This is a genomic window from Pseudomonas californiensis, from assembly GCF_021147775.1.
GTDB lineage: Bacteria > Pseudomonadota > Gammaproteobacteria > Pseudomonadales > Pseudomonadaceae > Aquipseudomonas > Aquipseudomonas californiensis.
Genome location: NZ_JAGTPK010000013.1, coordinates 55442 through 112512 on the forward strand (window position 1 = coordinate 55442; position 57071 = coordinate 112512).

Genomic DNA, 57071 nt, shown 5'->3' on the forward strand with positions numbered 1-57071 from the left:
TTCAAGTCCCGCGCTTCGTCGGTGAATCCGGTGCTGGACTGCTTCAAGCCGCTGTCATCGACCAAGCGCTTCAAGTGCTCGGCCTCGGGCCGGTCGAGCATGGCCGTGTCCATTTCACATCGCTTTACGGCACCAACGAAGCCGCCGGATTGCACTAAACAGACTTTCATGGCCGTGCCCTTTTTTGATTAAACCTTGACCCCGACCTGTTTCCAGGCAGCTTGCACTGCTTTTTTCGCGCCTGCGCCAAAGCGGGGATCTGCAGCAATTTTTATGCTGGTTCTGGCGCAATCGGCAAATTGACTGTCCGAGGCCAGTTGCAGCATCGTTTCATACCAGATTCTGCCCGCCACGTCCCAGGCATTTCCGCCCAGCGCTTTCGCCACCAGGACGAACGCGCGGTTGGGGATGCCGGAGTTGATATGTACGCCGCCCCGGTCCTTCGAGCCTGTGTAAAGGTCCGACATTGTCGCAGGCTGCGGATCATCACCCAGATCAGGGTCGTTGGCGTAGGCAGTGCCCGGGTTTTGCATGTCCCGGATACCTCGTCGTGTTGGCGCAGGTACCAGCAATTCCTTGCCCACCACCCAATCCGACTCCTCGGCGCTGGTGCCTTGTTTCCACTGGCGGACCAGCATGCCGAAGACATCAGCGAAGTGTTCGTTCAGGGCGCCTGACTGGCCGCGATAGTCCAGATTGGATGTGAAGCTCTGTACGCCATGAGTCAACTCATGACCAATGACCTCAAGGCTGCCTGTGAAACGCTTGAACACCAGGTCGTCGCCGTCGCCGTAGGCCATTTGACTACCGTTCCAGTAGGCGTTGCTCAGCGGGACGTGATTGCCTTCAAAGTCGACTTCCGCGACATGCACGGTTGAGACCAGGGACATGCCGTTGTCATCCAGCGAATTTCGCTCGAAAAGCTGATCATAAAAATCATACACATCGCCGGAGCCTTCATAGGCCTCATCCACCGCCTTGTCGCCGACCGGACCCTGGCCTTCGGAGCGTACCAGCGCACCTGGAAGATCGTCAGTGCCTTTGGCGTCGTGAATCAAGCGGTGCTTTACGCCATCCGGGGAGCGCAGGGCGTAGAGGCCTGGTTGAGTCCTGGCAGACAGGCGGGAGGCCATGAAAGCCGAGCTGCTGGTCAGGTTGGCGATGGCTCGCGCACTGACCTGAGGTTGGGGAGATCGCGCCATACGCTCCAGCATATAAGGCGGAATGAAGCAATGCAGTGGGTCTCGATCGCACATGTGGAACTCCTGTAATGGTACATCGACAGCAACAGGCCACCGATCAACATGGTCGCGAAAGGTTTGACACTAAGGAGCTGGTTTTTATGCAAAGAAATATCTGATTACATGATCGGGCGACGTTGGCCATCCTGCGGTCCATATGGGGTGCAGCGATGCAGTTTGTGGAGCATCGGGTCGATGGCGCTGCGACACCGCGACACAGCCGCTCAAACCCCTGGACGAGAATGCTAGACTCCCGCCACTTCAGACAAGGAGCAGACCTTCGTGCGCAAGACGGTAATGATGATAGCGGTGCTGATTCTGGCGGGTTGCGATGCAAGCGGGCCTGGCTCGACAACCAGGGCGAAAACGCAGGAAACCGTCAAGACTGCCGCTGTGACCGGTCCGCAGTGGTTTATTCAAATGAATTCGCGAGAAGCGGTGAGCGACACCAGTGCCTGGTTGCTCGAGCGCAGCTACGCCCCAGTTGTCGTGATAATCGACGGCAAGCAACAGTTGTTGCTGGGGCCTTATGAAAGCCAGGATCAGGCTGAAGAGCAGCGCGTATTGCTACAGGCGAAAGTGACCAAGTCGCATCGTTTTACCGAGCCCTCGGTGATCCAGTACACCAAGTGACTGTCCGCCAGGATGTTCTCTTTGCGTAAGATCTGACCATCAGCGCGGGCCATCCAGCCGCCCGCGCCGGGTCTCAAGCGGGGTTTTCTGTCAGCGACGACCCAACAGCAGGCCTACGACCAACCCGAAGCCAGCAGAAATCGCCACGGTTTGCCACGGGTGGCCACCGATGTAGGTTTCAGTCGCTTCAACCACCGGCTTGGTGCGTTCACGCACGCTGGACATCGAGTCCAGAGCCTGCTTGAGCTTCAGGCTCAATTGGGCGCGCAGTGTTTCAGCCTCTTCGCCTACCAGCGCAGCGCTTTCTTTCAAAAGCTTGTCAGATTCTTCGATAAGCGCCTGCAAATCGCTGAACGCCTGGTCTTTGATCTGATCAGCAGAGGTTTGAGCAGCGGTCTTGCGAGCCATGGCATTTTCCTTTCAAGTGATGGCAATAGTGATCAATGGAGTCTTCCCGCTTGCGAAAAGTTGCAACGGTGTAAGCAACCTGACGTAAGACTCTGCAAGTCATCGACATTGCGGGTGTAAGATGCAGCCGTTTTTAGTCGTAGGTGAACGCTATGAGTTTCAATCTGGCCAATCGGCCGCTCCCTGAACGCGCCGCTATCGAAGATGAGAAATCCCGTCTGTTCGATCTCTGGCAGAGCAACCTGGGCAAGGCCAAAGGCGAGGCTGCTCGCTTGATGGGCGAACGCGCCAAACGCAAGGGCAAATGGTCCGAGTGGGTTCGCTCCGAACTGGATACGATGAGCCCTCCGGAATACGCCAATATGGTACGCAGCGAAGTCAACCGCCTGGTCGCGGCTTCAAAGTAACGGTCAGGCCATTTGATCAAGACCGCCTCGAACTCGACATTCGGCGGCCAGCCTGATGCCTACCACGGGTCGCCCTCGGCCTGGCGCAGGTCCAGTGTTCCGCTGTAGCGAAAGCGCATGGTGCCGAACAGGCCGCCAGCCAGCTTGCCGCGCAAGGTGTAAGGAAGGTTGTCCAGGCGTTGGCCCTGGGAAAGCCCAAGTGCCTGGCGCAGTGCCGAGAATGCCGACACGCTGACTGGCACTACCAGCACCGCTTCCGAGAAGCGCCCGATGGTACCGTTCTGATCGCTGACGCCTGAGGCCAGCAATCGGCCGTTCACGTCCAGGTCCAGCGCAACGCCGCTGTAGCTGATCTCCATGTCGTTGGGGTTTTGTAATCTGAGCTGGACCGCCATACGCAGCTCCAGCCCTTGACCGGGCAACGGCTCGATGCCGACCACGCTGATGGCCAGCGGAGCGCGATTGGGCAGCAGGGCGCAAGCACTCAGCATGACGATCAGCAAGCCCGAAAGCAGGGTGCGAGACAGGTGCAGCTTCATTCGTGAGCTCCTGGTGAGAATCTGCCTGGGTCAGCTTCTGGGTGAGTATCGACTCTCAGACCACGTCGTGCGTTAGAGATTCGCGGATCGATATCTCTGCCCGCCATGCCTGGATCACCCCCCACTCTCTCGTATAGCAGCTAATCTGCCTGTTCAGCCGTTGCGCCGTCGGACGCAGGGGGTGATGATTTCAATGACTCAATGAAGTCATCCAATAACAAGAAAACTGGAGATTGCGATGTCCATCGAAAGGACGAACCCTCATCAAGACCCCGTCGTCATCGTCAGTATTGCGCGTACGCCCATGGGCGGTTTTCAAGGTGATTTGCAAGGGCTGAGCGCGACGAAGCTGGGCTCTGAAGCCATTCGGGCAGTTATTGAGCGCGCAGGCATTGATCCCGGCGAAATAGACGAGGTGTTGTTCGGTTGTGTGTTGCCAGCCGGTCTTGGGCAGGCGCCAGCGCGGCAGGCCGCACTGGGTGCCGGGTTGAGCACGGGGACGCGGTGCACCACGGTCAACAAGATGTGTGGCTCGGGTATGCAGACCGCCATTCTGGCGCATGATCTGCTGCTGGCAGACAGCGCGAGCATGGTCGTTGCGGGCGGTATGGAAAGCATGTCCAACGCGCCTTATTTGCTGGATCGCGCGCGGTCCGGTTACCGAATGGGGCATGGCCGAACGCTGGATCACATGTTTCTCGATGGCCTTGAAGATGCTTATGAGCCGGGTCGGCTGATGGGTACCTACGCCGAGGATTGCGCGCAGATCAATGGCTTCAGTCGTGAAGCTCAGGACGCTTTTGCACTGGCCTCGCTGGCACGCGCGCAGCAGGCTATCAGCGACGGCCATTTTGATGCCGAGATCGTTCCGGTTCAGGTCACTGTCGGGAAAGAGCAGCGCCTGATCACTCACGATGAGCAGCCGCCCAAGGCGCGTCTGGACAAGATTCCGACGCTTAAACCTGCTTTCCATGAGGGCGGTACTGTAACGGCAGCCAATTCGAGTTCGATTTCCGATGGGGCCGCAGCGCTGTTGATGATGCGTCAGTCCGAGGCGCTAAGGCGTGGTTTGAAACCTTTGGCCGTGGTACGCGGGCATGCGGCCTTTGCTGACCAGCCGGGTCTGTTCCCAACGGCGCCGATCGGCGCGATCACACGCCTGCTTGGCAGGATTGGCTGGACGGTGGATGACGTCGATCTGTTTGAGATCAACGAAGCCTTTGCCGTCGTGCCACTGGTTGCCATGAGCAATCTTGGAATCCACCACGAAAAGGTCAACGTCAATGGCGGGGCTTGCGCACTGGGCCATCCGATAGGGGCCTCGGGTGCGCGCATCATCGTGACCCTGCTCGCGGCGTTGCGGCGTCGTCAGCTCCAGCGCGGTCTGGCCGCCATCTGCATCGGTGGTGGCGAAGCGACTGCGATTGCATTTGAAATTACCGATTAGTCATATATATCAATGAGTTAAGTATTTTTCATGAAACTGATTATAGTTTCTGGATGTTTTTTGAGCGTTTTTACAAACGGATATTAATCAATGGCTTATGAAACATTGCTAACAAAGATTATAGGTGGTGTCGCGCTCGTCACGTTGAACCGACCCAAAGCATTGAATGCCTTGAACGCTCAGCTGATCGATGAATTGAACCATGTTCTGGACGCTCTGGAAGCTGATGGCTCAATAGGTTGTATCGTGCTGACCGGCTCTGAAAAGGCATTTGCTGCTGGCGCGGACATCAAGGAAATGGTCGATCTGAGCTACCCGCAGATCTATCTGGACGACCTGTTTCGAGAAAGCGATCGGGTCGCTGCCCGGCGCAAGCCGATGATTGCGGCGGTAGCCGGTTTTGCGTTGGGTGGAGGTTGTGAGTTGGCATTGATGTGCGACTTCATTCTGGCGGCCGAGAATGCCCGTTTTGGTCAGCCGGAAATCAACCTCGGCGTTCTTCCGGGCATGGGCGGCACTCAGCGGTTGACCCGCGCTGTGGGCAAGGCCAAAGCCATGGAGATGTGTCTGACAGGTCGCTTGATTGACGCGCATGAGGCGGAACGTGCAGGCTTGGTATCTCGGGTGCTACCTGTTGAAGAATTGCTTGATGAAGCCCTGACTGCTGCAGCCTGTATCGCCGAAAAATCCTTGCCGGTCGCCATGCTGGTCAAGGAAAGCGTCAACCGCGCGTTTGAAGTGAGTCTGGCCGAGGGCATTCGTTTTGAACGCCGGGTGTTCCATGCGACGTTTGCCAGCCAGGATCAGAAAGAGGGCATGAAAGCCTTCATCGAAAAGCGCCCGGCGAGTTTCAAGGACTGCTGATCGCTAATGCATTGCGCTGCTCTTGGGTCCAGCTCTGCTGGAAGTAAAGATGCAGTGCGATGCAATGCCCCGGATGAACCAGGCATAGCTCCAGGGGGGTGTGCATGTTCAACGGCCAATTGATGACGCTGCGCCTCGGTGAGGCCAAGGTACCCATGGTCATCGGTTTTACCCTCGAACAGCAGGTGCTCCGGCGCCAGTCTGGCCAGGTGCTGCAGGCCGGGTTCGCGCATCCTGACGATGTGCCAGACGCGTCGTGCCAATGGAGCCCCCTGTAGCCCCGGCTTTTGAGTCAGGCGCAGGTCGTTGATCGGTCGTGACCGCAGCGTTGATAGCCGTCCGGGCAGCGTCAGGGGCGCGCCAGCGTCCGTAAAAGAGATCATGTCAGGCAAGATGCGCAGCGTTTTCTGACGGGTACGCACGGTCATACGCTGATCCGAGTCGATGGACAGGCGTTGATTTTGAAGCAGGTGCGGGCTCGGCAGAGCGTCAACAACGCCACTGTCGAATTGAAAGCGGGGGCCTGATGATTTGGTCTGCGGCAGCGGCAGCAGTTCATGAATGACCGGCCTGTCCGGATCATTGTCGAAATGCCTGACCATGACCCGAGTTCCGGCCTCCCGGAATTCGGCCAGGCTGGATACGTTCAATGCGACATGGGCCAGCGGCCAGGGTTGCGCATCGCATTGCCCAGATCCGGCATTGACAGGTGTCTGCCAGTCGAAGCGAATCGCTACACGCCCGGAGTCGCTGCCTTTCGCCGGCTCACGAGACCCACGCACGAGGGTGGCAGCCTGCGGGCTGGTGACCAATGGCTTGGGGTGTTTGAGGGCGGGCCGAAATGGCATTGACCAGGGGATGACTGTGAAATCGTTCATGTACCCGCTGCCTGCCTCGTCGACCGCTTCGTCCTGAAACACTCGCGCTTCGGGCAGCCGGCCCAGAACGGCGGCTATGTCATGGGGATCACAGCCTTCAAGTACCTGTAACTGCCTGCCTGCGTGGCAAACTTCGGTCAGCAGCCATTGGTCATTGAAAAAGGGCTCAGGGTGGTCGAGCACCTGCATGACCTGACCGCTGGACAGCATCGGCTGATGACTTGCGCCGCGAATGTTCCGACGTTCACAGCGCAAGCGCTCCAGCTGGCGTAAGCTGCGCTGCCTGGACAATCGCTCACCCTGATCCATAGGTCCGGCAGCAGAGGGCTGCGCAAAAGGCTGATTGTTTGCTGAGGCCTGCCCCTCGCAATTCGCTGGTTCGCTCAAAACAGCAGGACCATGCAGCGGTTTGACAGCACTGAGGTAGCTGCGGTCAATGGACAGCTGTTCGTCCAGATAAACAAGGCTGGGCGCGCTTGGGTGTGTTCCGTCAGGGTGACGGAGCCGAAGAGGTTCCTTGCGTTCGGGAAAGCTGGCGGGGTCGTCGGAAAACACCAGTGTGTGGCGCGTCGGCGTGTGCTCGAAATGAAAGTGGATGCCTTCTTCTTCACAGATACGCTGCAACAGATGCAGATCGCTCTCGTCGAACTGAACGCACAACGCGCGGCAAGGATACAGGCCTGTCATGCGGTCAAAGCGGTAGGCGATCTCGTCAATGCCTTGCTGCTCGAGAAGCAGAACGATCAACTGCGGTGCTGATAGTGGGTGATGAACACGTCGGCGCCGGGGCTGGAGCGCGAGTCGCTGTAAATCGGGACCCAGCGCAACGCGGTAATGGCTCAGGCCATTTCCCGAGTAGATCTGCACCGCATTCTGCACGCGGCCATGCACGCCATCATGGTCGGGGTGCACGCTCAGATACGCGGTGCGGTCCAGCAAATTGTTGAGGTCCAGATGTCTGTCTGGGCTGATCAGATCAATATCGAAGCGGTACGCCTCATTCAACGCTTCCAGACCCGTGAAACTGACGACATGCAGATTTACTGAGTATCCAGCAATCGTCAGGGTCATTGGCATTGGCTGGTCTTCGCACATCCGCAGGTTCTCTCAGCATGAAATTCGAGAGGTCAAGGGTACGGAATGCACCGCGTGAAAAGCGCTGTTTCAAGTTTTTTCAGAAAAGGACTACAAAACATGACGAGGGCAGGACAGTTGCCCATTTTCCGTTCAGAGGGGGCTCGGTCAGTTCGTTTCGGCAATCATGCTTCATGAGGGGTTTCATCTGGCGTGATCGCGTATAAAATGCGCCGCTTGAACGGCATTGGTGCCGGTAACGCTATTTTCAACGTCTTGCCAAAGCCCAGCGTGCCTGTTTCGCGGGGGCGGGCGGCAGGACGCAAATCGGATCGAGAGAGCAGACATGGGCGCACAGTGGAAGGTCAAGCATAAAGAGGCGGCAGCCAATGCCAAGGGGCGCACCTTTGGCAAGCTGTCCAAGGAAATCATGATCGCTGCCCGTGCAGGCGCCGACCCCGACATGAACTCACGACTGCGGCTGGTCGTCGAGCAGGCGAAAAAGGCGTCGATGCCGCGCGAAACTCTGGAGCGGGCAATCAAGAAGGGCGCTGGCCTGCTGGGCGAAAGCGTCACCTTCGAGCGGCTGACCTATGAAGGCTTTGCTCCGCACCGCGTACCGGTGATCGTCGAGTGCCTGACCGACAACATCAACCGCACTGTTTCTGAAATTCGTGTGCTGTTTCGCAAAGGCCAGTTGGGTGCAGCAGGCTCGGTGTCCTGGGACTTTCTGTATCAAGGCATGATCGAGGCCGTGCCTGCGTCCCCGGACGCCGATGCGGAGTTGGCTGCCATTGAAGCCGGTGCCCAGGATTTTGAAGCGGCTGAAGAGGGCGCAACCCTGTTCCTGACCGAGTCGACCGACATGGACGCGGTGTGCAAGTTGCTTCCCGAGTTTGGTTTTACCGTTCAGTCTGCCCAATTGGGCTATCGTCCCAAAAGTACGGTCGACGGCCTGACTGATGAGCAGATGGCCGAGGTTGAAGCGTTTCTCGAGGCCATCGATAACCACGACGACGTGCAGAACGTCTACGTGGGCCTGGCAGGCTGATCAGCCTGCCGTGCGCAGTGGGGCGTCTCAGACGCTCCACGCCATCAATTGTTGATGAACGCTGGCCATTGACGGTCTGCTCCTGCAGTCGCCCTGCGTGCAGCTTGCCTGGAGGCTGCTCACGCGATCGATGATCGCGGCGTGCGCTGGTTCTGCATCGCAGCGCTCCAGCAACTCTCCCAGTAAAATTCCGAACGCGCGCGTCTCGATCCGCTCAAGTGCTTCGCCTGCCCTCAACGAGGGGTGGAACGATGCCGCCCCGAAATCGCCCAGCAGACTGTTGCCGTCTTTTTGCACGAGGATATTGTGACCATAGAGGTCGCCATGAGTGATGCCGTGGGCATGCAAGTGCGCAGTGACTGACGAGATACCTTGAGCCAGGTGCAGCAAGGCAGCCAGTGAGTATCGTGTCTCGATGGCGTAAACGTCCCGGCTGCACGAGTCGAGGCTGGGTGGCCCGGCCAGATTGGTGAAGTCAGGCGCTATCAAGGCCATCACCAGGCCATTCTGCTGTTCGGGATGTTCTGAGATTTGCCCCAGCACCTTGATCAGATGCGGATGGCGGCCCGCTGCGATGCAGGCTGCCATTTCGTTAAGCGGTGAGCCGTCGCTGGTGATACTGCCTTTGTACAGTTTCACCGCTACGGTGCGCTCGCCCTCTGGCGCCATCCAGAAACCCTGCTGAATGATGCCAGACGCGCCTTCGCCGAGGCGATGGGTGAGACTAAGGCGTGGCCAGGGGATCTGTTGGATGGGCAGTTGAGCAGGTTCGGGGCACAACGGGTTGTCGGCAAACGCAAGCCAGGCAAGCGAGGGCAATTGCAACAACCAGTCCGGTAGCTCGGTCAACTGATTGGCCGCGATGCGAATCAGCTCAAGCCGATGACAGTTGGCCAGACTGGATGGCAGCGTGCGCAGGCGGTTACCCGCCAACATCAGCTTTTGCAGGTCGGGACGTTGGCCCAATTCCTCAGGCAATGACTCGATGCAGTTGTCGGTCAGAATCAGCCAGCGCAGGCGCGGCGGCAGGGAAGAGGCGCTGACCTGCGCAATACTATTGGCTTTGAAGCCGACAACCTGCAACTGCTCGCACAGGCCGATGCAATCTGGAAGCGCGCTGAAGCGGTTATCCGAGGCAAACAGGATGCGCAGGTGCTTCAGCCGGTGCAGGTCATCGGGCAGGCTGCTCAATGCGTTACCGCTGAGGTTAAGCACCTCCAGTGTGTCAGCCAGGTCGAATATTTCCTGGGGGAATTCGCGCAGGTCGCAGGAAAGGTCCAGCCGCGTGATACCCGCCAGCGTACCGGCGCGTAGGTCTGCAAGGGTGTGCATCATGGGTAGGTTCAGTCAGTGATCGGACAGGGCGCCCATGATAGCGGGAGTTGCGGTCGCTGGGCGCAGTGACAGGCGATCAGTCCAGGCAGCGTTCGACCCACAGGCGCACGCGTTCCTGTGAAGGCGCGGCTTCGGAGTACAGGATTCGATAGATCATCGGCGCGACAATGGCATCGATCAGGTCATCGGCGCTGGGTGAAGGTTCTCCGCGACCGGCTGCCCGATCGATGATTGTCTGTAGCTGCTCACGGACCATCGCTGCACATTTCCCGACACATCCCGAGGTACTGGCGACCACGTCGCGCATCAGGGCGCGGCCTGGAGCAGATGACATTTCGTCCAGGTACATTTCGCTCCAGGTCAGCAGGTCTTGCCGCAGGCTGCCCTGGTCAACCGGCTCGTCCGGACGCAGCCGCTCGACCGCAGCATCTGCCAGCAAGGTCGTCAGATCGCCCCAGCGCCGATATATCGTCGAGGGAGTGACGCCGGCTCGGGTGGCGATCATCGGCACACTAAGTGACGAGCGATCGTGCTCCAGCAGCAAATCGCGAACGGCGCGGTGAATGGATTCCTGCACACGGGCGCTGCGGCCTCCGGTGCGTACTGCTTCTTTGATAGCCATGCGACAGACCTTAACACAAAGTATTTGCTTTAAGAGCGGGCGAGTAGCACACTCCGCAAAAGCTAACTTATGGCTTTAACGATTCTCGTCATTGGAGAGTGTACCGATGTCCGATCCTTTGCAGAACCCGAACACGGATCGCCGGGCTCGTGGTCGCCTGATTTTTCTGGCCATTACCACGCTGTGCTTTTTTGCAGCATCCAGCGCGCCAACGCCGCTTTATCACCTGTATCAGGAAGCCTGGGGCTTTTCATCCGGCACGCTGACACTGGTTTTCGCTGTGTATGCCTTGAGCCTCCTGGCTGCTTTGCTGATCGGCGGATCGTTATCGGATTATCTGGGCCGACGCCCAGTCATTCTGGGTGCTCTGCTGCTGCAAAGCCTGTCGATGCTGCTATTCATAGTGGCCAGTGACGTAAGCTGGCTGGTGGCTGCGCGTATTTTGCAGGGCTTTGCGACGGGCCTCGCTGCCAGTGCTTTGGGGGCGGCATTACTGGACAGCGACCAGGCGAACGGACCGCTGATCAACAGCATCTCACCGATGCTCGGCATGGCTGTCGGTGCGCTGGGTACCTCACTGCTGGTGCAATATGCGCCCATGCCGCTGCTGTTTTCTTATTGCCTTCTGCTGACAGCGTTTCTGGTCCAGGCGATTTGTGTCCGTTGGTTGCCTGAAACCGTCACTCCGCAGCCGGGCGTCTGGCATTCGTTGAAACCGTCTTTGCATGTGCCCGTCCAGGCCAGGCGCATGTTGTGGCTGGTACTGCCGGTAGACATCGCGGCCTGGGCGCTGGGCGGTTTCTTTCTGTCACTGAGCCCGTCGCTGCTGACAGCGGCAACAGGCTCTGCGTCCCCGCTGAATGGCGGGCTTGCGGTGGCGGCACTGACCCTTAGTGGTGCGTTGTCCATCCTGACCCTGCGTCAGCGCGAGCCTGTCGCTGGGTTATGGGTAGGCGCGAGCTTTCTGCCAGTGGGCGTGGCGGTCATTCTGCTGGCAATCAACAGCGGTCTGCTGTGGCTGTTTTTCGTGGGTGCGGTGTTAGCCGGTATTGGCTTTGGTGCGAGCTTTCTCGGTGCGTTGCGCATGCTCATGCCGCTGGCCCATGCTCATGAGCGGGGAGGGCTGATGTCTGCGTTTCTCGTGCTCAGCTACCTGGCGTTCTGCCTGCCTGCGCTGGCTGCAGGTTTTTTCGCACACTCGGTGGGGCTGGTGATGACCAGCAACGTGTACGGTGCTGTGGTGATCGTTCTGGCATTGTCGGCGCTGATCGGGCTGCTGCTTCGTCGGGCAACCGGTCCGCAGGCAGACGTCCACGCATAGATGGGCGTCTGCACTGACGGGGCTGGCTTAGCGCAGGTCGGTGACCATCTCGGCCAGCACACTCAACACGTCGTGAGCCAACTGCGCCGAACGCTTGCCTGACCAGCCGGTGGTCGGATCTGGCGCGTTATCGTTGTCCTTGAAGGGCATCTCCAGCGTCAGTGACAGGCATTTATACCGTTCGCCGACGCTGTTGCAGGCCAGATTCATGTTGGCCTGGCCAGGTGCGCTGCGTGGATAGCCATGAACGCTCTGGAAGTCCACCGTCACTTCACCCAGGCGGCTGCGAAACTGTGCTTCCAGCTGTTGCTGCTTGGCGGTGTAGCCCGGATTCCCTTCGCAGGCTGCGGTGAAGACGTAAGGGATTTCCTCGTCGCCATGCACGTCGAGAAACATGTCTACACCGTGCTTTTCCATCTGCTGCCTGACGAAAAATACTTCAGGGCTTTGCTCTTGCGTGCTGTCCTGCCAGGCACGATTGAGGTCCTTGCCATTGGCGTTGGTTCGCAGATGACCATGAAACGCGCCGTCCGGATTCATGTTGGGTACCAGATACAAATCCGCCTGGGCCAGCAGCTCATTCAGAACGGCGTCGTCCCGCTGCTTGAGGCGTCCGATCACGCCCTCCATGAACCATTCGGCCATATGCTCGCCAGGATGTTGCTGGGCGATGATCCAGATCTTGCGTTGCCCTTCGGCGCCACTGCCTTTGCGTAACAGCGCAATATCGCGGCCTTCGACGCTCTTGCCGACGCTCAACAGTTGCGTGCCTGCCTTTTCCAGCGCTTCGCCCATCAGCCAGTCGTGCCGTTCGCGGCTGTAAGGTTCGAAGTAGGCAAACCAGATGTGCGGCTCATTGGGTGCCAGGCTGAAGTCAAGCGCCTTGCCATCAAAGCTTGAAGGCACCCGAAACCAGTTCTGATGATCGTACGAAGCCACGGCGTTATAACCGGTCCAGGCATTACTGAACGCCGATTCGCTGGCGTTGGTGAGGCTGAAGCCGTGGGTTTCGCCGACCGTCAACCCGTCGACCTTGAAATGAAACCACTGAAAATGAGGACTTCGGGTGTCAGGGCGGATCGCCAGTTGCACACGGGTGGTGTCGCTGGCGTCCAGAACTTGAATGTTGCCGCTGTCGAAGTCTGCGCTGAAGGTGAGGGTCACGGTGTATTCCTGCATACGTAAAGGCCTTGTCAGGCTATTACTGTACACCGATCGATTACTCGTTTTGCGACGTAAACTTCTCTCCAGCGCGCAGCCCACTATTTGCCGTGTCAGGTAAAAGCTTCGGCCGTTACCAGCAAGCTGCACAGAAAGGCCGTGAACAGGCACCAGCCCAGGCAGGCGCGGCGTTTGCGTCGATGCCAGCCATTGACGCCCAGCAGCGAAGCGGGTGCCTGCAACTGGCGCCATAAGCGTTCGGTGTTCTGGAACGCGAGCAGGTGGCCTTGATCAGCATCAAGCCAATGGCGGAAGGCGATTCGCTCGCTTGCCGTCGTGGTTGGACTCTGTAAGTGGACATACCAGCGGCTGGCCTGTTTTTGAACAGCGTCGTCAGTTTCGCAAGACTGTCGGCGCGCTTGGCGCAGAACGCGAACCATGGAGGTTTCGACCTTCGCCAGATCGACGCCGATGGCCCGGGCGATGTCGGTGTAGTTCAGTCCGTCCAGACGGCTGAGCAGGAAAATCTGTCGGGTGCGGCGCGAGAGTCTGCTCAGGCAGCGGCAGTATTCCAGTGTCAGAGTTGACGGTGGTGTATCGAGCAGTCGGTTGGGCAGAGGCAATAAAGTCGAGAGTTGGCTACTCATGATGTATCGCTCGCTGATCTTCCATAGAAATTCTTCCTTGAGCCGATAGGTTGCGTCCATGACAGCATGAAGCTAATGAATTCGAGAATCATTCTCAAGTGAAAAAATGCTGCAGTTACCGTTTATCTGCCGAAATCTGTAAGTTCGAGCGTAAATGGGAGAACACAAGAGACAGTGTTTTGCTATTATCGGCGCCATTGTTGCGCGAAGACGCAACTCAAAGACTTCATTAGCCTGAAGCAGCGAAAAAACCAAAAAAAGACCCGGCAAAAGAGCCGGGTCAAAAACCGTGATTAGCCTGATGAGGAGATAATCCGGAAGCCGACCTAAGACTTCCAGGTTATCCAGCGAGCCTCGCGACTCGCTGATGCAATAATAATCATTATCATTTGCAAGTCAAATGTTTTTATTGCTCTCGTTGAAAAAAACAATCCACTGACGCTCGTTGGTGGATCGACGGCAACAGCCTCTTTATCTACTCCAGCGGCAGCTCTGTCGTTCGCTTAACCGTGCTCATGGCGATATTGGAGTGCGCTTCCTGTACATGTGGCAGCTGCAGCAAGTGGTCGCGTAGAAAGCGCTCATAGCTGGCGATGTCCTGCGCCACGACCTTGAGCATGAAGTCCATTCCGCCTGCCATCGTGTAACACTCCAATACCTCGGGGTGGCCAATGATGGCCTCCTCGAACTCGGCCAGATAGCGCCGCCCATGCCCCGACAGCTTTACCTCGACGAATACGGTCATGCTCAAGCCCAACTTTTGCGCGCTGAGCAGGGCGACAGTCCGCTCAATCACGCCGTCTTCCTGCAATCGATGAATGCGTCTCCAGCACGGAGACTGTGACAGCTCGACCCGCTCAGCGATTTCCGCAGCCGAGAGATCGGCATCGTGCTGCAGCAGACGAAGAATCTTGCGATCAATGGGACTCAATTTTGGTTGCATGAATTGACCTTGTTTTTTGTTCTTGTCGAATGAAGCATGTCCAATATCAGCAGATCCGCGCGAATTTAGAAAGAAAAAGCCTCTTTTCTACTGGCAGTCTAATGACAAGGCCGCCGGGCTGGACCGTCTCGGCGAATGGTCATTACTAATAAGAACAAGAGAGGTATCCGCATGTCTCTGGCTGATATTCGTCTGGATGATAAATACCGGCTCGCCACCGGCAACCTGTACCTGACCGGCACTCAGGCATTGACCCGGTTGCCGATGCTGCAAAAACAGCGCGATGAAGCGCGGGGCCTGAACACGGCGGGGTTCATCTCCGGCTACCGTGGTTCGCCCTTGGGTAACCTGGATAAAAGCCTGTGGGACGCCAAGGATTACCTCCAGCAGAACGCTATCCATTTTCAACCTGGTATCAACGAAGAGCTTGCAGCCACTGCGGTGTGGGGCAGTCAGCAGGTCAACCTGTTTCCGCATGGCAAATACGATGGTGTGTTCGCGCTGTGGTACGGCAAAGGGCCGGGCGTTGACCGCTGCGGTGACGTGTTCAAGCATGGCAACTCGGCCGGTGTCGCGGCTCAGGGCGGCGTGCTGATCCTGGCCGGTGACGATCACGGCTGCAAGTCGTCGACCATCGCGCACCAGAGTGAACACGCATTCATTGCCTCGATGATCCCGGTGCTCAACCCCAGCAACGTTCAGGAAATTCTTGATTACGGCATCATCGGCTGGGAATTGTCGCGGTACAGCGGCTGCTGGGTCGCGATGAAGACGATTGCTGAAAACGTCGACTCCTCTGCGGTCGTTGAAGTCAATCCACTGCGCATGGAAACCCGCATCCCTGAAGACTTCGTGCTGCCCGAAGGCGGTCTGCACATTCGTTGGCCGGACCCTCCGCTGGCACAGGAAGCGCGACTCAACACCTACAAGATCTACGCAGCGAGGGCGTTTGCCAGGGCCAACCAGTTGAACAAGGTGGTCATTGATTCGAGCAAGCCGCGGTTGGGCATTATCACCACCGGCAAGTCGTATCTGGACGTGCGCCAGGCACTCGAAGAGCTGGGTATCGACCAGCAGCTATGCGATCAAGTCGGCATCCGCGTGCTCAAGGTTGGTATGAGCTGGCCGCTCGAGCCTGTGTCGGTTCACGACTTTGCTGAAGGTCTGGACGAGATTCTGGTCGTCGAAGAAAAACGCAGCGTCATCGAGGACCAGCTCACCGGCCAGTTGTACAACTGGCCTGTGGACCGCCGCCCGGTGGTCGTGGGTGAATTTGACGAGGCCGGCCGCTCATTGCTGCCCAATCTCAGCGAACTGACCCCGGCGATGATTGCTCGCGTCATCGCCAAGCGTCTGGCGCCTTTCTACAGTAGCCCGCAGATCGAAGCGCGACTGCAGTTTCTAAGTGAAAAAGAAAAGGCTCTGCAGGCGCCGTTGTTCAACACCCAGCGTACTCCGCACTTCTGCTCCGGCTGCCCCCATAACACCTCGACCCGCGTACCGGAAGGCAGTCGGGCGCTGGCCGGGATCGGCTGCCACTACATGACCATCTGGATGGACCGGGAAACTGATACGTTCACTCAGATGGGCGGCGAGGGCGTTACCTGGATCGGTCAGGCCCCGTTCACTGAAACCCCTCATGTGTTTCAAAATCTGGGGGACGGCACCTACTTTCACTCGGGCCACCTGGCAGTGCGTGCTGCCGTGGCCTCCAAGGTCAACATCACGTACAAGATTCTTTATAACGACGCAGTCGCGATGACCGGCGGGCAACCTATCGATGGCGTGCTGCGTGTCGACCAGTTGAGTCGCCAGGTCTTTAACGAAGGCGTACAACGCATTGCACTGGTGTCGGACGAGCCGGACAAATATCCCGACCGTAACGGTTTTGCACCGATCACTACCTTTCACCATCGACGTGATCTGGATAGCGTGCAGCGCGAGTTGCGTGAGTTCAAAGGTGTTTCGGTCATCATCTACGACCAGACCTGCGCCACTGAAAAACGTCGTCGGCGCAAACGCGGCACCATGCCTGACCTGGAAAAACGTGCGCTGATCAACCCGGCCGTCTGCGAAGGCTGCGGTGACTGCGGCGTCAAATCCGGCTGCCTGTCGGTGCTGCCGAAGGAGACAGCCCAGGGCCGCAAACGGGAGATCGATCAGAGTGCGTGCAACAAGGACTTCAGCTGCGTCGAAGGTTTCTGCCCAAGTTTTGTAACGGTGCATGGCGGCAAGCTGCGCAAGCCGACGGTGCCCAGTCAGGTCGAGGCGTTCGCCCGTCTGCCTGAGCCTGCACTGCCTTCTCTGGACCGACCGTTCAATATTCTACTGCCGGGTGTGGGCGGCACGGGGGTTACCACGGTTGGCGCCATGCTGGGCTATGCCGCCAACCTCGAAGGCAAAGGGTGCAGCGTGTTGGATCAAGCCGGTCTGGCGCAAAAATTCGGTCCGGTGGTCAGTCATATTCGCATTGCTGCCCGTCAGCAAGACCTGTTCGCGGTACGTATTGCGGCGGGTGAAGCACATCTTTTGCTGGGCTGTGACTTGTTGGTAGCGGCTGGCCCTGATGCGATTGCCAAGCTCGATAGCGCCATCTCGTACGCGGTCGTCAACAGTCAGCAGACACCGACTGCTGAGTTCACACGCAACCCGGACGCCGAGTTTCCTGTGGAGGCGATGAAGCAGACGATAGTCGACGCGGTAGGGGCCGAAAAGACTCATTTCATCGAAGCCACCTCGTTGGCGACCAAACTGATGGGCGACAGCATCGCCAGCAACCTGTTCATGCTGGGCTACGCCTTTCAACTGGGCCTGATCCCATTGACGTCGGCGGCCATCGAAAAGGCCATCGAACTCAACGGCGTTGCCGTCAACCTCAATCAGCAGGCATTTTTGTGGGGCCGTCGCGCGGCTCACGATCTGCCAGCCGTCGAAGCCTTCGTGAATCCTGAACGGCTGGATATCGAGCCGCCTCAGATGGAGCTGGATCAGCGTATTCAAAGCAATGTCGCAAGCTTGAATCACTACCAGAACAGTGCGTATGCGGAGCGTTATCGAGCGCTGGTGCAGCGAGTGCGAGAGGCCGAGTCTCGCGTGTTCCCCGGTCAGCAGCCGACGCTGACCGAAGCGGTAGCATTCAACTACTTCAAACTGCTGGCTTACAAGGATGAGTACGAAGTAGCGCGGCTGTACAGCAATGGCGACTTCACCCGCCAACTGGAGGCGCAGTTCGAGGGCGACTACCGGCTGGAGTTTCATCTGGCGCCGTCCTGGCTGGCCAAGCGCGATGTGCATACCGGGTTGCCTCGCAAGCGCAGTTTCGGGCCTTGGATGTTGCGCGCGTTCGATGTGCTCGCCCGATTCAAGTTCTTGCGCGGGACGGCGTTCGATCCCTTTGGGCGCAGCCTTGAGCGCCAGCAGGAGCGTGAGCTGATTGATCGCTATATGGGTGATGTGGAGCTGATCCTGCAGCATCTTCAAGCGCATAACCGTCACACGGCGCTCAGCCTGGCACGTCTGCCTGAGCGGATACGAGGCTATGGGCATATAAAGGAAAGCGCGATGAAGGCCGCGGCGTTGCAAGCCAATGTATTACGCCGCAGCCTGGAGAGCGGCGAAGTGGCGGCACCGAAGCTGTATGAGGTAGCGGCCTGAGTCGTTAACAAGCACTGCTGACTGAAAACGGGAGCCTGTGCTCCCGTTTTCTTTTTAAGGGACGTCTGATAATTGGAGCCCTGATATCAGGGCCTGAACAGGTGCGCGTGGCTTGCCCGGTACAAGGAAGACTCGCTGAACGTATCGTCAGCCAGTACGCGGCCAACCAGTATCAAGGCAGTGCGACGAAAGCCTTTGACCTGAACCTTTTCCTCTATGTCTGCCAGAGTGCCGAGCACCCAGTCCTGATCGGGCCAACTGGCGCGGTGTACTACTGCAATCGGGCAGTCGGCACCGTAATGCGGGATCAGCTCTTCGACGATGCGCGGCAGGTTCTTTACCCCTAAATGAATTGCCATGGTCGCACGGTGCTGGGCCAGGCTCGCCAGTTCTTCCCCAGCGGGCATGACCGTCTTGTCTGCGTAACGGGTCAGAATCACACTTTGTGAAATGTCCGGCAGGGTCAGTTCTGTGCCCAGCAGCGCAGCACACGCGGCAGTGGCTGTGACACCCGGAATTATTTCGAACGGAATGTTCAGCTCACGTAAATGGCGGATCTGCTCGCCAATCGCGCCATACAGGCTGGGATCACCGGAGTGCACGCGCGCCACGTCCTGGCCCTGAACGTGAGCTGCCTTGATCAGTTCAATGATCTGTTCCAGGTGCAGCTCGGCGCTGTTGGTGATCTGAACGGCCTGATTGCCCTCCAGCACCGCGACCGGCACCAGTGAGCCCGCGTAGATGATAATCGGACAGGTGCGTATCAGGCGTTGTCCCTTGACGGTGATCAGTTCGGGATCGCCAGGGCCCGCGCCGATGAAATAGACGGTCAATCGATTCTCCAGAAGTCAGGACTCAAAGCCGGAAAGGGCAGGCAGGGCATTATCCGCTTTGTGCTTCGCTGGATGCCAACGCAAATGTCGCGTAAGGGCTTTTTCGGCGCTCGATCCACAGCCGGGCGCTGCCGTCGCCCAGTTCGGCCGCGTGGGCCAGCGCAGAGCCTTCGGCAACACCGTGACAGCCGGTGTGCTGGAAGACCTGCTGTGAACGGTGGGACAGATGCAGCTCCCATGACACCAGTTGCGCTGCGTTGAAAAATACCAGCGGCACTGCCAGTTGCTCGGCCAGTTCGTGCAGGCCGGGCTCCGCACTTTTCAGATCAATGGACGCCAGAGCTGTGATATCAGAAAGACTCAGCCCCAGCGTCAGTAGGCTCTGTTCGATCAACTCGCGCAACAGGGCTGCCGAGCAGCCCTGCCGACACCCCACCCCGGCTACCAGAACAGAACCCGGGCGTATCGAGAGCGGATCAGACAGGTTTGCCGCCGCCATCTTTACGACTCAAGCGCACTGCGACGGAACAGCCAGGCGCTGATCAACCCCATCGCTATCCAGAACACGGCGTTGGTCAGCAGGGACGCGACCTGGAACTGAGACCCCAGTGTTTCAGGTGCAAGGCTTTCATGAACCATAGGCTGCGGCGCACCTATCAGGTGCGGCATAACCAGAATGGCCGCGCCCAGCAACTTCAGCAGGCGACCCTGACCGAAAACCAGCAGGGCGAGTCCTGCGGCTGTAGACGCTGCAGTGCCAATCCACCAGAACTGGCGCTGACTCAGTTCGGCTGCTGCGGTCCCCGGCAGCTCAGGCGGCAGGCCCAGTGTTGGCGCGAGCACGAACACCGCAAAGCCGGCCAGTCCCCACCATGCGCCCTGTACGGTGCGGCCCGGCGCGCGCAAGGTATAAAGCCCGGCCAGCATCAGTGCGAAGCCGACCGCGACCACCAGATTGCCGCCAGTGGTAGACAGCACACGTTGCCAGCCATCTTCCGGCTCCCAGGCAGCCTCGTCATGCTCGTGGCTGTGCCCGGCCACTGCGCCAGCAGCGTGCTCGTGCACATGTTCGGCGGGAGCGTTTTCGTAGGTTTCTGCCTGATGAATCAGCGGTACGACCCAAAAGCTTTGCAACAGGGTCAGCAGCAGGGCTGCAAGCAGGCCGGTAAAGCCTGCCGTCTGAGCGATTCGCTTGAACATTGTGTTGCCCTCAATGGCAAGGAAAGGCTGCGCTGTGGCGGGTGTCATGCGCGGCATTGTGCACCGCAGCGATGTGCGAGAAACCGGCAAAATAGACCAGGCACGCGCCCAGGAAGACCGCACTGATGGCGGCTGTCAGGCGTTGGCTGCGGGTTGAACTGGTAGCGGCGGACTGGCTGCTGCTGATGGTCGACATGGCGATCCCTCTTGATTGTTGGCGAGTGGGCATGCACACAAGAACCCACTGACAGGCGTCAGAGGTTTCAACTGCGCCCGCCCACCGCGGGTTTGTCATTGCAAAAATGTCGGGCCGGTCTCCGGGCTTGCGAGGGGCGACCAGGTCGCCGATCAAGGTCACCTTCCCATGCCGTGGCACAGTGGATACGACCTTCTCTCGCTTACCGTTGCGGGGGCAGCGCCGGACTTGCTCAAGATTCTGAGCGCACCGGTTTCCCGTTTCACCCCGTGAGGGGCACCCGTAACAAGGCGCACAGGAGACCATGGGCAGCAGTGCATCGTCAATCTGAACGATTGACCTGTCTGCGGCCACTGCGTAGCCTTGCCGGTTCGAGGTTCTCCATTCGCGGCGTTGCCGGAACGGAGCTAAGACGGGAATGCGGTCCATGCCGCAGCTGCCCCCGCAACTGTAAACGGTCATGTTCATCGCACAGCCACTGCTCGGGCGGGAAGGCGCGGTGAATGCGTATCGCACGGGTCAAACCGCCTGTGATACGCCGCCGTGAGCCAGGAGACCTGCCTCGATACGGGCCACGGCCTGCGAATTCTCACTACAACCGGGCGGGGTGATCCGGTGGCGATCCGATCCATGTGCCTTGCGCGTGGCCATCGTCCTGTTTGCCCGCCGCATTGCCAAAGGGCACCTGATGAAAACATTGGCCAAACTCCCTGTCACCATCGTTACCGGCTTCCTGGGCTCGGGCAAGACGACACTGTTGCGGCACATGCTCGACAACGCCGAAGGACGACGCATCGCGGTCATCGTCAACGAGTTCGGTGAGCTGGGTATCGACGGTGAGATCCTCAAGCAGTGCACCATCGGCTGCACCGAAGAAGAAGCCAATGGCCGGGTTTACGAACTGGCCAACGGCTGCCTGTGCTGCACCGTCCAGGAAGAGTTTTTCCCGGTCATGCGTGAGCTGGTGGCGCGGCGCGGCGATCTGGACCACATTCTGATTGAAACTTCCGGGCTGGCACTGCCCAAGCCCCTGGTCCAGGCATTCCAGTGGCCGGAAATCCGCAACGCGTGCACTGTTGATGCGGTGATTACCGTGGTCGACAGTCCGGCTGTGCTGGCCGGTACCTTTGCCGCATTTCCGGATCAAGTGGACGCGCAGCGCAAGCTCGACCCGAATCTGGACCACGAATCACCCCTGCATGAGCTGTTCGCCGACCAACTGGCCAGCGCCGACCTGGTCATCCTCAACAAGGCCGACATGATTGGCCCCGAAGGGCTCGCGGCGGTGCGCGCCGAAGTCGCCGAGGAGCTGCCGCCTGCCGTGAAAGTGATCGAGGCGAGCAGCGGTCGCCTGCCGATCAGCGTGTTGCTGGGTGTGGGTGCCGAATCCGAGCTGCATATCGATGGCCGCAAGACTCACCATGACCATCACGAGGGCGATGATCATGACGACCACGATCACGACGCTTTCGATTCTATTTCCATCACCTTGCCCCAGGCGGACGAAAGCGTATTGCTCGCTGCGCTGAACCAACTGGTCGTGCAGCACGGCATCCTGCGGGTCAAGGGCTTTGCTGCCATTCCTGGCAAGCCGATGCGCCTGCTCATTCAAGGCGTGGGCACGCGCTTCGACAAGCATTTCGACCGCGCCTGGCGTGCCGATGAACAGCGCGTCACGCAACTGGTGCTGATCGGCCAGGAGCTGGATGCCGTGGCACTTGAAGCCCAACTCAACGCTGCGATTGCTGGCTGACCCATGCATCTATTGAGAACCCAGCCCGGCGGCTTTGTGCCGGACGACAGTATTGCTGATCTCGGGCAGACCCCCGCCGAGCTGGTGATTCTCTGCAGTGGCGATTCAAGCCTGGCGTTACTGGCCGAAGCGGCTCAGCAGTTGCCTGACGATTATCCGACCCTGCGTCTGGCCAATCCGATGCAGGTCCAGAATCATGCCTCGGTCGATCTGTATGTCGATGAGGTATTGCGCCACGCAAAAGTCATTCTGATCTCCCTGCACGGCGGCATCGGCTACTGGCGCTATGGCGTCGAGCGCCTGATGGAACTCGCTGCGCGAGGTGTGCAAGTGATTCTGGTGCCGGGTGACGACCGCCCGGATCCGGAGCTCAGCGACCTGAGCACCGTCCCGGCCGCTGCGCGTGATCGGCTGTGGCAGTTCTTGCGGCAGGGCGGCCTGCAGAATGCACTTGACCTGTATCGCTGCATGGCGAGCACCTGGCTGGCGCGTGATTATCCATGGGCCGAGCCTGCGCCGTTGCCACGCACGGCTGTCTATCATCCGAACCTTGCCAGCGCTGCGGTAAAGGATTGGCAGGCGCAATGGCACATCGAATGGCCGGTCGTGGCGCTGCTGTTCTACCGTTCGCATTTGCAAGCGGCCAACACCGGCTTCATTGATGAGTTTTGCGCGCGTTTGCAGGCGCAGGGCATCAATCCGCTGCCTATCGCGGTGGCAAGCCTGAAAGAGCCGGGCTGCTTCAAGCAGGTGGAAGACTGGCTTGATGAAACTGAAGTCGAGTTGATCCTCAATACGACCGGTTTTGCCCAATCCAGTCCAGAAGCGCCGCACCTGCGACCGTTTCGGCGCAACGTGCCCGTGATTCAGGCCATCTGCGCGCAAGACAACGAACCCGCGTGGCAGGCCAGCGAGCAGGGCCTGGGTGCGCGTGATCTGGCCATGCACATCGCTTTGCCCGAACTGGATGGGCGAATCATCAGTCGGCCCATCAGTTTCAAGGACCTGGCCTGGCGCAGCGAGCGCAGCCAGTCGGACGTGGTGTGCTACCGAGCACAACCCGAGCGCATGGATTTCGTGGCGCAGCTGGCACGCCGCTGGATAGAACTGGCGCGTCTGCCCAATGGCGAAAAACGCGTAGCCCTGATCCTCGCCAATTATCCAACCCGCGACGGCCGGATCGGCAATGGTGTGGGGCTGGACACGCCGGCCGCGGCCTTGAATATTCTGCGTGCGATGGAGGCTGAGGGTTATCCCTTGGCAGGTTTGCCTGACAGCGGTACTGAGCTGATCCAGCAGTTGCTCGGCGGCGTGACCAATGACCTGGACACCATCGATCTGCGGCCTTGTCAGCAGAGCATGGCGCTGGATGAGTACCTGTCTGCCTTTAATGATTTGCCGCAAGCCAACCGCGATGCGGTGAACGCACGCTGGGGGGAGCCGGCTGCCGACCCGATGTTTCGCGCCGGGCGCATGATGATCGCGGGACTGCGCTTTGGCCTGACGTTTGTGGGTATTCAGCCGGCCCGCGGTTATCAGGTCGACACCAGCGCCGTGTATCACGACCCCGATCTGGTGCCGCCGCATGGCTATCTGGCGTTCTATTTCTGGTTGCGCAAGGCTTATGGCGCGCACGCCGTGGTGCACGTCGGCAAGCACGGCAACCTGGAGTGGCTGCCGGGCAAGGGCGTCGGCCTGTCCGAACACTGCTGGCCGGACGCGGTGCTGGGCCCGATGCCGAACATCTACCCGTTTATCGTCAACGACCCGGGCGAGGGCGCACAGGCCAAGCGCCGTACTCAGGCGGTCATTATTGATCACCTGATGCCGCCGCTGACCCGCGCCGAAACCTACGGGCCGCTGCGCAATCTCGAACTGCTGGCCGACGAGTTCTACGAAGCGCAACTGCTGGACCCGCGCCGCGCCCAGGAGCTGCAACGCGACATTCTGCAACTGGTGCGCGAAACCCGTATTGACCGCGAGCTGGAGCTGGACGAATCCGCAGGCAGCGATGCCGATGCGGCGGTCTGGCTGCCACGGCTGGATACCTACCTGTGCGACCTGAAAGAGTCGCAGATTCGCGACGGGCTGCACATTTTCGGTCAATCACCGCAAGGGCGGTTGCGGGTCGACACGCTGCTCGCTCTGCTGCGCATTCCGCGTGGCGATGGGCGCGGTGCCCAGTCCAGCCTGCTGCGTGCCCTGAGCAAGGCCTTTGATCTGGGCTTTGACCCGCTGGATTGCGATCTGGCCGAGCCATGGCAAGGCCCACGTCCGTCTGCGCTGCTGGCGGTCAGTGATGACCCCTGGCGCAGCGCCGGTGATGCGCGCGAGCGGCTTGAGCTGTATGCCGCCGTGTTGATCGAACGCATTGACGCAGGCGAGCACATACAGGATTTACCTGCGCACGACGACCTTGCGCTGATTCTTGACAGCTTGCGCGAGGTGGTTGCCCCGCGCCTCGATGCCTGCGGTCCCGGCGAAATGCAGGGCATGCTGGATGCCTTGAGTGGCCGCTTCGTCCCGGCTGGCCCAAGCGGTGCGCCCAGCCGTGGACGACTGGACGTACTGCCGACCGGCCGTAACTTCTTTACCGTGGACGTGCGCAACCTGCCGACCACCACCGCCTGGCGCATCGGTTTCCAATCGGCGAACCTGCTGTTGGAGCGTCATCTTCAGGATCATGGCGATCACCTGCGGCAGTTGGGGCTCTCTGTCTGGGGCACCGCCACCATGCGCACTGGCGGTGACGATATCGCCCAGGCCATGGCACTGATGGGCGTGCGGCCGGTCTGGGCGACGGGCAGCCAGCGGGTTGATGACTTCGAAATCCTGCCGATCAGCCTGCTGGACCGCCCCAGGGTGGACGTGACATTGCGCGTGTCAGGCTTTTTTCGTGACGCCTTCGCCAACCTGATTCGCCTGTTCGACGCTGCCGTGCAAGCGGTTGCCGCGCTGGATGAGCCGGACGATATGAATCCATTGGCGGCCAGGGTTCGTGAAGAGCGGCAAGGTTTCATCGCCGAAGGGCTGAACGAAGAAGAAGCAGCCCGACAGGCCGGCTGGCGGATTTTCGGAGCCAAGCCTGGTGCGTATGGCGCTGGGGTGCAAGGCGCGATTGACGGCCGCTTGTGGCAAAGCCGCGACGATCTGGCCGAGGTGTATCTCAACTGGGGCGGTTATGCCTATGGCGCCTCGGACGAAGGCACGCCGGCCCGGCAACGGTTCGCCCAACGACTGTCGCAGGTCCAGGCGGTATTGCAGAATCAGGACAACCGAGAGCACGACCTGCTGGACTCGAACGATTACTACCAGTTCCAGGGCGGCATGCTGGCCGCGAGCGAGAGCCTCAGCGGCGGTAAAACAGCCAGTTACCATGGCGACCATAGTCAGCCGGACTTGCCGAAAATCCGCACGCTGAAAGAAGAGTTGAACCGGGTGATCCGCTCGCGTGCCGCCAACCCGAAATGGATCGACGGCGTCAAACGCCATGGTTATAAGGGTGCGTTCGAGATGGCCGCGACCGTCGACTTCCTGTTTGCCTTCGACGCCACTACCGAGCTGATCGATGATCACCAGTACGCGCTGCTGGCGGATGCTTACCTGCTCGACCCATCGACCCGGGAATTCATTCAGCAACACAACCCCGATGCTCTGCGCGACATGACCGAACGCATGCTCGAAGCCCAGCAGCGCGGGCTGTGGCAGGAACCCGGTGAATACCAGCAAGCGCTGGAAAATCTGTTGTTGGACATAGAAGAGAACTGATGACGTTGCCTGACCCAAGCCTGACCGCCATACCTCATTTTCCGCTGGCCGCCATAGTCGGCGCCGATGACATGAAGCTGGCGCTGTGCCTGACCGCCATTGATCCGCGTATTGGCGGCGTGCTGATCGAGGGACCGCGTGGCATGGCAAAATCCACGCTGGCCCGCGGTCTTGCAGACCTGTTGGCAAGCGGTCAGTTCGTCACCCTGCCATTGGGCGCTACCGAGGAGCGGCTGGTCGGCACGCTGGATCTCGACGCTGCGCTTAACGAAGGCCGGGCACGTTTTTCACCCGGTGTGTTGGCCAAGGCCGATGGCGGCGTTCTCTATGTCGACGAAGTCAATCTGCTGGCTGATCATCTGGTCGATCTGTTGTTGGATGTCGCTGCCAGTGGTGTGAATCTGGTGGAGCGTGACGGCATCTCGCATCGGCATGCTGCACGCTTCGTGTTGATTGGCACCATGAACCCGGAAGAGGGTGAGCTGCGGCCGCAATTGCTTGATCGCTTTGGGTTGAACGTGGCGCTGAGTGGCCAGACGTTGCCAGTCGAGCGTGGCCAGATCATCCGCAGGCGCCTGGACTTCGATGCTGATCCACAGGGGTTTTGTCAGCATTGGCAGGAACATCAGGACGCGCTCAAGCGTCGTTGCGAGCAGGCACGTGCGCTGTTGCCGAGCATTGAGCTGGATGACACATCGCTGGGGCTGATCACCGAACGTTGCTTTGCCGCAGGCGTGGACGGCATGCGTGCCGACCTCGTGTGGTTGCGAGCGGCCAGGGCACATGCCGCGTGGCGCGGTGCCAGACAGATCGAAACCCAGGACATTGATGCAGTGGCCGAGTTTGCCCTGCGCCATAGACGTCGCGAGCACGCGCCGCCACCGCAAAGCCCGGAAACGCCGCCGCCAGGCCAGCCGCCTAAACAGACCGAGACGCAAGGCGGGCAGGGCAGTTGGGGTGATTTACCCGCTCAGGCAGTTCCCACTGGCGCACGTCGTGAAGTGCCGAGCTGGCCAAAAAAGCCCTAGGCATCCGCCCTCGTGCAACACAGGGGGCGGATGCCATTCCCCGCCCTGGCCGGTTGGTGACTGGCAGGCAAGGTCCGGCTCGTTCGGGTGTCGACGGCGCTGTGCAGTGGGTGCCGACGCTGCTGCGCGGTCGACCAAAGAAAAGCCATGATCTGATTCGCCAGCCGCGCAGCAGTCGACCGAGTGAGTTGTTGCTGGTGATTGTCGACGCCTCGGCTTCGACACGCCGGCATCACGCACTGAGCCAGGCCAAGGGTGTGCTGTCTCAAGTATTCGATGACGCTTATCGCCGTCGCGCTCGTCTCGCCCTACTGACCGCCAGCGGCCAGTCACCGCGCTGGCAGCATCAGGGTCTGAAAGCGTCTGCCGCATTGAGCCCGTGGCTTGAAGCGCTGGGTGCTGGAGGCGGTACGCCGCTGTCGGCGGCCCTCGAACAGGCTGGCGAATGGCTTGCGCAGCGACAGAGACGATATCCTGCAGAACAGCAGCGGGTGTTGGTGCTGACGGACGGCAGAATAAAACAGCTCCCCGTCGTGCCTGCTTTTGGCTGCGACAGCTTGCTGATCGATATCGAGAAAGGGCCGATCCGACTCGGCAGGGCAAGGGAGCTGGCACGCACCCTTGGCGCCGATTATCGGCACATCGACGAGCTGGCGCCAATTTGATGCATAAGGATGAAGCTCGACAGTAAGATGTCGACCTCAATCAAGCCTTCATGAGCAAGCTCGCACTTCAGACTTCATTCTCCTGTGGGAGAGAGCTTGCTCACGAAGAGGCCATTACATACGCAAGAGATGTACTGGCTGCCGCTCAACCTTCGTGAGCAAGTGCGTTCCCACTTCAGCCATCACAGATGGCCCTGATGACATCAGGCGGGCATGGTCCACGGCTTGAGGGCATAGCCGTCGTTGGCGATTTCTGCGCGGGCCTGTTCAAGTGCGCTGGCCAGCTGCGCCTTGTCGGAGTAAGCGCTGCTTGGGATCTGCTTGCGGCCGATGCGGTTGCTGATACGGTCCAGCACCGTCAGGCTCAGTTCGCCATTCCCGTCCTGCGGTGCCCAGGCAACGCACTGGAAGGGTTCAAAAGCGTGTCCAGCGATCAGGAGTGCATCGTTGAAGCGCAGTGGGGCGTTCATGGTCGTTTCCTCAAGGTGCCCATATCAATGCAGTCAGGTCGGTGGGCTGACCGTCCGACTGGTTATTGTGTTGTTGGTACTTGTGTTGATGAGCGACAGGCGCTGGTGAGTCACACCCTTTTCAGAAATTTTCCAGATTTTTATAAGACTGTGGCGTTTTAAACGTTCGCAAGAATGCAGTCCTGGACTCGGCAGCGTCGTCACGACGGCGTTACAGCGGTAATGACGTTTGGTTATGGGGGTTAGACGTAAACGGTACAAGGCTGTGTCAAATATTTGCTAATGTAAAGTTCGGGCTCGCCAACATATTGTTTATAAAACGTTTTTAATAACCCCATTAGACGCCGGGCGCCAAGGAACCTCTATGCATGAATCGGCCCCAACGCGACGTCTGTTGATTGTTGACCCTTGTGATGATCTTCACGCATTGACCCCTGTGTTGCATGCCGCCGGTTGGACGGTGCACAGCAGCCCATTGGAGTCATCGCTCGATATGGCCTGTGACGTCGGCGTTATCCGACTGATGCCGGTTCATTTTGAGCATTCTGAAATGGTCAGGGACCTGATTAGCCGCACCGATGCGCAATGGATCGCGGTGTTGACGCCGGATGATTTGCGCCGGGAAAAGATCGGGGATTTCGTCTGCGAGTGGTTTTTTGACTTTCATACCCTGCCATTTGATGTCGCCCGTATGCAGGTCACCCTGGGCAGGGCTTATGGCATGGCACGCCTGTGCACAGGTGGTGCTACGCATACGCCAGGCGGTGATCATGAAATGTTGGGTGAGAGCCGACCGGTGCGGGAGTTGCGCAGGCTCCTGAGTAAATTGGCACCGACCGAGTCGCCGGTATTGATTCGTGGTGAACGGGGTACTGGCAAGGAGCTGGTTGCACGCACTTTACATCTGCAATCGCAGCGACGTAACAAGCCGTTTGTTGCAGTCAATTGCAGTTCGATTGCCGAGCATCTGATTCACGCTGAGCTGTTTGGTTATGAGAAAGGCGCGTTCAACGGTGCACAGGAACGCAGGATCGGCCGTATTGAAGCGGCCAATGGCGGCACATTGTTTCTGGACGAGATTGGCGACTTGCCACTCGAAGTCCAGGCCCATTTGTTGCGCTTTATACAGGAGCGACAGATAGACCGCATAGGCGGTACCGAACCCATTGTAATGGACGTGCGCGTGTTGGCCGCGACCCATGTGGACCTTGAATCGGCAATTCGCAAGAAGCGCTTTCGAGAGGATCTGTATTACCTGCTCAATGTGTTGCAGGTAGGCACGGCGCCGCTGCGCGAACGACTGGGCGATCTGGCGATGCTGGCCAATCATTTCGCACATTTCTTCAGTCAGGAAACCGGCAGGCGAGCACGCAATTTCAGTCAGGACGCGTTGATTGCCATGGGCAAGCACGACTGGCCCGGCAATGTTCGCGAGCTGGCGAATCGGGTGCGCCGTGGTCTGGTGCTGGCCGAGGGCAGGCAGATTGAAGCGGCTGATCTTGGCTTGCTTGGGGAGGAGGATGTCGCAGGTGCCATGGGAACGCTGGACGATTACAAATCACGTGCCGAGCGTCAGGCTCTGTGTGATGTGTTGACTCGTCACAGCGATAACCTAAGCGTCGCGGCCAGAGTGCTGGGCATTTCACGGCCGACCTTTTACCGGCTGCTGCACAAGCATCAGATCCGGTGAGGCTGACAGCAGTTGAATCACCGCCGCCATGGCCTGTTCGCAGCGTTGCTCCCAATTGCCGCCGAGTACCTGATAGCGCTGCGAGTTGCGGTCAAGCCAATCCAGGCTGGCGCTGAAGAACGCTTGACGTTCAGCCAGTTTCGGCTGGCAGCGCTGACCATCACTGACCCAATCGACTTCCTCGGGGGACAGCAACAAGTGCAGGTCATAGTGCCTGCTCAGCAATTGTTGTTCGATCCATTGCGGGCAATCTCCAAACAGTGCTTCGCTCCAGAGTATGTTGCTCAACAGGTGCGTATCGAGAATCAGCAGCTCGGGTGAGCTGGCGCGCGCTGCGTCTTCCCTGCCGAGCTGTCCTTGAGCGATGGGTGTGATATCGCTGTAACAGGTGTCACGGGCGTGTTGCTCAATGAAATGCCGGACATACTCACCGACCAGCACGCCACCGAATCGGCGTTGTATCTGCGCGGAAAGCCAGCTTTTGCCACTGGACTCCGGGCCAGTCAACACGAGCACTTTCATCGGGCCAGCGCCAGATCGTTGCGCCACTCACGCCAACCCTGAATGGCCAGGAGGGTGAACAGGCCGTACACCGCGGCCACCAGGTGCAGCCCTTGGTAGACGAACATACCGACGTAAACCGTATCGAGCACCACCCACAACGGCCAGCATTGCACGCGTTTCTGCGCCATCCAGACCTGTGCCACCAGGCTGAAACCCGTGAGAGCTGCGTCCAGCCAGGGTTGAGTGGCACCAGTGAACTGCGCCATGCCTGCCCCCAGACACAAGCTGATGACGCAGCCCACGCCCAGGCCCGCCACTACCGAGCCGCGCTGCAGAGCGGTGACTGTCCGAACCGGCAAGCCATTCCCGTGGCGCGTCCATTGCAGCCACCCGTAGAGTTGCAAGCCGGCGTAGATCACCTGCAACAACATGCCCGAGTACAGTTTTACGCCGAAGAATATCCAGATGTAGATGACCACCATCACCAGACCGACAGGCCAGCCCCATGGGTTCTGCTTTACGGTCAGCCATACTGCGATCACGCCGAAGGCAGCGGCAAAGAGTTCAAGCCCTGACATGGCAGCTCCTGTTCAGATAGATGGCGTTCGGGCGGGGGCGCGATTGTAAGCGTTTATGGGCGAGAGCAGGAAGAAGAGCAGGTTGCGATACTGGCAGCAGGTCAGTTGCCTGCAGGTCTGCTAGCATTCGGCGCTTTGCGGAGCTTTCTTCAAGGTCCGTTCAGGTTTGCAACGGCATAGTGGCAGCCATTTTTTTACGACAACACTAATGAATGGGCGAGCCGCAGGCATCGCTTTTGGGGGAATGATGGATCTTTGGACCGCCGCTCAGGCGTTGATTTTGGGTGTTGTAGAAGGGTTGACGGAATTCTTGCCGATTTCCAGCACAGGGCATCAGATCATCGTCGCCGACCTGATCGACTTCGGCGGTGATCGAGCCATGGCGTTCAACATCATCATCCAGTTGGGCGCCATTCTGGCGGTGGTATGGGAGTTTCGTCGCAAGATTCTCGACGTCGTTGTCGGTCTGCCGAAACAGCAGCAGGCACAACGTTTCACCCTGAATCTGTTGATCGCGTTCTGTCCGGCGGTGGTGCTTGGCGTGATCTTCGCTGATCTGATCCATCATTACCTGTTCAACCCCATTACCGTGGCGGCTGCGCTGGTGGTCGGCGGCGTGATCATGTTGTGGGCCGAGCGTCGCGAGCACACGGTGCGTACCAAAACCGTGGATGACATGAACTGGAGCGACGCGCTCAAGATCGGCTTCGTGCAGTGTCTGGCCATGATCCCTGGTACTTCACGCTCCGGCTCAACCATTATTGGCGGCCTGTTGTTCGGTCTGTCCCGCAAGGCTGCGACCGAGTTTTCGTTCTTCCTTGCCATGCCGACCATGGTCGGTGCTGCGGTCTACTCTGGTTACAAGTACAGGGACATGTTCCGCCCGGATGATTTTGCCGTCTTTGCCGTCGGCTTCATCACTTCGTTCATTTTCGCAATGATTGCGGTGCGTGGGCTGCTCAAGTTCATCGCCACGCATAGCTATGCCGTGTTTGCCTGGTACCGGATTGCCTTCGGCCTGCTGATTCTGGCGACCTGGCAGTTTGGCTGGATCGACTGGGCGTCTGCCAAGGCATGACGAGCGAGCGGGAATCAAGGCAGTCGGCCAGCCGGAGCAGGCCACCTGTTCAGCAGTTGCAACTCAAGTTGTTTGTGCTGTTGCTGTTGTGCGCGCTGCCGGTGTACGGCGCGGTGTCGCTGTGGGTCAGGCAAGGCATGATGGTCCCGGCAATTGCCATGCTGGTCATGAGCATGCTGGCCTTTGTGCTTTATCGGCGCGACAAGCGCCGGGCGGGAGCGGGCGGCCAGCGTACGCTAGAGAACGTGTTGCATGCCATGGAGCTTCTGGGGGGCTGGCCGGGCGCGCTGGTGGCGCAACAAGTGTTCAGGCACAAGACCCGCAAGGTGTCTTTTCAGGTCGTCTTCTGGTTGATCGTTCTGGTGCATCAAGCGTTATGGATCGACTGGCTGTTTCTGGGTCGTCGACTCTGGCGTTGGCTGCCGCTGTAGCTGCCTGTCAGAGAAGCAAGGCGATTTGCTGGCGCTTCGGCAAACGGCTCACCACCAGTTGATGGGACCGGGTCAGCAGATCGCGAATCTCCTCGTCGCTCAAGGCGTGCGGCTCCGGCACGCTGATCCAGTGTGCTCGCGCCAGATAAGGCGCGGGACGAATACAGGGGCGGTCGACGTAACCCAGAAACAGATCGGGGTGGACCTTGAACGACAGGCCTTTGCCTGCCAGGTCCATCACCGCGAACATCTTGGTGTGTGCCACTGAAAACACCCTGACGCCTCCCCATTTGTAGTCTTCCTGCGCGCCGGGCAGCGCCAGGCAAAATGCGGCGATGTTTTCTCTGTGCATGAGGGCTCCTGGTCATTCGTCAAACCGTAAGGCGTTCGATAGCCGCACGGATATTCGATCAGCGGATTGTAAGCCGTTGCCATACTCACTAGTGTGCTGGTTTTGCCTTTTCAGGAGCCTCACATGTCTGCCGTGCAACTCGCCGATGGTGAATTGAACTACCTGCTGGAGGGCCCGGTGGCCTCGCCAGTGCTGGTGTTGTCCAACTCGTTGGGCACCGATTTGCACATGTGGGATAACCAGATACCTGCGTTTACCCAGTATTTCCGGGTGCTGCGCTATGACACGCGTGGTCATGGCAAGTCGCTGGTCACCCAAGGCAGCTACACGATCGAGCAGAACGGGCATGACGTTGTGGCGTTGCTGGATGCCCTGAAGATCGACAAGGCGTTTTTTTGCGGTCTGTCCATGGGCGGGCTTATCGGTCAGTGGCTGGCGATCAACGCGCCTGAGCGTTTTCAGCGCGTCGTTGTTTGCAATACGGCGGCGAAAATCGGCACTCCCGAGATCTGGAATCCGCGGATCGACGCCGTGCTGCGCGATGGTCAGGCGGCCATGGTCGCATTGCGTGACGCCTCGATAGTTCGCTGGTTTACGCCTGCATTTGCAGAGGCTGAACCTGCCAGGGTCCAACCCATCGTCGACATGCTGGCCAATACCTCGCCACAAGGTTATGCCGCCAACTGCGCGGCGGTTCGTGATGCAGACTTTCGTGAGCAGATTGCCTCGATCAGCGTGCCGATGCTGATTGTGTGCGGCACGGGTGACCCCGTTACCACGCCAGCAGACGGCCATTTCATGCTCGAGCGTATCCCGGGCTCGCAATTGATTGAACTGGAAGGGGCTCACCTCTCCAGTGTCGAAGCGGGTGAGGCGTTCGCCAGGCCTGTTCTGGCGTTCCTCACAGCGAGCAATTGATCGGCAAGCCTGTCAGGCATCGTGAAGCGTCGACCTTGAGGCTTGCGACCTGACGCTGCCATACTCGCGCGCTCTGAGTGCGCGAGGTGGTCGGTGTTTGATCTCAATGATCTGTTCTATTTCGTCCAGGTAGTCGAATGCCGGGGTTTTTCGCCGGCCAGTCGCAAGCTCGGCGTTCCCAAGTCCAAGCTCAGTCGCAGGATAGCTGGCCTTGAAGAGCGTCTTGGTGTCAGGCTCATTCAGCGTTCCACGCGCAAATTCGCCGTGACCGAAAGCGGGCGCGATTATTACGGCCACTGCGTGGCCATGATGGTCGAGGCCGAAGCTGCCGAAGAAGCCATTCAGCGCTCGAAGTCCGAACCGCAGGGCCGCGTCACCATCAGTTGCCCTCCGGCAATGGCGGCGATGGGTATCAATGAAGCGATAGCCCGCTTCATGGCTGAGCATCCTAAAGTGCAGGTGCACATCGAAAGCACCAATCGGCGTGTTGATCCGGTGGTTGAAAACATCGACATCGCGTTGCGCGTACGTTTTCCGCCGCTTGCAGACGAAGGACTAGTGGTCAAGACCCTGGGGCATAGCGCCCAGCGACTGGTCGCCCATCCGGATGTGGCCGCCACGTTATCCCCCGCCCCGACGTTTGACGAATTGTCACGACTGCCCAGCATGGACTCTCCGTCTACCCGGCCAGAGCATCGTTGGCTGCTTGAGCGCGTACCCGGCCAGTATGTTGAATACGTCGAAGTGACTCATGTGCCCAGGCTGATCACGTCCGACCTTGACGCGATACTGCAGGCCGCTTTGCAGGGGGTGGGTGTCGCGCAGCTGCCGGAGATTCTGGTCCGGGAAGCCTTGCAGCAAGGTCGACTGGTCGAAGTGTTCGGTGCGCACCGTCCCAAATGCGGAATATTGCACGCGGTGTTTGCTTCGCGGCGTGGCCTGCTTCCCGCAGTAAGAGGCCTGCTGGATGCTTTTGAAACGTCTTTTCAAGAGCTGAGCCGTCAACGTTAACGCTCATCGTTCCTCAAATAGAACAAACAGTCGCATAAAGAGAGACTAATCAGGCATTGGCAACGAGGATAGGATGCTCACCACTTGATCGCCCCAGTGGCGATTTCACTTGGGAAGTCCGTTATGACCCTTCTGCATATTGATTCCAGCATCCTTGGCGACCACTCCGCTTCACGTCAGCTCAGCCGCAGCGTTGTTCAGGCCTACCAGTCCGCCCACGCTGACAGCCAAGTGGTATATCGTGATCTGGCCAGCGAACCGCTGGGCCATTTTTCTTCTGCCACCCTTGCTGCTGCCGGCACACCGGTAGAGGGCCGCGACGCTGCACAGCAGCAGGAAGTGGCTGCCAACGAGGCGACGCTGCAGCAGTTTCTGGATGCCGATGTCGTGGTGATTGGTGCCCCGATGTATAACTTCACCGTTTCGAGCCAACTGAAAGCCTGGATTGATCGCGTTTGTGTGGCGGGTCGCACCTTCCGCTACACCGAAGCGGGTCCTGAAGGCCTGTGTGGTGGCAAGAAAGTCATCATCGTGTCGACTTCAGGTGGCCTGCACCTCGATCAGCCTTCCAACGCAGGTCACGAGGAGCTTCTCAAGGTCCTGTTTGGTTTCATCGGCGTGACCGATCTGCAATTCGTGCGCGCTCACGGTCTGGCCTATGGCGACGAGCCTCGCGCTGCGGCCATGGCTGCTGCCCAGCAGCATATCGAAGAGGCGCTTTTCGCGGCCTGATCGAACCCCTGCGTCACCTCAACTCCACGGCCTGCGAATCGGGCTGTGGAGTTTTTCGTTTATCCAGCGTGCCAAATGCAGTCTTGACAGCTTCCTTACAGCTAACGCGGAGCTGGCCGAGTTAAGATGCGAGCCTATCAATAAGGTGCTTTCTGCCGAACCGTTCGCAATTGCGACAACCGGTCGGTGAGATCTGGCCCGCCTTGTGCACTAATTTCCTTATTCAGACTCTCATTTCCAGTGAGAGCGGGGCGCTGGAGCATGATGCTCGACGCAAGCGCATGAAAGGAACATCCGGTCAGAGCGCCGGACCTACGAAGGTTGAGCCTTGCCATGGTACGTCTTTGTGCAGTGATGCTGGTCTGCCTGTTGGAAAGCCTGATTTCGGTGCACGTTCAGGCCAGCGAAGAATGGAGCGCAGGATTCCATCAACTGAGTTTCCCTGACCCGCTGGATTCTCAGCCGATGCACGCCATCGCCTTCTATCCCTCGACCGATGTCGAGCAGGTCAGCACGATCCAGGGTTACCGGGTTGAGGCGGGCGAAGACGTACCTATCGCGATGGGGCGGTTCCCGCTGCTCTTGTTGTCGCACGGCAACACCGGGACTCCGTTGGCCCTGCACGATCTGGCCACCTCGCTCGCGCGTCGCGGCTTCGTCGTGGTCGCTGTGGTGCATCCCGGCGATAACGACCGTGACCATAGCCGCCTGGGCAGCCTGAGTAATCTTTATGGTCGGCCGCTACAGATATCCGAAGCCATCAGCGCCGCATTGCTTGATCCTTTGCTGTCCCCTTATCTGAGTGCCACCCAGGTCGGTGTGATTGGCTATTCGGCGGGCGGCGAGACTGCGCTGATTCTGGCGGGTGCTCAGCCTGATCTGAAACGCCTGCGACAGTATTGCGCAGAGCGTCCGACCGATCGTGACGCGTGCAAGACCCAAGGCGAGCTGGTGGCCGACCGTGATGACTTGCACGCCCAGGCTGACCCGCGTGTGGGTGCGCTGATGTTGATGGCCCCACTGACTCTGATGTTCGGTCGCCAGACGCTGGGCGACGTCCATGTGCCAGTGCTGATGTATGCCGGTGATGACGATCAGTTACTGGCCCTTGACCGGAATGCTGAGGCCCTGGCGCGCAAGTTGCCGCAGGCCCCGGACTACAAGCTGCTGGCGGGTGCCGGGCATTTTGTGTTCATGGCGCCGTGCAGCGACGAGCAACGGGCTACCACGCCGATGCTGTGCAACGACCGGGAAGGAGTGGACCGTGAGGATATCCATCGTAATCTGAGTGCTGAGGCCGTGCGTTTCTTTACCAGTGCCCTGGGCCCGAACGATACGGATCATTCCGGGATGCAGACTGCCCATCATCAGCCATCGCAGGACGCTACCTCAGACGTTCAGTGATTTCAGGTAGTCGCCAAAACCGCCTCTGGCTCTGGAGTCCAGGCGGGTACTGGTGGTGACGCGAGGGCGACAGCTCCAGGCGATGCGCGCGCCGATCAGCTCCAATTGGCGAACCAGGTGAACGTCCTCATGACAGGTCAGTGAGGGAAATCCACCCGCCCGCAAGTAAGCCATGGAACTTACACCCAGGTTGGCGCCGTGCACATGCCGATGTCCGTCACGATGCTGGTAATGCTTGAGATAAGCAGCCTGCGCGCCAGTCGAGATGTTCTCGTTCCAGGCGTCAGGCAGCACTGTTCCGCACACCGCGTCGGCTTCCAGTGCCAGTTGTTCGGACAGCCAGTCATTGGCCACGCTGCTGTCGCCATCGGTGCATGCCAACCATCGTGCGCCCCGATCGAGCAGCAGGGCAGCGCCCCTGGCACGGGCTTCGCCCACATTGCGGGCAGTCAGCGCCAGCGTCATTACGCCATAAGCGCGAGCGATCTCTCCGGAGCGATCCGTGCAACTGTCCAGCACGGCCAGCACGTCCACCCGCTCGCCATTCAAGGCTGGATGCGCCGCCGCCTCCAGTACCGTTGCAAGGCACAGGCCGAGGAGTTGTTCCTCGTTATGAACCGGTATCAGAACGCCGATCATTCGAAAATTCCTTTTCAGCCACGGAGGTCCCGTCACGACTCCACAGGTCCAGCAGAAAGTCTTGTTCGTGATGGGCAAAAAGTGTGTGCATGGACAGCCGCTCCGCCAGTACTGCGTGAACCCGGTCTGCATTCAGCGGGCAGTCTTCAATGTCCGGCCGCCAGTGGCAGGCGAGCAGTTCTCCATCTGGTTTGAGCGCGGCGAGCGCGCGGTCTATCCACTGATGCAGATCATCAAGGTCAAGGTAATAACCCAGCTCGCTGAGCACGATCAGGTCGAATTCACCTTCAGGCCATTGCTGCGGCAAACGGGCCTGCAACACGCGAACGTGCTCGAACGATGATAATCGTTTGCGCGCAAGTCCGACGGCCAGGCTGGACGTGTCACAGCAGGTCAGGGCATCGCAGCGGGTTGCCAGCTCTGCGCTGAGCTCGCCATTGGCACAACCCGGCTCGAAAATCGCGGTGTAGTGTTGGCGCGGCAGGGCGGCCAATGTGAGCGCTCGTTTACGTCGTTCGTACCAGCGCTGCTTGAATGCCCAGGGATCGTCGTCATTGCGAAACAGGTCCTCGAAGTAGCCGTCAGCGACGCTCATGTGAAAATCACTTCAAACGGCTGTAACAATCGTTCCAGTACGTTACCCGGCAGAATCGGAGCCAGATCAATGTTTGCATCGCCTTGCAACTGACTGTAGAAGGCCTGAGCAGCATGGCGTTTACGGGCGATGGTTTCCGGGTCCAGCAACAGCTTGCGAGCCCGGTGCCATGGCAGACGCTCGTCCTCAGGGTCCGCCCAGTGCCACGCCCAGATAGGCACTTCATGCAGCTGCGCTCCGGACGTGATGCAGGCCTTTGCACACGCACGACCGACGGCTTCGTGATCGCCATGGCCATCGTTGGCCCACGTGGTAAATACCACGTCGGTGGGGCACAGATAACGCTCCAGAAACGCAATCAACGAGGCTTCCTCGTCGGCAACAGCGCCATCCTCAAAACCACCACGCACCCATTCCAGATGATCTGCGGGGATGTCTAGCCGTTGCAACGCTTCGGCGCTTTCCTGAGGTCTGATATCGGCCAGACGCTTTACCGGCCATAACGGAGAGCCAGGATGGCTGCCGGTACCGTCAGTAACCGAAATCAGCAGCAAATGACGCTCAAGTTGTGCCAATTGACGCATCAGACCACCACATCCCAATACCTCGTCGTCCGGATGCGGCGCAACGATCACAGCCCGACAGTTGGGTGGCACCAGAAGGTCTGCTGTGATGGCGGGCAACGCAGCGAGCTTGCGAGACGCGTTCCAGGCCTGGAGCGACGTGCCCTGGCCGGGACCGTCTTCACTGACTAAAAAGGCTTCGCTCATAATGCCCAGATCCTTGTGGCTTGAGGCTGCTTGCCAACCCATTGACCCAGACCAGCGAGGTCTTGCTCCGCGTGGCTCTGGCGCAGAAACACCGGTAGATCGGCGATCAACTGCGCGAAGCGGGCATCCTTGCAGTAGGGGCTGGCGCCCAATGCCCGGCCGACGTGCCAAATGGTTTGTTCGGCAGCCTGTTCAATGACGGCGCGACAACGTCTGGCCAGCAGTTCGGCGCTTTGCTCCGGGGACTGATCCAGCTCAACGGCAGCGGCGCGCAGCACGGCGCAGGCTGCATGCAGCGCGATGTCGACCGACCCCAGGTGAGCGAGTGCATGAGGCTCATCACGCTTGCCTGCGTGCTGAAGCAAACGGCAGGCAATCGAACGCGACGCGCCATACCAGCAGGCGGCTATTCCGATGCCGCCCTGCCAGAACCCCGGCCTGCTCAAATAGGCACCAGGTGAGCCGATTCTTTGGCCGATTGCGCGCTCAAACACGACTTCCACACTGGCTGTCGCGCCCATGCCCACGGCGCGCCATCCTTCCTGAGTCACGCTGACGCCGGGTTGATCCAGCGCCACGGCAACCAGTTGCTGACGTTGTTGATCGTCCCACGCCGTGATCAATGCATGGCTCAGTACGGGCGCACCCGAGCACCAGGCTTTTCGGCCGTTGAGCCTGACTGTATCGGTGTCACCGCTGACGTTCACCCGTGCCTGTGGCGGCTCTGCCGCCCACATGCCCCAGGTGGTGAATTGTTCGGGGGGTGGGGCACCCACCTCCGCCATGATCGCCAAGGCGTCGGTGTGCCCCTCGTATAACTTGCATAACCCCAGGTCGTGACCTGCAACGCAGGCCAATGCCTGCCAGCGCTCAAGCGTCTGGCCGCTGGCAGGCAAGGGGAGCTTATCCAGCCCTTCGTTGACCGTGGCCTGCAAGCACTCGCCCAGCGCACGCACATCGGCATAGCCGTGCTTGCGCCAGTCAAGAAACTCGCTGAGGGCCTCTGTCATTGTGTTGCGTCGTCTCGTTGCAACTCAAACAGCAGCAGAGAGCGCGGGGTAACGGTGTATTCAGCGCCGAATGCAAACTGCTCTTTGTTACGTGAATCATCCTGATTGGTATCGATCAGGCAGGTAAAGTGCGTGCCTTCCGGTACTTCGGGCAGCGTGAAGTTAACCCCTTCGTGGTGCGCGTTGACGACCAGCAGCAGGGTGGCGTCCGCGCCTGCACGACGAATACCGGTTTCCTGCGCTCGGCCATCCATCAGCATACCCAGGCATCGGCCATTGCTGTCCTGCCATTGCTCAACGCTCATTTCGTTGCCGTCCGGCGCAAGCCAAGTGACATCCTTGACGCCGATTTCTTCGTTGTAGTCGCCTACCAGGAAGCGGCTACGGCGCAGAATCGGGTAGGTCTGACGAAGTTTGATAACACGCTTGACGAAAGTCAGCAGCGCTTCTCCGTCTTCATCCAGATCCCAGTTGACCCAGCCAATTTCACTGTCTTGGCAATAGGCGTTGTTATTGCCGTGCTGTGTACGAGCGAACTCATCACCGGCAACAATCATTGGCGTGCCCTGAGCGAGCAGCAGAGTGGCGAAGAAGTTGCGCATCTGACGCAGGCGCAGCGTGTTGATCTCGACGTCGTCCGTCGGACCTTCCACACCGTGGTTCCAGGACAGATTGTTGTTGCTGCCGTCCTGGTTGTTTTCGTCATTCGCTTCGTTGTGCTTGTCGTTGTACGACACCAGGTCGTGCAGCGTGAAGCCGTCGTGTGCGGTGATGAAGTTCACAGAAGCCTGTGGGCGGCGGCCGCGCTGGTTGAACATGTTGCCCGACGCCGTCATGCGCGCTGCGAAGTCAGCCAGCTGAGCGTCATCGCCTTTCCAGAACGCTCGCACGGTGTCGCGGAACTTGTCGTTCCACTCCATCCAGCCAGGAGGGAAACCACCCACCTGATAACCGCCTGGCCCGCAGTCCCACGGCTCTGCGATCAGTTTGACCTGGCGCAGCACTGGGTCCTGACGGCAGGCGACGAGGAAGCTGTGACGCTCGTCGAAACCATCGTGGTAGCGGCCCAGAATGGTCGCCAGGTCGAAGCGGAAACCATCGACATGCATTTCCGACGCCCAGTAACGCAACGAGTCGGTGACCATCTGCAGTACGCAAGGGTGGCTGAGATCGAGGGTATTACCGGTGCCGGAGTCGTTGATGTAGTAACGCTTGTCGTCTGGCATCAGGCGATAGTACGAAGCGTTGTCGATCCCGCGCATGGACAAAGTAGGGCCTAGCTCATTGCCTTCTGCGGTGTGGTTATAGACCACATCGAGAATGACTTCGAGGCCGGCATGGTGCATGTGCGCGACCATTTCCTTGAACTCGGCAATCTTGCCCGAGGCCAGGTAGCGCGGGTCGGGTGCGAAGAAGGCAATACTGTTGTAGCCCCAGTAATTGGTCATGCCTTTTTGCAGCAGGTGCTGGTCGTTGACGAACGCATGGATCGGCAACAGTTCGACCGACGTTACGCCCAGCTTGCGGACATGCTCGACCACGTCGGCTGATCCGAGACCGGCAAACGTACCGCGCAGCTCTTCAGGCACCGAAGGGTGGCGCATGGTGTAGCCACGCACGTGGGTTTCGTAAAGTATGGTCTTGTCCCAAGGCGTGCCGACGCGCTGGTCGCGACCCCAGGTATATGCAGGGTCGATGACCTTGCTCTTCGGCACGTACGGCGCGCTGTCGCGTTCGTCGAAGCTCAGGTCGCCGTCCGGATGCCCGATGGTGTAGCCGAACAGGGCTTCGGACCACTTGAGCTCGCCGACCAGTTGTTTGGCGTACGGGTCGATAAGGAGCTTGTTGTGGTTAAAGCGGTGACCGTTTTTCGGGTCATAAGGCCCGTAGACGCGATAACCATAAATCAGGCCCGGGTGTGCGTCGGGCAGGTAACCGTGAAAAATCTCATCGGTGTATTCCGGAAGCTCGATGCGCTCCAGTTCGACTTCGCCTGTCGAGTCGAACAGACACAGCTCTACTTTGGTGGCGTTAGCAGAAAACAGGGCGAAGTTGACGCCCAGCCCATCCCAGCTGGCACCGAGTGGAAAGGGAAGTCCTTCACGAATGCGTGAGGGTGTACTGGCAGGATTTTCTGTAGTGGCCGAACTGTCTTCTGCCGCTGTGGTGGACTTCGTATTCATGGTGCCTTCCTGACGTCGAATGATTTTCTGAGCGGCCGAAACCGCCATCGAAGCCGAACAGGCCTCAACACTTGAGAAAGAGGTTTTGGGTTTGACGCAGGCCTTATCTGTTACCAGATGAGACCTGCGACAGTGGACTGGTGTTAGGCCAGAAGAGTTTCAACTAATCGATGGCTTGCGCGGTTTCTTCGGTGCAGGCTTGACTGGCGCGTCGGTCTGGTTAGCGGCAGGAGCCGGCTTGGGCTTGGCAGCTGGCTTTGGCTTGGGTGCAGCTGCAGGTTTCGCGGCAGGTGGCGCCTTGGCAACCGGCTTGGCTGGGCCTTTGGCTGGCGCTTTGGCGCTGTCCACTTCAGGCAGCTTGGGCTTGCTTGATTTGCGCACGCCCGACTTGTCCGGAGCCAATGCCTCGGCCTCGGCGAGCTTGCGCGCCATTTCCCAGTGACGGCTGTCATGGCCGGAAGGCTTACCCTCCGACTCCCAGATCTGATAGGCAAATTCACGGATTCTTTTTTCGTCGGCACTCATCTCGACACTCCCAGGTATCACATAGTTTGAATAAGTAAATTGACGGAAAATTCCTTGAGCGCTGCACTGAGCGATATTTCCCGGTCATTCATTTCGACAACGTCAGAAAAGAGGCCCTTCCAGTGTTGGTCTGAACCAGCAAACGGCACAACAATTCGTGTATCGCCCCAGTTGGCAGCATTAATGAATGGAGTTTGTGCAGTGCCCAATAGTTCACTGCTTATGCGTGGAACCACAACGATAGCCTGTGCGTGCGGTGTCACTCGTGCGAACGCCAGCACCCGCTCGGCATGGCTGCCAATGACTTCCAGAGGGTGATATTCGCCCTCGCTGAACAGTGTCGGGTGCGTTGCCCGAAGGTTAAGCACCGCGGCAATCAGCGCCTGCTTGATGCGGCCATCCTGCCATTGATCAAGCAGCTCTGGGCCAGTGGCATTCTCTGCCAGCGACCGTTGGCGAGCGGCATAATCAACGGGTCGACGGTTGTCCGGATCCACCAGACTGAAGTCCCAGTACTCGGTGCCCTGATACAGATCGGGTACACCGGGTACGGTCAAGCGTAGCAAGGTTTGCGCCAGACTATTGAGCGCACCCGCCGTTGCGATTCGATGGGCTGTCGCGCTGAGGGATTGGCGCAGCCCCAGTGCCTCAGGAGCCAGCAGAAGCCGTTGCAGAAACTCGCGGCATGCGGTTTCGTAAGCCTGGTTCGGAGCGCTCCAGCTGCTTTGCAGCTTGGCCTCGCGCAGGGCTTTTTCCTGCCACTGCACCATGCGCCCGGCATACGCTTCGTGGGCCTCGTCACCTTCGAGATTGAGCGGCCAACTGCCCAGCAATGCCTGATAAAGCATCAGTTCATCGCCCGCGCTGATAGTAACGTCCTCTTCCTTGAGAGGCGCGGAGAGCTGTCGCCAGCGCTCGACCTGCTCGGCGTACCATCCTGCGCATTCGCTGAGTACAGCCAGGCGCGTACGCGTATCTTCGCCACGTTTGTGGTCGTGCGTGGCGGTCGCCAGCAGGTTCTCGGGAAAGTGCTTGATACGTTCCAGGCAAGCCTCGTGGAAATCCTCGACGGGTGCACTGAAATGCTGCGGGTGAAAGCCCACGTCATTGCGTGAAAGCAGCACTGCCGATCGATAGAACGCGGTGTCTTCCACCGATTTGGCGGCGACCGGTGATGTTAACTGCTGGAAGCGAACGCAAGCATTCTTGTAGAGCTTGCGCAAATGACCGCGTGGCAACTTTCGCCACGACTCGCCCCCCAGCCAGCGTGCCAGGTAGTCCAGTACCGGCCAGTCGCCTTCGTTCAAGGTCGAGCGTGCACCCTCCAAGGCATGCTGGAAGAAGCGGTCATCTTCCGCCGAGCGGCCGCACGCGCTGATGTAGGTGCGATAAATCGGGAAATTCACGATCAGGGCCAGCAGGGCACGACGAATTGCTCCCAATGTCAGGTCCCGGCTCATCAGATCGCTGCGTGCCACTTGCAACAAGGACTGGGCAACGTTTTCGAAATCGCCCGCCAGCGTGCCGTGCAGCACCAGATCGCGCGCAACCAGTACTTCCTCATCAAAGTCGGCGGTACGTTCGGTCAGCCGCGCCCACAGTTCGCCCAGCGGCGCTTCGCCCCTGGGGTCATGCTGCAGCAAGGAAACCTGGTTCATGAATTCGTAACCAGTGGTACCGTCAACGCTCCAGTCTTTGCGCAGCGGTTCGTCTGCGCCCAGAATTTTCTCGACGAAAATTGGCAGATGCTCGATATGGGCTGCAGCGGGACGCTGACTCAACAGGCTCTGTACACGACGATGCAGCTTGCGGCCATAACCGCGCGGGTCAGCCAGACCATCAATGTGGTCAATACGCAGACCATCGACGAGCCCCTCGGCGATCAGCTGGAAGATCTTGCCGTGAGTGGCTTCGAAGACTGTCGGTCTTTCAACTCTAAGACCGCCCAGTTCGTTGATGTCGAAAAAGCGCCGCCAGTTGATGTCATCACCCGCGGTACGCCAGCTGGCCAGTCGGTAGTACTGACGCTCAAGTAACTGATGCAGGCGGTCAAAACCTTCAGGCTGGGTGGAGTCGAAGCGCCCGATTTGCTGCTCGATCGCAGCCAGCACTGAAGGCTGCTTCGCCAATTCGGCCAGCTCGGCTTTCGCCTGGCGACCGCGTTCGTAGGCCTGCGGATACTGATCAAGGACGGCAAAACGCTGCGCCAGTTCTTCCAGGTGCGGGTCATCGGAGCCTTGCAGCAACATCCCGTAAGTGCTTGGGCATATCGGGAAATGGTGCTGATAGTGCTCGATATGAAACGAACCCTCCTGCGCATCGAAGCGCAACGGGATTTCGCCAGCCCGCAATACAGTCCCGTAGTCACTGCTCAGAAATGGCAGCAAGAGTTGACCCGCCAGCAGCGGGTCCGGGGAATTCCATTGAATATCGAAGAAATCGGCGTAGGGGCTGCGACGGCCCCATTCCAGCAAGTCCAGCCACCACGGATTGTCGGCGCCGCCCACGGCCATGTGGTTCGAAACAATATCGAGGATCAACCCCATGCCGTGTTCGCGCAGCTTGGCCACGAGCCTGTGCAGTGCGGGTTCTCCGCCCAGCTCCGGGTTGATGATAGTCGGGTCCACTACGTCATAGCCGTGCATGGAGCCTGCACGGGCTTTCAGCAGAGGCGAGGCGTAGATATGGCTGATGCCAAGGCTGGCAAAATAAGGCACCAGGGGCACCGCATCGTCCAGAGTGAAGTCTTTGTGAAACTGCAGGCGTTGGGTCGCACGTAAAGGTTGCAAAGGGCTGGTCATTGGTCGCGCTCCGCTGCCTGGCGTCGGGACTGGGCAAGCAGTTCCAGTCGGCGAGCAGCGTTAGTATCATCAAGTAATGAGGCGGCAGCGCCGGGCAGGCGCCTGCGCCAGTTCGGATGGCTGTCGATGGTGCCGGGCAGGTTGGCCTGTTCCTGAACACCCAGCGCGTCTTCGATAGGTAGCAGCACCAGCGGAGCACGGGTATGGCCAAGGTAGCGGACACTGGCGTCGATGATCTGAGACGAGTCCTCGCTGTCCACGCTGAGGCCGTCATTGTTCTGGCTCAGCGCAATGCGCAGGCTGTCATATTCACGAGCGCGCTCTTCGCGCCAGTGCCGTTCGCTCTGTTCATCGACATGGCCCAAACGTGCGTTCCATTCGATGTCCAGCTCGCTGAGCCAGCCGGCCAATGTAGGCAGGTCGTGAGTACTGGTTGTTGCCAGCGCGTCGTCCGACCAGTCGAGGATCGGCTTGAACTGACCGTTGTTCTGTTCGAACAGGAGCACCCGCATGCCGAGAATGGAGCGCGCGCTCAATTTTTCGCTCAGACCTTCCGGAACGGTCCCCAGGTCTTCGCCTAGCACAATCGCCTTGTGGCGCCAGGATTCGAGGCTAAGCAGACGCAACATGTCGTCCAGCGGATAATTGAGGTAGGCGCCTTCGCTGGGTGGCGATCCAAGGGGCACCACCCACAGACGTTGCAGGCCCATGACATGGTCTATGCGCAGCCCGCCGGCGTGGGCAAAATTGGCGCGCAACATCTCGATGAAAGCCCTGAAGCCGTTGCGTTTCAGTCCGTCCGGCGAAAATGCAGAGATGCCCCAGCTCTGGCCAGCGCGGTTGAGAATGTCCGGCGGCGCGCCAACGGTCAGTGCCGAAAGCAGCTCGTCCTGACGGCTCCACGCCTGACTGCCTGCGCCATCTGCGCCGACGGCCAGGTCAGCGATCAGGCCAACGCGCATGCCGCTGCTGCGTGCCGCAACCTGAGCACGCTCCAGACCACGGGCAATCAGCCATTGGGCGAAAGCATGGAAACCGATTTCGTCGTTGTGCTCTCGCGCAAAAGTCGACACGGCTTCGTTGCGCGGGTTCTTCAAACTGTCGGGCCAATCATGCCAGTTTTCGCTGATGCCCAGCTCTGTGGACCTGGCGCGCAGCGCTTCAAAGCGGCAATGGTTTTCCAGCGCTTCACCACCGCTGTGGCGGAAGCTGTTGAAGTCTTCACCGAGCGGATGGTTATCGCCAAAAGTCTGGTGCAGCGCACGCAGTGCCTTCCACTTGGCTTTGGCAGCGGCAGGCCAGTCTATCAGCGGTAACGCTTCCAGAGCTTGAAGCTCTTCTGCGACACCTGCATCCTCAATGGCCTGGCGCCACGCACGTTCGCCCAGAATCGCACCCGGCGAAGCGTACAGGCTGTTGAGAAACAGCCGGCTGGAGGGCGAATAAGGGCTGTAACGATCCGGGTCGCTGGCGAACATTGCGTGCATCGGGCTGATCGCGAGTGCGTCGGCACCGCGTTCACCTGCTGCGCGAACCAGTGACTCCAGCGCTTGCGTGTCGCCAAAACCACCGTCACCTTCACGACGCAGACCATACAACTGAACGGTCAGGCCCCAACTGCGGGGCTTTTTGATATTGGTGGCCATGGCCATGCTGAAACAGCTGGCGGGTGCCACTGCAATGGTCAAGTGTTGCCCACCGATATCAAGTTGCTGGTAGCCGGGGGGCGCCAGCGCAGGCAGTTCGCTGTTGGCAGTCAGGCGCGAGTCCAGATATGAGCCATCTTCCAGGTGGAGCGTGAAAGGCGTATTGGACTCGAACCACTGCGACAGGTCGAGGTTGCTGCCCTCGTCGACCGTGAGCAAGGGCGGGGCACCCGCGCCCTGTTTGGCGTTCTGCAAGCGTTGCAGGCTGGCGTCGATGGCTTCGCCGCCGTCTGCCGGATAGCCCAGCGCTTCCAGCACCTTGCGCAGCACATCAGGGCTGACGGTCTGTGGGCGAGCGTTGGCATCTATCCAATGCACCGATAGCCCTGCCTCGGTCGCAAGCCTCTCCAATTGCTCATTGTTCATCCTGTTCCTCCAGAACATCATTTGCTGTCAGGCTGACAATGGCCGTGTAGGGATTGAGGATGGGCTGAGTGGAAAGTTCGGACAATGTTGCCGAGCTTGCAAAAACGAGCCTTGCGTCGTCCCAACGCGCGGCGGTGACGGGGTGCTCACTGAGGTTAAGATCGATACGCAGAACACTGCCGTCACCCATCTGCCAGCGGGCGGTGACGGCGCTTTCCCCGATGATATCGGTGCCCAGCGCTTTTGCTCCCGCCAACCGAGGTACGATTTCCTGATGACGCAGGGCCAGCAGGTGGCGATACAGCTCAAGCCAGTTGCGGTGGTCCAGACCCAGGTCCATCTCCAGATTTACTGCACCGAATGCCGGACGAGAGATTTCGAAGGTCTTTGGATCGTTCGGGTCGGGGATGTGCTCGCGGCGTTTTGCATCGGCAAACGCTGCGAAGTCTGCGAATTCGGCACGACGACCTTCGCGCACGGCGTCGGCCAGCTCACCATGGTGGCTGGTAAAAAACAGGAACGGCTCACTCGCTGCCCATTCATCACCCATGAACATCAACGGGATCATCGGCGACAGTAGCAACAGCGCCGTGGCCGCTTTCAGGGCTGGAGCAGGGCAGAGCTGCGCAAGACGTTCGCCCAGCGCGCGGTTACCGATCTGGTCATGATTCTGCAGGAACAGCACAAAAGCGGTCGGTGGCAGTTGCCCGCTGGGCTCGCCGCGCGTATGGCCATGCCGCGTTTGCTCGCCTTGATAGACAAAACCTTCACCGAGCAGACGAGCGAGTTTCTGGGTAGGCTCCTGAGCGAAGTCCGAATAGTAGGCGTCGGTCTCGCCAGTCAGCAGGACATGGAGAGTGTTATGTCCGTCGTCGTTCCACTGTGCGTCGAATTCGGTTTCCAGCAAGCTCGCCTGGTTGTACTCGTTTTCGAGGTTAAGCCACACATGCCTGCCCGGATCGATTCGATCTCTTACCCGCCTGGAGAATTCAGGCAGGAATGTCGTGTCACGAATCGCGTGCACCGCATCCATGCGCAAACCATCGAAGCGATATTCGAGCAGCCACATCAGCGCGTTGTCGATGAAGTAGTCGCGTACCTGCTCACGGCGAAAATCAATCGCGTCACCCCACGGAGTATGCAGGTCGCTGCGGAAGAATTCCTTGGCGTAGCTTCCCAGATAATTGCCGTCTGGGCCGAAGTGGTTGTAGACCACATCCAGAATCACCGCCAGGCCATAGCCGTGGGCAGTGTCGATCAAGTGTTTGAGTTGTTCAGGAGTGCCATAGGAAGACTGGGGCGCGTACGGTAGAACGCCGTCATAACCCCAGTTGCGATCGCCGGGAAATTGCGCCAGCGGCATCAGTTCGATGGCGGTAACGCCCAGCTCGGCCAAATATTGCAAGTGAGTCTCTACGGCCTCGTAGCCACCCAGCACCCCGACATGCAGCTCATAAATGACTGCTTCATGCCACGGACGACCCTGCCACTGGTTGTTTCTCCATTGATAGGCGAGAGGATCGACCACAATACTGTGGCCATGAACGTCTCCAGCCTGAGCCCTGGAAGCGGGATCAGGAACTTCGAGTTCTCCATTGATTTTGAATCGGTAGAGAGTGCCCGCCTTGCAGCGGGCCTCCAGTGCAAACCAGCCGTCCGGCTGGCTTTTCATGGCCAGGGACTGACCATTTTCCAATTCGACAGTGACGGTGTCTGCATCCGGTGCCCATAAAGCAAACCGGGTGCGTTCAGGGTCTAACAAAACGGCGCCGTGGCGCCAGTCATCATCTGTACGCAGACGCATCCATTAACCCCTTTTCCTCAGTAGTGAAGTGAAGCACCTGAAGTCTTTTTCAACAGGTCACGGTAGAGATCTGCGTAAGGCTCTACCGCTTCGTGCCAGTTGAATGGTGCAGCCATGGCGCGGCAGCGCATGGCGTTTAGCAGTTCCGGGTGACCGAATACATGGAACGCGCGGTTCAATGCTTCGGCGTAACTTTCCACGGTGGAGCTGTTGAACAGGAAGCCGGTAACGCCATCTTCGATGGTGTCAGCAAGGCCGCCAGTATTGCGTGCGACCGGCAGCGAACCGAAACGCTGCGCATACATCTGACTCAGGCCGCACGGCTCGTAACGTGAAGGCATCAACAGGAAGTCGCTGCCAGCGAACATGCGACGTGCGTCTGTCTCATTGAAGCCGATACGTACACCGATTCGACCTGGGAAGCGGGCCGCCAGCTCACGCATGGCGTCTTCTTCTTCAGGCTCTCCGCGGCCGATGATCGCGATCTGTCCACCTTTGCTGACGATGTGCTCGGCAACGCCAATGGTCAGGTCCAGACCCTTCTGGTAGACAAGCCGCGAGACCACAGCGAACAACGGACCCGACGAAGGGTCGAGTTCGAACAGCTCACGTACGTAGTCAGCGTTGATTTCCTTGCGCACCCATTCATTGGGCGCAAAATGGCAGATCAAGTGCTCATCGGTCGATGCATCCCAACTGGCATCGATACCGTTGGGAATCCCGCTGAGCTGGCCTCTGTCGGCCTTGCTCTGCAGAAAGCCTTCCAGGCCGCAGCCAAATTCCGGCGTGGTGATTTCCTTGGCGTAGGTCGCGCTGACCGTGGTGATGTGGCTCGCATATGCCATGCCTGCCTTTATGAAAGACAGCTTGCCGTAGAACTCCATCCCGTCAGCGTTCAGGGCTTCGTCAGGAATGCCCAATTCGCGGCTCGACGCAGTACTGACCGTGCCCTGGTAGGCCAGGTTGTGAATAGTGAAGATGCTTGGCGTCGACTGCCCGCGCCAGCGCATATACGCCGGTGCCAGACCTGCAGGCCAGTCATGCGCGTGAACCAGTTCGGGGCACCATTGGGTTTTCACCGCGCCCGCGGCAAACTCGGCCGCCGCGAGACCCAGACGGGCAAAACGGATGTGGTTATCAGACCAGTCACGACCGTTGCTGTCGGCATACGGGGTGCCTTCGCGCTCATATAGCTCGGGGCAGATCAGAACATAAATCACCAGGCCATCTTTCATGTCCATACGGCCGACTTTGCAGGCTGGCAATGCAGCGTGGCCGCCCAGTTGGCTGATGATGTGAATCGGATTGCCGCTGTTGATCACTTGCGGATAGCCCGGAATCAGCACACGAACATCGTGCAGGTGGCGCATGGCGCGCGGTAAAGCGGCAGACACATCGCCCAATCCTCCGGTTTTGACCAGGTCAGCCAACTCGGAAGTCACGTACAGCACTTTGCGCCTGTTGACCTGAGAAAGAATGGGCTGTGAAGTAGAAGTGGGCAGTTGCAGCATTGGAACGCTCGTCGTAGCGAAGACCGGCAGATGAGTCAGCTCGCTGGCCGGCTGATTAAAACTCTCTCCCTTCTGGGTTTTGACAGCGGCGCTAATCATCGTTTTCTCCCGTTCGAAACAGTGTTGGTGCATCACTTGATTTTTGAAGGCCGTTTCCTACGGCCTGTACATACACAAGCGCTACGCAAGAACAGTACCTACTTATTGCGCTGCGTGTGGTGACAATGCAGCGTGACGGTGCCAATGCTCGCTATGAGGCAACAGCATAGGCGCTCTAATCAGATGACCCGCCCGTTTTTGAGAAGTTTCGACTTTTTTACGTGCGGTTGTCTGGCATGGGCGGTTGCGGGGCATTTGCGGGGCATTTGCGGGGTCATCGATCAGCTGGTCGTGCGCTTTTTTAGAGCAGTAAAACCGGTTTGAGAATGCTCGATGACCGGTCGTCGGATTGTTCGACAATCACCGAGTGGTCCGTCGCTGTTGTTGAAATGGATCATGTTTTGTCTTTCAGGTGTTCGCAATCGTGCATCACGCCTTTTCCCGGTGCGTCCGGCGGTCAATTTCAGAGCGCCAGTTGAAAATTCCTACATCTGTACTGGAACACTTTGGGTCCGGGCGGGATAGAATCGGCGTCCTAAAGCCTGTCGGTTGCTCGGCAGACTTCATCGCATTGCGTTATTTGAACAGTTGACGAGGAAGGAAATGGAAGGCCCAGAGGTGCTGGTACTGCAAGCGAGCTACACCAATCCGGTGCACGCCGAGGCGATAGGGTTCGTCTTGAATGAGTATGCACTGGACGTCATGGGTGGAGGGAAGCCGCTGTCCAATGACACTCGCCAGCAATTGGCGATCGAGTTGGCCAAGCGGCCGCACGCATTCAGCGTATTGGCGTTCATCGCAGGCGAGCCCGTGGGGCTGATCAACTGCTTCGAAGGATTTTCGACTTTCGCCTGCCGCCCGCTGGTCAATATTCATGACGTCGCTGTTATCGCCTCGCGCCGTGGACAGGGCATCAGCCAGAAAATGCTGGTCAAGGTTGAAGAGATCGCCCGTCAGCGTGGCTGTTGCAAGCTGACCCTTGAAGTGCTTGAAGGTAATACTGCCGCGCAGTCCGCTTACAGGAAACAGGGTTTCGAAAGCTACCAACTCGACCCTGAGATGGGGCATGCACTGTTCTGGCAAAAGTCGCTCTGACCGATCCAGTCGGACGCGCTGTGTGACCACAAGTCAGTAGCGTCATTCGGCCCGCAATCCCTTGCAAGCTGCCGGACCCGCCTGAAGCGAGTTGTCCGGCGCACACCTCTGTCAATCATCGCCCGGTCCTCGGGCATCCGCATGGGCCCTGAACAGCAAGAACCTTGATCCAGAGGCCGGGCATTGCCAAATGTGTCTGGTTCAGAGAAGGTATCTGGAGCGAAATGCGCGGCAGGACGTTTGCGTGAAAACAATGATCTGGATGCCGAGAGGGGTGTCAGCGGTGCTGTAGCGTGGGTGTAGCGGGGTATGAAGCGGGCAAGCCAGCAGATCGGGCTTGCCACAGAACGGTCATAACGGTAATGCGTTTGTCGTCAGGCTTGCAGCGCCGAACCTGAAGAAGTCAGCTGTGACTGCTGCAACATGAGGCTCAGATGAGCTACTTTGCGTTGCAACTGTTCACGTTCTTCTTTCAATGCACGCAGCTCGTCGCGGCGAATCGTGACATAAAGGGTTTGTGGTGCAAGTGCTGGTAGTACAGTGCCCATTGCTCACCTCGCAAATGGCGGATTCAACCTCAGAAAGGCTCATGGCAATGACTTTCAATCCCTGAGTTGCCGCTGCTTACCTCTCTATCGGCACAGATTCTGATTTCTTTTGGGCAAGATTGGAACTTTTTTATTTTTAATTGTCGCGAACGTTTCTTGATCGCGACAAAATGCATTATCTGGCGGCGTTCGCGCCGTCACTCCCTGTCAGGGGAACCGACGTTCTGCCTTGCTTGACTAACCAGCATGCTCACTGTTGAAGCGCTGGACGAAAAGTGAGGCCCTCTTTTTACGAGTTAAGGAGCACCTGCATGCAACTTGGGATTATTGGACTGGGCCGCATGGGCGGCAACATCGCACGGCGCTTGATGCTGAACGGTCACTCGACCGTGGTTTATGACCGTGATGAAGCATCGCGCAGCGCCCTGGCCAGTGAAGGCGCTACGGCAGTCGCAGACCTGACCGAACTCGTGGGTGCCCTGCAGAAACCGCGTGCGGTCTGGGTCATGCTCCCGGCTGGCGCGCCTACAGAAGACACCATTCAGATCCTCAGCGGCCTGCTCGATGAAGATGACGTGATCATTGACGGCGGCAACACGTTCTACAAGGACGACATCCGTCGCGGTCAGGAGTTGACTGCAAAAGGCCTGCATTACGTCGATGTTGGCACCTCTGGCGGTGTCTGGGGCCTTGAACGCGGCTACTGCATGATGATCGGCGGTGAAGCTGCGATCGTCGAGCGCCTGGACCCTCTGTTCGCAACACTGGCGCCAGGCCTGGGCACGATCGAGCGCACCCGCGATCGCACATCGACCGACGACCGCGCCGAGCGGGGGTATATTCATTCCGGTCCAGCGGGCTCGGGTCACTTCGTCAAGATGATCCACAACGGTATCGAGTACGGCATGATGCAGGCCTTCGCTGAAGGCTTCGATCTGCTCAAGCAAAAAAACTCTGAACAGCTGCCGCCCGATCAGCGCTTTGATCTGAACACTGCAGACATCGCTGAGGTGTGGCGTCGCGGCAGCGTTGTATCGTCGTGGCTACTGGACCTGACCGCCGATGCTCTGGCCACTGATCCGCAGCTGGATGCGTTTTCCGGCTCGGTCTCTGACAGTGGCGAAGGTCGCTGGACGATCGAGGCCGCCATCGAGCAGGCTGTTCCTGTCCCGGTTCTGTCCAGTGCATTGTTCGCGCGTTTCCGTTCCCGTCAGACAAGTTCGTATGCGGACAAGATGCTGTCCGCCATGCGCTTCGGTTTCGGTGGTCACAAGGAACCCAAGTAATGGGGCTCTCACGTGGTACGTCCAATCAAAAACCTGAAGTAGCGCCTCCCACCACCCTGTTTCTGTTTGGTGCCCATGGCGATCTGGTCAAGCGCTTGCTGATGCCGGCGCTGTACAACCTGGCGCGCGATGGTCTGGTAGACAAAAATCTGCACATTGTCGGCGTCGACCACAATGCTATCAGCGACGCCGATTTCGCCAAAAAGCTGGAGACTTTCATTCGTGAAGAGTCTGCCAGTAAAGTGGCCGAAAGCGGGAAGGACCCGCTGGACCCCGAATTGTGGGGGCAGTTGGCTGAGCGCATAAGCTATGTGGAAGGCGACTTTCTCGACGACTCCACCTACGAAGATATTCGTAGCAAGATCGAAAGCACTGGTACAGCCAATGCGGTGTTCTATCTGGCAACGGCGCCGCGCTTTTTCAGTGAAGTCGCCAACAGGCTTGGTTCTTCGGGGCTGCTGACCGAGACCGAGGGTGCGTTTCGGCGCGTAGTGATCGAAAAGCCATTCGGTTCAGATCTCGCCAGTGCTGTTGAACTCAACAGCTGCCTGCTCAAGGTCATGAGCGAAAAGCAGATTTACCGTATCGATCATTATCTGGGCAAGGAAACGGTACAGAACATTCTGGTCAGCCGCTTCTCCAATGGCCTGTTCGAGTCGTTCTGGAACAACCATTATATTGATCACGTGCAGATCACGGCTGCCGAAACGGTGGGCGTCGAAACCCGGGGCAGCTTTTACGAGCATACCGGTGCGCTTCGCGACATGGTTCCCAATCACCTTTTCCAACTGTTGGCGATGGTTGCCATGGAACCGCCGGCGGCCTTTGGTGCTGACGCGGTGCGCGGTGAAAAGGCCAAGGTGGTGGGCGCGATTCGTCCCTGGAGCAAGGAAGAGGCACTGGCCAATTCCGTGCGCGGTCAGTATGCGAATGGCGTGAAAGGCGATGCCAAGGTCATTGGCTATCGCCAGGAAGATCGGGTCGAAGCCGACAGCAATACCGAAACTTTTGTTGCACTCAAGGTCATGGTCGATAACTGGCGTTGGGTAGGGGTGCCGTTCTACTTGCGCACCGGCAAGCGCATGAGCGCGCGTAGCACAGAAATCGCGATCTGCTTCAAGCCTGCGCCTTATGCGCAGTTCCGTGACACCGAAGTTGACCGGTTGAAACCCAACTACCTGCGTATTCAAATACAGCCGAACGAAGGCATGTGGTTCGATCTGTTCGCCAAACGCCCAGGGCCAACCCTGGACATGGAAGATATTGAGCTCGGTTTCGCCTACAAGGATTTCTTCGAGATGCAGCCGTCAACGGGCTACGAGACGTTGATCTATGACTGCCTGACTGGCGATCAGACCCTGTTTCAACGTGCTGACAATATCGAGAACGGCTGGCGTGCCGTGCAGCCATTCCTTGATGCCTGGGGCAGCAAACCCGGCGTTGAGCTTTACAAGGCTGGGGAAGATGGACCGGCGGCGGCTGAAGAGCTGTTGTCTCGTGATGGTCGTGAATGGCGGGAATTGAATGTCTGATCAAGCGTTGCCTATCCGTTTTTTGTTGTCCGATATCGACGGTACTCTGCTGCGCCCCGATCACAGCCTGAGTCAGGCGAATATCGAGGCTGTGCACGAACTGCGTGAGGCGGGCATCCACTTCACGCTGGCGAGCAGTCGACCCCCGCGCGCCATGCGGCAGGTGATCGAGGCCCTGGGCGTGGATCTGCCTACCGTGGCGTTCAATGGCGGCACGATTACTCAGGCAGACGGTAGTCTTCTGGTTGCTCATCGTATTGATCCAGTTGCCGTACGAACCTGCCTCAAGCTGTTCGCAACGCAGCCTGTCGCTATCTGGGTCTTTGCTGACGATCAGTGGCTGCTGCTGAACCCTGAAGGGGATTATGTCGAGCATGAGCAGCATGCGCTGGGGTATGCCCCGGTGCTGGTCGAGAGTTTCGAACCGTATCTGGACCGGGTCGACAAGATCGTCGCGGCGAGCAAGGATTTCGAATTGCTCAAAGTGCTCGAAAGCCAGCTCAACCCATTGATAGAAGGGTTGGCCTTGGCGGCCCGCTCACAAGCCTACTACCTCGATGTTACTGCGCTCGACGCCAACAAGGGTTCAGCGCTGGTTGCGCTGGCGAACTACTTGGGTGTAGATCTCGCCCACACCGCCGCGATCGGTGACGGTGGCAACGATGTGGCCATGTTTCACAAAGCTGGCTTGTCGATCGCCATGGGGCAGGGCGAGAAAGGCGTGTTGAGTCAGGCAGACCACGTCACCGACAGCAACCTTCAGGACGGCGTCGCTGCCGCCATCAGGCGTTACATTCTGCCGGCCCGGTGATGGGCTGCGGGTCAGCACCGGTTCAGCCAGGCAGTCTCATAATTGCATCTCATAGTTGCAAGCGGTCCATGAGGGGTATTCATGGCAACGATTCATACAACGACGAGCATTGTGAATGGCCGGATTGATCGAAGATTACGCGCTGCTGGGTAACTGTCAGACCGCAGCGCTGGTGGGGCGGGACGGATCATTGGACTGGCTTTGCTTTCCTCGATTTGATTCTCCCTCCTGTTTCTCCGCGTTGCTGGGGGACAGCGACCACGGTCGTTGGAAAATAGCGCCGCGTGACGCAGTCCTGTCCGTCAAGCGGCGCTACCGTGACGGCACTCTGGTACTGGAAACCGAGTTCGAAACTTCTACAGGCCGTGCGATGTTGGTCGACTTCATGCCGATGGGCACCGAGGGTCACGTTATACGCATTGTCGTCGGCCTGGCCGGGCAAGTTGTTTTCGACATGGACCTTGCCATTCGCTTCGATTACGGCAGCTCCGTGCCCTGGGTCGAGAGAAAAGATCCTCATACGCTGACAGCTGTGGCAGGCCCGGAAATGCTCGTGTTACGCAGCCCGGTACCGCTGCACCCTCAAGACCATCACACGGCCTCCCGGTTTGAAGTTGGCGAAGGTGAGCGAAAGGTTTTTACCCTCACGTATCAGGCGTCTTACGTGCCATTGCTGCCTGATATCGATGCAGAGCGTGCGCTCCAGGCTACCGAGAGCCATTGGCGTGACTTCTCGGGCCGCTGCCCGGATGTTGGCCCGTGGACGGACCAGGTCAAGCGATCGCTGATCACCCTCAAGGCGATGACCTACGCGCCCACTGGCGGTATCGTCGCAGCAGTAACGACTTCGTTGCCTGAGCAGCTGGGCGGCGAGCGGAACTGGGATTACCGTTACTGCTGGTTGCGCGACGCGACCATGACATTGCTTGCTTTCATCAATCTCGGCTATTTCGA

The 57071-nt window shown here is 59.0% G+C and carries 51 protein-coding genes, 1 pseudogene and 2 riboswitches (2 of these 54 running past the window's edge); of the genes and pseudogenes, 23 read left to right on the top strand and 29 right to left on the bottom strand.

Going from position 1 to position 57071, the window contains the following annotated elements:
- Positions 1–170 carry the 5' portion of a protealysin inhibitor emfourin gene (locus tag KDX37_RS14795; RefSeq protein ID WP_231653422.1) on the bottom strand. 130 nt of this gene lie to the left of the window's left edge, so only the first 170 of its 300 coding nucleotides appear in the window; its start codon is at positions 168–170; the stop codon falls past the left edge of the window.
- Positions 171–188: 18 nt separating this feature from the next.
- Entirely contained in the window at positions 189–1256 is a 1068-nt protein-coding gene (locus KDX37_RS14800) for a M4 family metallopeptidase (protein ID WP_231653423.1), read from the bottom strand.
- A 267-nt stretch (positions 1257–1523) separates the two neighbouring features.
- Between KDX37_RS14800 and KDX37_RS14805 the strand changes: the two genes are divergently transcribed.
- Entirely contained in the window at positions 1524–1874 is a 351-nt protein-coding gene (locus KDX37_RS14805; RefSeq protein WP_231653424.1) for a hypothetical protein, read from the top strand.
- A gap of 90 nt (positions 1875–1964) precedes the next feature.
- On the opposite strand, the gene KDX37_RS14810 is transcribed toward KDX37_RS14805, so the two are convergent.
- Complete coding sequence (locus KDX37_RS14810) at positions 1965–2282, bottom strand: DUF883 family protein (protein WP_231653425.1); 318 nt, start codon at positions 2280–2282, stop codon at positions 1965–1967.
- Positions 2283–2434: 152 nt separating this feature from the next.
- On the opposite strand from KDX37_RS14810, the gene KDX37_RS14815 reads away from it, so the two are divergent.
- Positions 2435–2689 (top strand): hypothetical protein, encoded by a 255-nt coding sequence (locus KDX37_RS14815; protein WP_231653426.1) that lies wholly within the window; start codon positions 2435–2437, stop codon positions 2687–2689.
- A gap of 59 nt (positions 2690–2748) precedes the next feature.
- Here KDX37_RS14815 and KDX37_RS14820 read toward each other — a convergent pair whose 3' ends face one another.
- A complete protein-coding gene (locus KDX37_RS14820) occupies positions 2749–3228 on the bottom strand; it encodes an LEA type 2 family protein (protein ID WP_231653427.1) in 480 nt (159 codons plus the stop codon).
- A gap of 238 nt (positions 3229–3466) precedes the next feature.
- Between KDX37_RS14820 and KDX37_RS14825 the strand changes: the two genes are divergently transcribed.
- Together KDX37_RS14825 and KDX37_RS14830 are read left to right on the top strand one after the other, a co-directional pair.
- Entirely contained in the window at positions 3467–4675 is a 1209-nt protein-coding gene (locus tag KDX37_RS14825; RefSeq protein WP_231653428.1) for an acetyl-CoA C-acyltransferase, read from the top strand.
- A gap of 90 nt (positions 4676–4765) precedes the next feature.
- Complete coding sequence (locus KDX37_RS14830) at positions 4766–5539, top strand: enoyl-CoA hydratase (protein ID WP_231653429.1); 774 nt, start codon at positions 4766–4768, stop codon at positions 5537–5539.
- Here KDX37_RS14830 and KDX37_RS14835 read toward each other — a convergent pair.
- Positions 5479–7494: a type VI secretion system Vgr family protein gene (locus KDX37_RS14835; protein WP_231653430.1), complete on the bottom strand. Its 2016-nt coding sequence runs from the start codon at positions 7492–7494 to the stop codon at positions 5479–5481. The genes KDX37_RS14830 and KDX37_RS14835 overlap by 61 nt on opposite strands.
- Positions 7495–7837: 343 nt before the next feature.
- Between KDX37_RS14835 and KDX37_RS14840 the strand changes: the two genes are divergently transcribed.
- Positions 7838–8542 (top strand): YebC/PmpR family DNA-binding transcriptional regulator, encoded by a 705-nt coding sequence (locus tag KDX37_RS14840; protein ID WP_231653431.1) that lies wholly within the window; start codon positions 7838–7840, stop codon positions 8540–8542.
- 27 nt (positions 8543–8569) lie between these two features.
- Here KDX37_RS14840 and KDX37_RS14845 read toward each other — a convergent pair whose 3' ends face one another.
- Positions 8570–9874 carry a leucine-rich repeat-containing protein kinase family protein gene (locus tag KDX37_RS14845; RefSeq protein WP_231653519.1) on the bottom strand — a complete coding sequence of 435 codons (1305 nt, stop codon included), beginning with the start codon at positions 9872–9874 and terminating at the stop codon, positions 8570–8572.
- Between the two features lie 79 nt (positions 9875–9953).
- Positions 9954–10499 (bottom strand): TetR/AcrR family transcriptional regulator, encoded by a 546-nt coding sequence (locus tag KDX37_RS14850; RefSeq protein ID WP_231653432.1) that lies wholly within the window; start codon positions 10497–10499, stop codon positions 9954–9956.
- 106 nt (positions 10500–10605) lie between these two features.
- Between KDX37_RS14850 and KDX37_RS14855 the strand changes: the two genes are divergently transcribed.
- On the top strand, positions 10606–11820 hold the full coding sequence (locus tag KDX37_RS14855) for an MFS transporter (protein ID WP_231653433.1): 1215 nt from the start codon (positions 10606–10608) through the stop codon (positions 11818–11820).
- Between the two features lie 27 nt (positions 11821–11847).
- Here KDX37_RS14855 and KDX37_RS14860 read toward each other — a convergent pair whose 3' ends face one another.
- The 3 genes from KDX37_RS14860 to KDX37_RS14870 all read right to left on the bottom strand — a co-directional run bounded on the left by KDX37_RS14860 (position 11848) and on the right by KDX37_RS14870 (position 14571).
- Positions 11848–12984 carry a M14 family metallopeptidase gene (locus KDX37_RS14860; RefSeq protein ID WP_231653434.1) on the bottom strand — a complete coding sequence of 379 codons (1137 nt, stop codon included), beginning with the start codon at positions 12982–12984 and terminating at the stop codon, positions 11848–11850.
- 110 nt (positions 12985–13094) lie between these two features.
- On the bottom strand, positions 13095–13628 hold the full coding sequence (locus KDX37_RS14865) for a DUF4880 domain-containing protein (RefSeq protein WP_231653520.1): 534 nt from the start codon (positions 13626–13628) through the stop codon (positions 13095–13097).
- Between the two features lie 475 nt (positions 13629–14103).
- Positions 14104–14571, bottom strand: a complete 468-nt coding sequence (locus KDX37_RS14870; protein ID WP_231653435.1) for an Lrp/AsnC family transcriptional regulator — start codon at positions 14569–14571, stop codon at positions 14104–14106.
- 171 nt (positions 14572–14742) lie between these two features.
- Here KDX37_RS14870 and KDX37_RS14875 point away from each other — a divergent pair, with 171 nt between their 5' ends.
- Positions 14743–18225 (top strand): indolepyruvate ferredoxin oxidoreductase family protein, encoded by a 3483-nt coding sequence (locus tag KDX37_RS14875; protein WP_231653436.1) that lies wholly within the window; start codon positions 14743–14745, stop codon positions 18223–18225.
- An 86-nt stretch (positions 18226–18311) separates the two neighbouring features.
- On the opposite strand, the gene cobM is transcribed toward KDX37_RS14875, so the two are convergent.
- From cobM to KDX37_RS14895, 4 genes are read right to left on the bottom strand one after another with little or no spacing between them, the layout of a single operon-like run.
- Positions 18312–19058 (bottom strand): precorrin-4 C(11)-methyltransferase, encoded by a 747-nt coding sequence (gene cobM / locus KDX37_RS14880; protein ID WP_231653437.1) that lies wholly within the window; start codon positions 19056–19058, stop codon positions 18312–18314.
- 49 nt (positions 19059–19107) lie between these two features.
- Positions 19108–19557 carry a cobalamin biosynthesis protein gene (locus tag KDX37_RS14885; RefSeq protein ID WP_231653438.1) on the bottom strand — a complete coding sequence of 150 codons (450 nt, stop codon included), beginning with the start codon at positions 19555–19557 and terminating at the stop codon, positions 19108–19110.
- 2 nt (positions 19558–19559) lie between these two features.
- Positions 19560–20258, bottom strand: coding sequence for a CbtA family protein (locus KDX37_RS14890; protein WP_231653439.1), 699 nt, complete (start codon positions 20256–20258; stop codon positions 19560–19562).
- Between the two features lie 10 nt (positions 20259–20268).
- The gene (locus KDX37_RS14895; protein WP_231653440.1) at positions 20269–20454 is read right to left on the bottom strand and encodes a CbtB domain-containing protein; all 186 of its coding nucleotides are present in this window, start codon (positions 20452–20454) and stop codon (positions 20269–20271) included.
- Positions 20455–20549: 95 nt separating this feature from the next.
- A riboswitch (cobalamin riboswitch) is annotated at positions 20550–20753 on the bottom strand.
- Between the two features lie 58 nt (positions 20754–20811).
- A riboswitch (cobalamin riboswitch) is annotated at positions 20812–21033 on the top strand.
- A 109-nt stretch (positions 21034–21142) separates the two neighbouring features.
- Here KDX37_RS14895 and cobW point away from each other — a divergent pair.
- The 4 genes from cobW to KDX37_RS14915 are packed head-to-tail and all read left to right on the top strand — an operon-like array spanning position 21143 to position 27668.
- On the top strand, positions 21143–22207 hold the full coding sequence (gene cobW / locus KDX37_RS14900; protein ID WP_231653521.1) for a cobalamin biosynthesis protein CobW: 1065 nt from the start codon (positions 21143–21145) through the stop codon (positions 22205–22207).
- Between the two features lie 3 nt (positions 22208–22210).
- Entirely contained in the window at positions 22211–25975 is a 3765-nt protein-coding gene (gene cobN, locus KDX37_RS14905) for a cobaltochelatase subunit CobN (protein WP_231653441.1), read from the top strand.
- The gene (locus KDX37_RS14910) at positions 25975–27003 is read left to right on the top strand and encodes an ATP-binding protein (RefSeq protein ID WP_231653442.1); all 1029 of its coding nucleotides are present in this window, start codon (positions 25975–25977) and stop codon (positions 27001–27003) included. The genes cobN and KDX37_RS14910 overlap by 1 nt, the downstream gene beginning before the upstream one ends.
- 53 nt (positions 27004–27056) lie before the next feature.
- Entirely contained in the window at positions 27057–27668 is a 612-nt protein-coding gene (locus KDX37_RS14915; protein ID WP_231653443.1) for a vWA domain-containing protein, read from the top strand.
- Between the two features lie 203 nt (positions 27669–27871).
- On the opposite strand, the gene KDX37_RS14920 is transcribed toward KDX37_RS14915, so the two are convergent.
- A complete protein-coding gene (locus KDX37_RS14920) occupies positions 27872–28138 on the bottom strand; it encodes a hypothetical protein (protein WP_231653444.1) in 267 nt (88 codons plus the stop codon).
- Positions 28139–28502: 364 nt separating this feature from the next.
- Here KDX37_RS14920 and KDX37_RS14925 point away from each other — a divergent pair, with 364 nt between their 5' ends.
- Entirely contained in the window at positions 28503–29828 is a 1326-nt protein-coding gene (locus KDX37_RS14925) for a sigma-54 dependent transcriptional regulator (RefSeq protein ID WP_231653445.1), read from the top strand.
- Here the strand turns inward: KDX37_RS14925 and KDX37_RS14930 are convergent.
- Together KDX37_RS14930 and pnuC are read right to left on the bottom strand one after the other, a co-directional pair.
- A complete protein-coding gene (locus tag KDX37_RS14930; RefSeq protein WP_231653446.1) occupies positions 29781–30350 on the bottom strand; it encodes an AAA family ATPase in 570 nt (189 codons plus the stop codon). The genes KDX37_RS14925 and KDX37_RS14930 overlap by 48 nt on opposite strands.
- Complete coding sequence (pnuC, locus tag KDX37_RS14935) at positions 30347–30910, bottom strand: nicotinamide riboside transporter PnuC (RefSeq protein WP_231653447.1); 564 nt, start codon at positions 30908–30910, stop codon at positions 30347–30349. Before pnuC ends, KDX37_RS14930 begins: the two co-directional genes overlap by 4 nt.
- Positions 30911–31157: 247 nt before the next feature.
- Here pnuC and KDX37_RS14940 point away from each other — a divergent pair, with 247 nt between their 5' ends.
- Both KDX37_RS14940 and KDX37_RS14945 read left to right on the top strand, forming a co-directional pair.
- Entirely contained in the window at positions 31158–31988 is an 831-nt protein-coding gene (locus KDX37_RS14940) for an undecaprenyl-diphosphate phosphatase (protein ID WP_231653448.1), read from the top strand.
- Positions 31985–32419, top strand: a complete 435-nt coding sequence (locus KDX37_RS14945; RefSeq protein ID WP_231653449.1) for a DUF1294 domain-containing protein — start codon at positions 31985–31987, stop codon at positions 32417–32419. Before KDX37_RS14940 ends, KDX37_RS14945 begins: the two co-directional genes overlap by 4 nt.
- 7 nt (positions 32420–32426) lie before the next feature.
- Here the strand turns inward: KDX37_RS14945 and KDX37_RS14950 are convergent, their stop codons facing one another.
- On the bottom strand, positions 32427–32771 hold the full coding sequence (locus tag KDX37_RS14950; protein ID WP_231653450.1) for an MmcQ/YjbR family DNA-binding protein: 345 nt from the start codon (positions 32769–32771) through the stop codon (positions 32427–32429).
- Between the two features lie 123 nt (positions 32772–32894).
- Here KDX37_RS14950 and pcaD point away from each other — a divergent pair, with 123 nt between their 5' ends.
- The 4 genes and pseudogenes from pcaD to KDX37_RS14970 all read left to right on the top strand — a co-directional run bounded on the left by pcaD (position 32895) and on the right by KDX37_RS14970 (position 36836).
- Positions 32895–33689, top strand: a complete 795-nt coding sequence (gene pcaD, locus KDX37_RS14955) for a 3-oxoadipate enol-lactonase (protein ID WP_231653451.1) — start codon at positions 32895–32897, stop codon at positions 33687–33689.
- Between the two features lie 93 nt (positions 33690–33782).
- Positions 33783–34749, top strand: a pseudogene (locus tag KDX37_RS14960) (LysR family transcriptional regulator).
- A 74-nt stretch (positions 34750–34823) separates the two neighbouring features.
- Positions 34824–35432, top strand: coding sequence for an FMN-dependent NADH-azoreductase (locus tag KDX37_RS14965; RefSeq protein WP_231653452.1), 609 nt, complete (start codon positions 34824–34826; stop codon positions 35430–35432).
- 333 nt (positions 35433–35765) lie between these two features.
- Positions 35766–36836, top strand: coding sequence for an alpha/beta hydrolase family protein (locus KDX37_RS14970; protein WP_231653453.1), 1071 nt, complete (start codon positions 35766–35768; stop codon positions 36834–36836).
- On the opposite strand, the gene KDX37_RS14975 is transcribed toward KDX37_RS14970, so the two are convergent.
- From KDX37_RS14975 to glgA, 10 genes are all read right to left on the bottom strand, one after another.
- Complete coding sequence (locus KDX37_RS14975; protein ID WP_231653454.1) at positions 36822–37475, bottom strand: glycosyltransferase; 654 nt, start codon at positions 37473–37475, stop codon at positions 36822–36824. The genes KDX37_RS14970 and KDX37_RS14975 overlap by 15 nt on opposite strands.
- A complete protein-coding gene (locus KDX37_RS14980) occupies positions 37447–38070 on the bottom strand; it encodes a class I SAM-dependent methyltransferase (RefSeq protein WP_231653455.1) in 624 nt (207 codons plus the stop codon). The genes KDX37_RS14975 and KDX37_RS14980 overlap by 29 nt, the downstream gene beginning before the upstream one ends.
- On the bottom strand, positions 38067–38840 hold the full coding sequence (locus KDX37_RS14985; RefSeq protein ID WP_231653456.1) for a PIG-L deacetylase family protein: 774 nt from the start codon (positions 38838–38840) through the stop codon (positions 38067–38069). Before KDX37_RS14985 ends, KDX37_RS14980 begins: the two co-directional genes overlap by 4 nt.
- Positions 38837–39850 carry an acyl-CoA dehydrogenase family protein gene (locus tag KDX37_RS14990; protein WP_231653457.1) on the bottom strand — a complete coding sequence of 338 codons (1014 nt, stop codon included), beginning with the start codon at positions 39848–39850 and terminating at the stop codon, positions 38837–38839. Before KDX37_RS14990 ends, KDX37_RS14985 begins: the two co-directional genes overlap by 4 nt.
- Positions 39847–42033, bottom strand: a complete 2187-nt coding sequence (glgX, locus tag KDX37_RS14995) for a glycogen debranching protein GlgX (protein WP_231653458.1) — start codon at positions 42031–42033, stop codon at positions 39847–39849. The genes KDX37_RS14990 and glgX overlap by 4 nt, the downstream gene beginning before the upstream one ends.
- Before the next feature lie 159 nt (positions 42034–42192).
- Entirely contained in the window at positions 42193–42558 is a 366-nt protein-coding gene (locus tag KDX37_RS15000) for a DUF2934 domain-containing protein (RefSeq protein ID WP_231653459.1), read from the bottom strand.
- A 17-nt stretch (positions 42559–42575) separates the two neighbouring features.
- A complete protein-coding gene (locus KDX37_RS15005; protein ID WP_231653460.1) occupies positions 42576–45359 on the bottom strand; it encodes a malto-oligosyltrehalose synthase in 2784 nt (927 codons plus the stop codon).
- On the bottom strand, positions 45356–47431 hold the full coding sequence (malQ, locus tag KDX37_RS15010; protein ID WP_231653461.1) for a 4-alpha-glucanotransferase: 2076 nt from the start codon (positions 47429–47431) through the stop codon (positions 45356–45358). Before malQ ends, KDX37_RS15005 begins: the two co-directional genes overlap by 4 nt.
- Positions 47421–49235, bottom strand: a complete 1815-nt coding sequence (gene treZ, locus KDX37_RS15015; RefSeq protein ID WP_231653462.1) for a malto-oligosyltrehalose trehalohydrolase — start codon at positions 49233–49235, stop codon at positions 47421–47423. The genes malQ and treZ overlap by 11 nt, the downstream gene beginning before the upstream one ends.
- A gap of 17 nt (positions 49236–49252) precedes the next feature.
- Positions 49253–50845: a glycogen synthase GlgA gene (glgA, locus tag KDX37_RS15020; RefSeq protein WP_231653463.1), complete on the bottom strand. Its 1593-nt coding sequence runs from the start codon at positions 50843–50845 to the stop codon at positions 49253–49255.
- Positions 50846–51448: 603 nt separating this feature from the next.
- Between glgA and KDX37_RS15025 the strand changes: the two genes are divergently transcribed.
- Entirely contained in the window at positions 51449–51940 is a 492-nt protein-coding gene (locus KDX37_RS15025) for a GNAT family N-acetyltransferase (protein ID WP_231653464.1), read from the top strand.
- 374 nt (positions 51941–52314) lie between these two features.
- Here KDX37_RS15025 and KDX37_RS15030 read toward each other — a convergent pair whose 3' ends face one another.
- A complete protein-coding gene (locus KDX37_RS15030) occupies positions 52315–52488 on the bottom strand; it encodes a DUF6026 family protein (protein ID WP_231653465.1) in 174 nt (57 codons plus the stop codon).
- Between the two features lie 311 nt (positions 52489–52799).
- Between KDX37_RS15030 and gnd the strand changes: the two genes are divergently transcribed.
- The 4 genes from gnd to KDX37_RS15050 all read left to right on the top strand — a co-directional run.
- On the top strand, positions 52800–53774 hold the full coding sequence (gene gnd, locus KDX37_RS15035) for a phosphogluconate dehydrogenase (NAD(+)-dependent, decarboxylating) (protein WP_231653466.1): 975 nt from the start codon (positions 52800–52802) through the stop codon (positions 53772–53774).
- Complete coding sequence (gene zwf / locus KDX37_RS15040; protein ID WP_231653467.1) at positions 53774–55306, top strand: glucose-6-phosphate dehydrogenase; 1533 nt, start codon at positions 53774–53776, stop codon at positions 55304–55306. Before gnd ends, zwf begins: the two co-directional genes overlap by 1 nt.
- On the top strand, positions 55299–56117 hold the full coding sequence (locus KDX37_RS15045) for an HAD family hydrolase (protein WP_231653468.1): 819 nt from the start codon (positions 55299–55301) through the stop codon (positions 56115–56117). The genes zwf and KDX37_RS15045 overlap by 8 nt, the downstream gene beginning before the upstream one ends.
- 115 nt (positions 56118–56232) lie before the next feature.
- A protein-coding gene (locus tag KDX37_RS15050) for a glycoside hydrolase family 15 protein (protein ID WP_231653469.1) crosses the window boundary here: on the top strand, positions 56233–57071 show its start. The gene runs 988 nt beyond the window's last position; 839 of the gene's 1827 nt are visible here — the first part of the coding sequence; it begins with the start codon at positions 56233–56235; its stop codon lies beyond the right edge, outside the window.

Bases quoted from the DNA above. Each gene is read 5' to 3' on its own strand.
- KDX37_RS14825 (WP_231653428.1), top strand. From the start codon at position 3,467: ATGTCCATCGAAAGGACGAACCCTCATCAAGACCCCGTCGTCATCGTC.
- KDX37_RS14870 (WP_231653435.1), bottom strand. From the start codon at position 14,571: ATGCAACCAAAATTGAGTCCCATTGATCGCAAGATTCTTCGTCTGCTG.
- KDX37_RS15005 (WP_231653460.1), bottom strand. From the start codon at position 45,359: ATGACCAGCCCTTTGCAACCTTTACGTGCGACCCAACGCCTGCAGTTT.
- pnuC (WP_231653447.1), bottom strand. From the start codon at position 30,910: ATGTCAGGGCTTGAACTCTTTGCCGCTGCCTTCGGCGTGATCGCAGTA.
- KDX37_RS14990 (WP_231653457.1), bottom strand. From the start codon at position 39,850: ATGACAGAGGCCCTCAGCGAGTTTCTTGACTGGCGCAAGCACGGCTAT.
- KDX37_RS14980 (WP_231653455.1), bottom strand. From the start codon at position 38,070: ATGAGCGTCGCTGACGGCTACTTCGAGGACCTGTTTCGCAATGACGAC.
- KDX37_RS15000 (WP_231653459.1), bottom strand. From the start codon at position 42,558: ATGAGTGCCGACGAAAAAAGAATCCGTGAATTTGCCTATCAGATCTGG.
- KDX37_RS14840 (WP_231653431.1), top strand. From the start codon at position 7,838: ATGGGCGCACAGTGGAAGGTCAAGCATAAAGAGGCGGCAGCCAATGCC.
- KDX37_RS14975 (WP_231653454.1), bottom strand. From the start codon at position 37,475: ATGATCGGCGTTCTGATACCGGTTCATAACGAGGAACAACTCCTCGGC.
- KDX37_RS14985 (WP_231653456.1), bottom strand. From the start codon at position 38,840: ATGAGCGAAGCCTTTTTAGTCAGTGAAGACGGTCCCGGCCAGGGCACG.
- KDX37_RS14895 (WP_231653440.1), bottom strand. From the start codon at position 20,454: ATGTCGACCATCAGCAGCAGCCAGTCCGCCGCTACCAGTTCAACCCGC.
- KDX37_RS14910 (WP_231653442.1), top strand. From the start codon at position 25,975: ATGACGTTGCCTGACCCAAGCCTGACCGCCATACCTCATTTTCCGCTG.
- treZ (WP_231653462.1), bottom strand. From the start codon at position 49,235: ATGCGTCTGCGTACAGATGATGACTGGCGCCACGGCGCCGTTTTGTTA.
- malQ (WP_231653461.1), bottom strand. From the start codon at position 47,431: ATGAACAATGAGCAATTGGAGAGGCTTGCGACCGAGGCAGGGCTATCG.
- pcaD (WP_231653451.1), top strand. From the start codon at position 32,895: ATGTCTGCCGTGCAACTCGCCGATGGTGAATTGAACTACCTGCTGGAG.
- glgX (WP_231653458.1), bottom strand. From the start codon at position 42,033: ATGAATACGAAGTCCACCACAGCGGCAGAAGACAGTTCGGCCACTACA.
- KDX37_RS15025 (WP_231653464.1), top strand. From the start codon at position 51,449: ATGGAAGGCCCAGAGGTGCTGGTACTGCAAGCGAGCTACACCAATCCG.
- KDX37_RS14815 (WP_231653426.1), top strand. From the start codon at position 2,435: ATGAGTTTCAATCTGGCCAATCGGCCGCTCCCTGAACGCGCCGCTATC.
- KDX37_RS14970 (WP_231653453.1), top strand. From the start codon at position 35,766: ATGGTACGTCTTTGTGCAGTGATGCTGGTCTGCCTGTTGGAAAGCCTG.
- KDX37_RS14835 (WP_231653430.1), bottom strand. From the start codon at position 7,494: ATGCCAATGACCCTGACGATTGCTGGATACTCAGTAAATCTGCATGTC.
- cobW (WP_231653521.1), top strand. From the start codon at position 21,143: ATGAAAACATTGGCCAAACTCCCTGTCACCATCGTTACCGGCTTCCTG.
- KDX37_RS14810 (WP_231653425.1), bottom strand. From the start codon at position 2,282: ATGGCTCGCAAGACCGCTGCTCAAACCTCTGCTGATCAGATCAAAGAC.
- KDX37_RS14930 (WP_231653446.1), bottom strand. From the start codon at position 30,350: ATGAAAGTGCTCGTGTTGACTGGCCCGGAGTCCAGTGGCAAAAGCTGG.
- KDX37_RS14885 (WP_231653438.1), bottom strand. From the start codon at position 19,557: ATGGCGGCGGCAAACCTGTCTGATCCGCTCTCGATACGCCCGGGTTCT.
- KDX37_RS14845 (WP_231653519.1), bottom strand. From the start codon at position 9,874: ATGCACACCCTTGCAGACCTACGCGCCGGTACGCTGGCGGGTATCACG.
- KDX37_RS14855 (WP_231653433.1), top strand. From the start codon at position 10,606: ATGTCCGATCCTTTGCAGAACCCGAACACGGATCGCCGGGCTCGTGGT.
- KDX37_RS14820 (WP_231653427.1), bottom strand. From the start codon at position 3,228: ATGAAGCTGCACCTGTCTCGCACCCTGCTTTCGGGCTTGCTGATCGTC.
- KDX37_RS14890 (WP_231653439.1), bottom strand. From the start codon at position 20,258: ATGTTCAAGCGAATCGCTCAGACGGCAGGCTTTACCGGCCTGCTTGCA.
- glgA (WP_231653463.1), bottom strand. From the start codon at position 50,845: ATGATTAGCGCCGCTGTCAAAACCCAGAAGGGAGAGAGTTTTAATCAG.
- cobN (WP_231653441.1), top strand. From the start codon at position 22,211: ATGCATCTATTGAGAACCCAGCCCGGCGGCTTTGTGCCGGACGACAGT.
- KDX37_RS14875 (WP_231653436.1), top strand. From the start codon at position 14,743: ATGTCTCTGGCTGATATTCGTCTGGATGATAAATACCGGCTCGCCACC.
- KDX37_RS14800 (WP_231653423.1), bottom strand. From the start codon at position 1,256: ATGTGCGATCGAGACCCACTGCATTGCTTCATTCCGCCTTATATGCTG.
- KDX37_RS15045 (WP_231653468.1), top strand. From the start codon at position 55,299: ATGTCTGATCAAGCGTTGCCTATCCGTTTTTTGTTGTCCGATATCGAC.
- zwf (WP_231653467.1), top strand. From the start codon at position 53,774: ATGGGGCTCTCACGTGGTACGTCCAATCAAAAACCTGAAGTAGCGCCT.
- KDX37_RS14850 (WP_231653432.1), bottom strand. From the start codon at position 10,499: ATGGCTATCAAAGAAGCAGTACGCACCGGAGGCCGCAGCGCCCGTGTG.
- gnd (WP_231653466.1), top strand. From the start codon at position 52,800: ATGCAACTTGGGATTATTGGACTGGGCCGCATGGGCGGCAACATCGCA.
- KDX37_RS14925 (WP_231653445.1), top strand. From the start codon at position 28,503: ATGCATGAATCGGCCCCAACGCGACGTCTGTTGATTGTTGACCCTTGT.
- KDX37_RS15030 (WP_231653465.1), bottom strand. From the start codon at position 52,488: ATGGGCACTGTACTACCAGCACTTGCACCACAAACCCTTTATGTCACG.
- KDX37_RS14965 (WP_231653452.1), top strand. From the start codon at position 34,824: ATGACCCTTCTGCATATTGATTCCAGCATCCTTGGCGACCACTCCGCT.
- KDX37_RS14920 (WP_231653444.1), bottom strand. From the start codon at position 28,138: ATGAACGCCCCACTGCGCTTCAACGATGCACTCCTGATCGCTGGACAC.
- KDX37_RS14945 (WP_231653449.1), top strand. From the start codon at position 31,985: ATGACGAGCGAGCGGGAATCAAGGCAGTCGGCCAGCCGGAGCAGGCCA.
- KDX37_RS14950 (WP_231653450.1), bottom strand. From the start codon at position 32,771: ATGCACAGAGAAAACATCGCCGCATTTTGCCTGGCGCTGCCCGGCGCG.
- KDX37_RS14940 (WP_231653448.1), top strand. From the start codon at position 31,158: ATGGATCTTTGGACCGCCGCTCAGGCGTTGATTTTGGGTGTTGTAGAA.
- KDX37_RS14830 (WP_231653429.1), top strand. From the start codon at position 4,766: ATGGCTTATGAAACATTGCTAACAAAGATTATAGGTGGTGTCGCGCTC.
- KDX37_RS14865 (WP_231653520.1), bottom strand. From the start codon at position 13,628: ATGAGTAGCCAACTCTCGACTTTATTGCCTCTGCCCAACCGACTGCTC.